The 52324-nt window shown below is 74.0% G+C and carries 58 protein-coding genes and 1 pseudogene; 27 read left to right on the top strand and 32 right to left on the bottom strand.

The annotated features are described in order from the left end of the window. Positions 1 to 220: 220 nt before the first annotated feature. Positions 221 to 1102, bottom strand: coding sequence for a manganese catalase (locus tag ACFI33_RS08655; RefSeq protein ID WP_127435462.1), 882 nt, complete (start codon positions 1100 to 1102; stop codon positions 221 to 223). A 1206-nt stretch (positions 1103 to 2308) separates the two neighbouring features. Between ACFI33_RS08655 and ACFI33_RS08650 the strand changes: the two genes are divergently transcribed. After that, on the top strand, positions 2309 to 3379 hold the full coding sequence (locus ACFI33_RS08650; protein ID WP_127435463.1) for a GNAT family N-acetyltransferase: 1071 nt from the start codon (positions 2309 to 2311) through the stop codon (positions 3377 to 3379). A 24-nt stretch (positions 3380 to 3403) separates the two neighbouring features. On the opposite strand, the gene ACFI33_RS08645 is transcribed toward ACFI33_RS08650, so the two are convergent. Further along, the gene (locus tag ACFI33_RS08645; protein WP_462623944.1) at positions 3404 to 4279 is read right to left on the bottom strand and encodes an ArgP/LysG family DNA-binding transcriptional regulator; all 876 of its coding nucleotides are present in this window, start codon (positions 4277 to 4279) and stop codon (positions 3404 to 3406) included. A gap of 71 nt (positions 4280 to 4350) precedes the next feature. On the opposite strand from ACFI33_RS08645, the gene lysE reads away from it, so the two are divergent. Then, positions 4351 to 4965: an L-lysine exporter gene (gene lysE / locus ACFI33_RS08640; protein WP_060973796.1), complete on the top strand. Its 615-nt coding sequence runs from the start codon at positions 4351 to 4353 to the stop codon at positions 4963 to 4965. A 33-nt stretch (positions 4966 to 4998) separates the two neighbouring features. Here the strand turns inward: lysE and ACFI33_RS08635 are convergent, their stop codons facing one another. The 7 genes from ACFI33_RS08635 to ACFI33_RS08605 all read right to left on the bottom strand — a co-directional run bounded on the left by ACFI33_RS08635 (position 4999) and on the right by ACFI33_RS08605 (position 11444). Then, positions 4999 to 5586, bottom strand: coding sequence for a PIN domain-containing protein (locus tag ACFI33_RS08635; protein WP_036314945.1), 588 nt, complete (start codon positions 5584 to 5586; stop codon positions 4999 to 5001). After that, a complete protein-coding gene (locus ACFI33_RS08630) occupies positions 5586 to 6098 on the bottom strand; it encodes a helix-turn-helix domain-containing protein (protein ID WP_036314943.1) in 513 nt (170 codons plus the stop codon). Before ACFI33_RS08630 ends, ACFI33_RS08635 begins: the two co-directional genes overlap by 1 nt. Before the next feature lie 75 nt (positions 6099 to 6173). Next, positions 6174 to 6515 carry a luciferase domain-containing protein gene (locus tag ACFI33_RS08625; protein ID WP_036314941.1) on the bottom strand — a complete coding sequence of 114 codons (342 nt, stop codon included), beginning with the start codon at positions 6513 to 6515 and terminating at the stop codon, positions 6174 to 6176. A 196-nt stretch (positions 6516 to 6711) separates the two neighbouring features. After that, entirely contained in the window at positions 6712 to 7743 is a 1032-nt protein-coding gene (locus ACFI33_RS08620; protein ID WP_127435211.1) for a methionine synthase, read from the bottom strand. Further along, positions 7740 to 8786, bottom strand: a complete 1047-nt coding sequence (locus ACFI33_RS08615) for a putative oxygenase MesX (protein WP_127435210.1) — start codon at positions 8784 to 8786, stop codon at positions 7740 to 7742. The genes ACFI33_RS08620 and ACFI33_RS08615 overlap by 4 nt, the downstream gene beginning before the upstream one ends. Beyond that, the gene (locus ACFI33_RS08610) at positions 8783 to 10093 is read right to left on the bottom strand and encodes a cystathionine gamma-synthase (RefSeq protein WP_462623943.1); all 1311 of its coding nucleotides are present in this window, start codon (positions 10091 to 10093) and stop codon (positions 8783 to 8785) included. Before ACFI33_RS08610 ends, ACFI33_RS08615 begins: the two co-directional genes overlap by 4 nt. Before the next feature lies 1 nt (position 10094). Further along, positions 10095 to 11444, bottom strand: coding sequence for an O-acetylhomoserine aminocarboxypropyltransferase/cysteine synthase family protein (locus ACFI33_RS08605; protein ID WP_127445795.1), 1350 nt, complete (start codon positions 11442 to 11444; stop codon positions 10095 to 10097). 295 nt (positions 11445 to 11739) lie between these two features. Between ACFI33_RS08605 and ACFI33_RS08600 the strand changes: the two genes are divergently transcribed. From ACFI33_RS08600 to ACFI33_RS08565, 8 genes and pseudogenes are all read left to right on the top strand, one after another. Then, positions 11740 to 12468 (top strand): class I SAM-dependent methyltransferase, encoded by a 729-nt coding sequence (locus tag ACFI33_RS08600; RefSeq protein ID WP_127445794.1) that lies wholly within the window; start codon positions 11740 to 11742, stop codon positions 12466 to 12468. Further along, positions 12465 to 13790 (top strand): MFS transporter, encoded by a 1326-nt coding sequence (locus ACFI33_RS08595; protein WP_233569958.1) that lies wholly within the window; start codon positions 12465 to 12467, stop codon positions 13788 to 13790. Before ACFI33_RS08600 ends, ACFI33_RS08595 begins: the two co-directional genes overlap by 4 nt. Positions 13791 to 13835: 45 nt before the next feature. Beyond that, a complete protein-coding gene (locus tag ACFI33_RS08590; protein ID WP_036339525.1) occupies positions 13836 to 14249 on the top strand; it encodes a VOC family protein in 414 nt (137 codons plus the stop codon). A gap of 79 nt (positions 14250 to 14328) precedes the next feature. After that, positions 14329 to 14463, top strand: a pseudogene (locus ACFI33_RS08585) (GNAT family N-acetyltransferase); the annotation flags it as partial. Between the two features lie 286 nt (positions 14464 to 14749). Next, a complete protein-coding gene (locus ACFI33_RS08580; protein WP_153239435.1) occupies positions 14750 to 14911 on the top strand; it encodes a hypothetical protein in 162 nt (53 codons plus the stop codon). 121 nt (positions 14912 to 15032) lie between these two features. After that, positions 15033 to 15212, top strand: a complete 180-nt coding sequence (locus tag ACFI33_RS08575) for a hypothetical protein (protein ID WP_158184041.1) — start codon at positions 15033 to 15035, stop codon at positions 15210 to 15212. Between the two features lie 61 nt (positions 15213 to 15273). Continuing rightward, entirely contained in the window at positions 15274 to 15846 is a 573-nt protein-coding gene (locus ACFI33_RS08570) for a DUF2812 domain-containing protein (RefSeq protein ID WP_049145701.1), read from the top strand. Next, the gene (locus ACFI33_RS08565) at positions 15843 to 16394 is read left to right on the top strand and encodes a hypothetical protein (protein ID WP_225348748.1); all 552 of its coding nucleotides are present in this window, start codon (positions 15843 to 15845) and stop codon (positions 16392 to 16394) included. Before ACFI33_RS08570 ends, ACFI33_RS08565 begins: the two co-directional genes overlap by 4 nt. A gap of 52 nt (positions 16395 to 16446) precedes the next feature. Here the strand turns inward: ACFI33_RS08565 and ACFI33_RS08560 are convergent, their stop codons facing one another. The 3 genes from ACFI33_RS08560 to ACFI33_RS08550 all read right to left on the bottom strand — a co-directional run bounded on the left by ACFI33_RS08560 (position 16447) and on the right by ACFI33_RS08550 (position 18237). Next, positions 16447 to 16962, bottom strand: coding sequence for a GNAT family N-acetyltransferase (locus ACFI33_RS08560; RefSeq protein ID WP_049145708.1), 516 nt, complete (start codon positions 16960 to 16962; stop codon positions 16447 to 16449). Positions 16963 to 17102: 140 nt separating this feature from the next. After that, positions 17103 to 17543 (bottom strand): hypothetical protein, encoded by a 441-nt coding sequence (locus tag ACFI33_RS08555; RefSeq protein ID WP_010080019.1) that lies wholly within the window; start codon positions 17541 to 17543, stop codon positions 17103 to 17105. A 124-nt stretch (positions 17544 to 17667) separates the two neighbouring features. Beyond that, positions 17668 to 18237 carry a P-loop NTPase family protein gene (locus ACFI33_RS08550; RefSeq protein ID WP_049145716.1) on the bottom strand — a complete coding sequence of 190 codons (570 nt, stop codon included), beginning with the start codon at positions 18235 to 18237 and terminating at the stop codon, positions 17668 to 17670. Positions 18238 to 18296: 59 nt separating this feature from the next. Here ACFI33_RS08550 and ACFI33_RS08545 point away from each other — a divergent pair, with 59 nt between their 5' ends. Further along, the gene (locus tag ACFI33_RS08545; RefSeq protein WP_036341240.1) at positions 18297 to 18914 is read left to right on the top strand and encodes a hypothetical protein; all 618 of its coding nucleotides are present in this window, start codon (positions 18297 to 18299) and stop codon (positions 18912 to 18914) included. Further along, the gene (locus tag ACFI33_RS08540; RefSeq protein WP_010080016.1) at positions 18911 to 19684 is read left to right on the top strand and encodes a class I SAM-dependent methyltransferase; all 774 of its coding nucleotides are present in this window, start codon (positions 18911 to 18913) and stop codon (positions 19682 to 19684) included. Before ACFI33_RS08545 ends, ACFI33_RS08540 begins: the two co-directional genes overlap by 4 nt. Positions 19685 to 19715: 31 nt before the next feature. Here ACFI33_RS08540 and ACFI33_RS08535 read toward each other — a convergent pair whose 3' ends face one another. After that, on the bottom strand, positions 19716 to 20180 hold the full coding sequence (locus ACFI33_RS08535; protein ID WP_036341256.1) for an NUDIX hydrolase: 465 nt from the start codon (positions 20178 to 20180) through the stop codon (positions 19716 to 19718). A 99-nt stretch (positions 20181 to 20279) separates the two neighbouring features. On the opposite strand from ACFI33_RS08535, the gene ACFI33_RS08530 reads away from it, so the two are divergent. Together ACFI33_RS08530 and ACFI33_RS08525 are read left to right on the top strand one after the other, a co-directional pair. Continuing rightward, positions 20280 to 20816, top strand: a complete 537-nt coding sequence (locus ACFI33_RS08530) for a DUF2243 domain-containing protein (protein WP_010080014.1) — start codon at positions 20280 to 20282, stop codon at positions 20814 to 20816. After that, positions 20809 to 21642 (top strand): cytochrome c oxidase assembly protein, encoded by an 834-nt coding sequence (locus tag ACFI33_RS08525; RefSeq protein ID WP_010080013.1) that lies wholly within the window; start codon positions 20809 to 20811, stop codon positions 21640 to 21642. Before ACFI33_RS08530 ends, ACFI33_RS08525 begins: the two co-directional genes overlap by 8 nt. Positions 21643 to 21739: 97 nt before the next feature. Here ACFI33_RS08525 and ACFI33_RS08520 read toward each other — a convergent pair whose 3' ends face one another. After that, entirely contained in the window at positions 21740 to 22171 is a 432-nt protein-coding gene (locus ACFI33_RS08520; RefSeq protein ID WP_012751108.1) for a MarR family winged helix-turn-helix transcriptional regulator, read from the bottom strand. A gap of 121 nt (positions 22172 to 22292) precedes the next feature. Between ACFI33_RS08520 and ACFI33_RS08515 the strand changes: the two genes are divergently transcribed. Further along, positions 22293 to 22721: an organic hydroperoxide resistance protein gene (locus tag ACFI33_RS08515; RefSeq protein ID WP_036341242.1), complete on the top strand. Its 429-nt coding sequence runs from the start codon at positions 22293 to 22295 to the stop codon at positions 22719 to 22721. Here ACFI33_RS08515 and ACFI33_RS08510 read toward each other — a convergent pair. Continuing rightward, positions 22703 to 23164, bottom strand: coding sequence for a DUF805 domain-containing protein (locus ACFI33_RS08510; RefSeq protein ID WP_036341245.1), 462 nt, complete (start codon positions 23162 to 23164; stop codon positions 22703 to 22705). The two genes, ACFI33_RS08515 and ACFI33_RS08510, sit on opposite strands and share 19 nt — an antisense overlap. 82 nt (positions 23165 to 23246) lie before the next feature. Here ACFI33_RS08510 and ACFI33_RS08505 point away from each other — a divergent pair, with 82 nt between their 5' ends. From ACFI33_RS08505 to ACFI33_RS08495, 3 genes are all read left to right on the top strand, one after another. After that, the gene (locus ACFI33_RS08505; RefSeq protein WP_036341247.1) at positions 23247 to 23918 is read left to right on the top strand and encodes an SGNH/GDSL hydrolase family protein; all 672 of its coding nucleotides are present in this window, start codon (positions 23247 to 23249) and stop codon (positions 23916 to 23918) included. A gap of 160 nt (positions 23919 to 24078) precedes the next feature. Next, positions 24079 to 24648, top strand: coding sequence for a hypothetical protein (locus ACFI33_RS08500; protein WP_233263221.1), 570 nt, complete (start codon positions 24079 to 24081; stop codon positions 24646 to 24648). Continuing rightward, entirely contained in the window at positions 24612 to 24872 is a 261-nt protein-coding gene (locus ACFI33_RS08495; RefSeq protein WP_233569903.1) for a hypothetical protein, read from the top strand. The genes ACFI33_RS08500 and ACFI33_RS08495 overlap by 37 nt, the downstream gene beginning before the upstream one ends. Before the next feature lie 238 nt (positions 24873 to 25110). On the opposite strand, the gene ACFI33_RS08490 is transcribed toward ACFI33_RS08495, so the two are convergent. From ACFI33_RS08490 to ACFI33_RS08480, 3 genes are all read right to left on the bottom strand, one after another. Continuing rightward, complete coding sequence (locus ACFI33_RS08490) at positions 25111 to 26592, bottom strand: hypothetical protein (protein WP_462623941.1); 1482 nt, start codon at positions 26590 to 26592, stop codon at positions 25111 to 25113. Positions 26593 to 26836: 244 nt separating this feature from the next. Next, a complete protein-coding gene (locus tag ACFI33_RS08485; protein WP_170748168.1) occupies positions 26837 to 28069 on the bottom strand; it encodes an aminotransferase class I/II-fold pyridoxal phosphate-dependent enzyme in 1233 nt (410 codons plus the stop codon). A 156-nt stretch (positions 28070 to 28225) separates the two neighbouring features. Further along, the gene (locus ACFI33_RS08480; RefSeq protein WP_250202951.1) at positions 28226 to 31657 is read right to left on the bottom strand and encodes a DEAD/DEAH box helicase; all 3432 of its coding nucleotides are present in this window, start codon (positions 31655 to 31657) and stop codon (positions 28226 to 28228) included. A gap of 134 nt (positions 31658 to 31791) precedes the next feature. On the opposite strand from ACFI33_RS08480, the gene ACFI33_RS08475 reads away from it, so the two are divergent. Next, a complete protein-coding gene (locus tag ACFI33_RS08475; protein WP_061866792.1) occupies positions 31792 to 33477 on the top strand; it encodes an SDR family oxidoreductase in 1686 nt (561 codons plus the stop codon). On the opposite strand, the gene crtX is transcribed toward ACFI33_RS08475, so the two are convergent. The 9 genes from crtX to ACFI33_RS08430 form a co-directional block, all read right to left on the bottom strand. Beyond that, positions 33462 to 34253 carry a C50 carotenoid glucosyltransferase CrtX gene (crtX, locus tag ACFI33_RS08470; RefSeq protein WP_207476111.1) on the bottom strand — a complete coding sequence of 264 codons (792 nt, stop codon included), beginning with the start codon at positions 34251 to 34253 and terminating at the stop codon, positions 33462 to 33464. The two genes, ACFI33_RS08475 and crtX, sit on opposite strands and share 16 nt — an antisense overlap. Beyond that, complete coding sequence (locus ACFI33_RS08465; RefSeq protein WP_174233308.1) at positions 34250 to 34801, bottom strand: hypothetical protein; 552 nt, start codon at positions 34799 to 34801, stop codon at positions 34250 to 34252. Before ACFI33_RS08465 ends, crtX begins: the two co-directional genes overlap by 4 nt. 1 nt (position 34802) lies before the next feature. Continuing rightward, positions 34803 to 35159, bottom strand: a complete 357-nt coding sequence (gene crtYh, locus ACFI33_RS08460) for a C50 carotenoid gamma-cyclase subunit beta CrtYh (protein ID WP_020626542.1) — start codon at positions 35157 to 35159, stop codon at positions 34803 to 34805. Further along, complete coding sequence (crtYg, locus tag ACFI33_RS08455) at positions 35156 to 35545, bottom strand: C50 carotenoid gamma-cyclase subunit alpha CrtYg (RefSeq protein ID WP_127435514.1); 390 nt, start codon at positions 35543 to 35545, stop codon at positions 35156 to 35158. The genes crtYh and crtYg overlap by 4 nt, the downstream gene beginning before the upstream one ends. After that, positions 35515 to 36399 carry a prenyltransferase gene (locus tag ACFI33_RS08450; RefSeq protein ID WP_127435515.1) on the bottom strand — a complete coding sequence of 295 codons (885 nt, stop codon included), beginning with the start codon at positions 36397 to 36399 and terminating at the stop codon, positions 35515 to 35517. The genes crtYg and ACFI33_RS08450 overlap by 31 nt, the downstream gene beginning before the upstream one ends. Further along, positions 36396 to 38096: a phytoene desaturase family protein gene (crtI, locus tag ACFI33_RS08445; protein WP_061866789.1), complete on the bottom strand. Its 1701-nt coding sequence runs from the start codon at positions 38094 to 38096 to the stop codon at positions 36396 to 36398. Before crtI ends, ACFI33_RS08450 begins: the two co-directional genes overlap by 4 nt. Beyond that, positions 38093 to 38989 (bottom strand): phytoene/squalene synthase family protein, encoded by an 897-nt coding sequence (locus tag ACFI33_RS08440; RefSeq protein ID WP_010079994.1) that lies wholly within the window; start codon positions 38987 to 38989, stop codon positions 38093 to 38095. Before ACFI33_RS08440 ends, crtI begins: the two co-directional genes overlap by 4 nt. Before the next feature lies 1 nt (position 38990). After that, positions 38991 to 40067: a polyprenyl synthetase family protein gene (locus ACFI33_RS08435; protein WP_010079993.1), complete on the bottom strand. Its 1077-nt coding sequence runs from the start codon at positions 40065 to 40067 to the stop codon at positions 38991 to 38993. A gap of 161 nt (positions 40068 to 40228) precedes the next feature. Further along, complete coding sequence (locus ACFI33_RS08430) at positions 40229 to 40777, bottom strand: hypothetical protein (RefSeq protein WP_020626537.1); 549 nt, start codon at positions 40775 to 40777, stop codon at positions 40229 to 40231. A gap of 146 nt (positions 40778 to 40923) precedes the next feature. On the opposite strand from ACFI33_RS08430, the gene idi reads away from it, so the two are divergent. Beyond that, positions 40924 to 41553: an isopentenyl-diphosphate Delta-isomerase gene (idi, locus tag ACFI33_RS08425; protein ID WP_020626536.1), complete on the top strand. Its 630-nt coding sequence runs from the start codon at positions 40924 to 40926 to the stop codon at positions 41551 to 41553. A 30-nt stretch (positions 41554 to 41583) separates the two neighbouring features. On the opposite strand, the gene trxA is transcribed toward idi, so the two are convergent. Next, positions 41584 to 42024 (bottom strand): thioredoxin, encoded by a 441-nt coding sequence (trxA, locus tag ACFI33_RS08420; RefSeq protein ID WP_051995255.1) that lies wholly within the window; start codon positions 42022 to 42024, stop codon positions 41584 to 41586. A 212-nt stretch (positions 42025 to 42236) separates the two neighbouring features. Here trxA and aroQ point away from each other — a divergent pair, with 212 nt between their 5' ends. After that, positions 42237 to 42689 (top strand): type II 3-dehydroquinate dehydratase, encoded by a 453-nt coding sequence (gene aroQ / locus ACFI33_RS08415; protein WP_127435382.1) that lies wholly within the window; start codon positions 42237 to 42239, stop codon positions 42687 to 42689. Positions 42690 to 42785: 96 nt separating this feature from the next. Continuing rightward, on the top strand, positions 42786 to 43268 hold the full coding sequence (locus ACFI33_RS08410) for a pyridoxamine 5'-phosphate oxidase family protein (RefSeq protein ID WP_044659290.1): 483 nt from the start codon (positions 42786 to 42788) through the stop codon (positions 43266 to 43268). 75 nt (positions 43269 to 43343) lie between these two features. On the opposite strand, the gene rlmN is transcribed toward ACFI33_RS08410, so the two are convergent. After that, positions 43344 to 44516, bottom strand: a complete 1173-nt coding sequence (rlmN, locus tag ACFI33_RS08405; RefSeq protein WP_459536903.1) for a dual-specificity RNA methyltransferase RlmN — start codon at positions 44514 to 44516, stop codon at positions 43344 to 43346. 217 nt (positions 44517 to 44733) lie between these two features. Further along, positions 44734 to 45606 carry an oxygenase MpaB family protein gene (locus ACFI33_RS08400; RefSeq protein ID WP_144879403.1) on the bottom strand — a complete coding sequence of 291 codons (873 nt, stop codon included), beginning with the start codon at positions 45604 to 45606 and terminating at the stop codon, positions 44734 to 44736. 345 nt (positions 45607 to 45951) lie between these two features. Between ACFI33_RS08400 and ACFI33_RS08395 the strand changes: the two genes are divergently transcribed. Further along, positions 45952 to 46224 (top strand): three-helix bundle dimerization domain-containing protein, encoded by a 273-nt coding sequence (locus ACFI33_RS08395; RefSeq protein ID WP_227448856.1) that lies wholly within the window; start codon positions 45952 to 45954, stop codon positions 46222 to 46224. A 256-nt stretch (positions 46225 to 46480) separates the two neighbouring features. On the opposite strand, the gene ACFI33_RS08390 is transcribed toward ACFI33_RS08395, so the two are convergent. After that, on the bottom strand, positions 46481 to 47725 hold the full coding sequence (locus ACFI33_RS08390; RefSeq protein ID WP_095347741.1) for an isochorismate synthase: 1245 nt from the start codon (positions 47723 to 47725) through the stop codon (positions 46481 to 46483). A 198-nt stretch (positions 47726 to 47923) separates the two neighbouring features. Here ACFI33_RS08390 and ACFI33_RS08385 point away from each other — a divergent pair, with 198 nt between their 5' ends. The 4 genes from ACFI33_RS08385 to ACFI33_RS08370 are packed head-to-tail and all read left to right on the top strand — an operon-like array spanning position 47924 to position 51850. Next, a complete protein-coding gene (locus tag ACFI33_RS08385; protein ID WP_127435491.1) occupies positions 47924 to 48718 on the top strand; it encodes an arsenate-mycothiol transferase ArsC in 795 nt (264 codons plus the stop codon). Between the two features lie 10 nt (positions 48719 to 48728). Beyond that, positions 48729 to 49109, top strand: a complete 381-nt coding sequence (locus ACFI33_RS08380; protein WP_002856860.1) for a metal-sensitive transcriptional regulator — start codon at positions 48729 to 48731, stop codon at positions 49107 to 49109. 41 nt (positions 49110 to 49150) lie between these two features. Next, complete coding sequence (locus ACFI33_RS08375; protein ID WP_098094125.1) at positions 49151 to 49369, top strand: heavy-metal-associated domain-containing protein; 219 nt, start codon at positions 49151 to 49153, stop codon at positions 49367 to 49369. A gap of 3 nt (positions 49370 to 49372) precedes the next feature. Further along, positions 49373 to 51850 carry a heavy metal translocating P-type ATPase gene (locus tag ACFI33_RS08370; RefSeq protein WP_206495874.1) on the top strand — a complete coding sequence of 826 codons (2478 nt, stop codon included), beginning with the start codon at positions 49373 to 49375 and terminating at the stop codon, positions 51848 to 51850. Between the two features lie 52 nt (positions 51851 to 51902). Here ACFI33_RS08370 and ACFI33_RS08365 read toward each other — a convergent pair. Then, positions 51903 to 52324 (bottom strand): DUF4259 domain-containing protein (locus ACFI33_RS08365; protein WP_240967234.1); only part of this gene is annotated, 422 nt, incomplete at its 5' end.

The raw sequence follows: 52324 nt of genomic DNA, 5'->3' as shown, positions 1-52324 counted from the left end.
GGCAGGGCGTGTAAAGGGGTATACCCGCGTGGACGTGGGTCAAGAACACTCCGTGCGACCACGCAGCCCTGTCCGAAGCGCCCGCATCCCCTCAAGAATGGCGAGGCACATTCTCGCCACGGCGCTTGCCAGGTAGATGCGGACCCGTACAGGGACAGACGACACGGGCCCGCCTGCCGGAGCAGACGGGCCCGTGCACTCCCTCATCGGGAAGGTCGGGTCACTCGCGGTGCAGCTTGTCCTGCACCGTGCCCGCCAGCTTCTCGAGGCGGTTGGGCACCTCCGTGGTCCCGTAGAAACGGGAGTCCGGGTGGGTGGGCGGGGGCATGGGGACCCCCGCCGGCGGCTCGGCCGAGTAGGAGAACTCGCCCTTGCCGTCCGGGGTGGGGCCTGCAGCCCACGAACCCTGCGCAGTGGCCTGACCGTCAGAGAATTCGTAGTGCGTGTACGAGTGCTCCATGGCCTCCTTCTTCTGCGGGAAGTTGCTCGGCACCGGCATCTCCTCCAGGCCGTCCTCCTGCAGCTCCTTCACAGCCGCCGCCCACTGGTTCTGGTGCATCGTGTCCCGGGCCAGAAGGAAGGAGAGCAGCTCCCGGATGCCCGGGTCATCGGTCATGTGGTAGAGCCGGGCCACCTGGGTGCGGCCCTGCATCTCGGCGTTGAGGTTGGCGGTCATGTCCGCCAACAGGTTGCCGCTGGCGGTGACGTAGGCCGCCGTCCACGGATTCCCCATGCTGTCCACGGGGCGAGCACCGGCACCGGCCACGATGGCCTGCTGCAGATCGGTGCCCCCGATGACGGCGGCCACGGCCGGGTCATCCTGGATGGCGTCGGTGGTGATCCCCACCGGGGCCTTCTCCAGCAGCTGGGCCACCATGGTGGCGAGCATCTCGACGTGACCGAACTCCTCGGCCGCCGTGCTGAAGAGCAGGTCCCGGTACTTGCCCGGAATGTGGGCGTTCCATGCCTGGAAGCTGTACTGCATGGCCACGGTGATCTCACCGTACTGCCCGCCGATCACCTCCTGCAGCTTGCGGGCGTAGACCGCGTCAGGCTTCTCAGGACTGGAGACGTGCTGAAGCTTCTGCTTGTGGATGTACAAAAGAGGACTCCCCCCGATCAAGTCGGATGCGTGAAGGCCCGAGGGGCTCCACGCCGGACAGCATCGACGCTACGCGGGTCTGACCGACCCGTGTAGTGCTGACCCACGCCGGAACTGCATCGGTCACCACCCGCGCCATGGACGCCAGCCCCACTCGGGGGGTGAGCGCTTTCGCCATCCTCCGCCTGCGGATGCGGCGGGTAGGTGACTCTCAGAGGCACGCGGCTTAAACGGTCGTTTGTGGCACGCGCCCCAGATGTCTCCGGCAGTCTCCCCACGTCGCCTGCTAGGCGGTGTGACTTGCGCCGATGAATGTCCGGTATCTCGCACAGATCGCTGTCCGGCATAACCTCAGCTGGAGAAGTTGGGGCGGGTGAGTTGTTGCCCTCCGCCCTGGTGTCGGAACCGCATCATGCCGGATCGTGGGCGCATGAGAGTGACAGTCCGTGGAAACCGCTTGGTGAGCCTAGGGGCTCGAATCACTGTCGACGTCCCTGAGGGTCCGACGCCAGAGGTGCGGATTCACGCGCCGTTCTGCAGGCGAGCGATTCCCGTCTCGGAGATCTCCGACATCACTTCAGCCAGTGATGACGGCATGAACCACGGACTCCTCAACTGGTTCGTCACGGGCCGCGCTTCAGCCCCCGGCGGGGTCCGCATCAACAACGGCGGTCGGGCCCGCGTCACGATCCGGACCCGTGACGGGTCGCTCTTCAACGTCGTAGTGGACGACCACGACCAGGCGAGCCGCCTGGTTGAGGATGTCCGGTCGATCAGAGCACGCTCATCCGGCTAAATCGGTCGTTAGTGACGAGGGGCCCGCCATGCGCCGTGTGCGCCACCTCCGGCCCTGCCCGCCCGCCGCACGGCTCGCCACAACCAACCCGCTAGAGCGGCAGCCGTCCGTACGTTTCGAGCGAGCCCTGGGGTGCGCGGGGGCGCCCACCTGGACACCCAGTGTCACGCCGACCGGATCCCGCCCGATACGCGAAGAGTCCACCGCGCGTCGTGTGGAACCTTGCCTGCATCTCGACAGCAAAGGCCCTTGCCCACCGATCCGCATCGTGACACAGTTCACCCCATGATGCAGCAGCAGTGACCCCGGGGGTCCGACGACCCACCACCGGCCCTCCCCGCGCACCCGTCTCGAGCACGGCTCGACGGGTGCCTCTGCGCCCACCCCTTTCTTCAGAAAGCAGTCACCGCATGCCTGACATCATCGAATTCCCCCTGCCCGCCTCGTCGGACGACCCCCACTGGCGGGCCTACTGCCGCCTCGGAGACGAGTACAACCACGAGCTGATCGGCACGACCGAGTGGGACGAGACCCCCACGGACGCGCTCATCCAGGCCGCCGCCGAGACCGACCACACGCAGCGCCGCTACCTGGCGTACGTCGACGGCGAGGCGGTCGGCTACGCCCGCGTCCTGATCAACCACGTCGACGACCCTGACGCGGCCGCCCTCAACGTCTACGTCCTCCCGCGGCACCGCGGACGCGGCCACGGCCGCGCACTGGCCGAGCGGCTCGTCCTGGACACCGCGGGCCTCACCCGTTTCGAGACCTGGCCGCTGACGCCGCGGCCGGTGGCCGGGCAACGGGCGCTCACCCCGCCCAACGGCGTCGGCGCGGTGCCCGCCGAGCATCCGGGTGTGCGTCTCGCCCAGTCCTACGGCTTCGCGCTCGTCCAGATCGAGCGGGTGAGCCGGTATGACTTCGCCGATCCGGGGATCGACCCCGCCGTCGCCCTGGCCGAGGCCGAACGCGTCTCGTCGGACTACGTGCTCCACGCCTGGGAGGGCGCGGCCGACGCGTCCCTGCAGGACGACCTTGCCGTCCTCAAGGCCCGCATGGCCACGGACGTGCCCTCCGGGGAACGCACCGTGGTGGAGCAGGTGTGGGACGCGGCCCGCGTGCGTCGCATGGACGAGCAGATCCTCACGACCGGGCGCCTCTTCCGCGCGGTGGCGCGGCACCGCGCCACCGGTCGGATCGTTGCCCTGAGCGAGCTGGTGGCGCCCCGCTCGCGCCCGGACGGGCTCATCGACCAGTGGGACACCATCGTGCTGCCCGAGCACCGCGGCCACCGCCTCGGCATGCGCGTGAAGGCGGCGAACCTCATCGCCGTGCGCGACGCGCTGCCCGGGGCCCGCGCGATCATCACGTGGAACGCCGAGGAGAACCGGCACATGCTCGACGTCAACGAGGCGCTGGGCTTCCGGCCCGTGCTGGCCGAGGCGTCCATGGAAGCGCCGGCACCGCTGCGACGTCGCTGACGGCCCGCGACCCGCGGCGCCGCCTCACCCCCGCTCGAGCGTCCGCTGGGCCGCCTCCCGCACCGCCCGCGTGAGCCGCACCAGGCGCGTCACGGGCAGTGTGGCCGCCTGCCAGTACAGGGGCACGAGGACGTCGTCGAGCCCGGGCACGCGGACCAGCCGGCCGGCGCGCACGTCCTCGACGGCCTGGGCGTCCACGAGCATCCCCCACCCCAGGCCGGCCCGGACGGGCCGGTGGAACCCGTCGAACGACGGCGCCAGGTGCGTGGGCGGGGCGACGTCCAGCCCGGCGCCGCTCAGCGCGAGGCGCTGCAGGTCGTCCTTCGCGTTGTAGCGCATCATGGGCATCGCGCCGAGGTCGACGACGTCGCCCGCCGCGTGCCGGGCGAGCAGGGCGGGCGAGGCGAGCGGGACGTAGCGCATGCTCCCCAGCGGCTCCGCCGCACACCCCTGCACCGGCTGCGGCTCCGTGGTGACGGCGGCCAGCACCTCGCCCCGGCGCAGCAGCCGGGCGCTGTGGTCCTGGTCCTCGACGTGCAGGTCCAGGACCGTGTCGTCCCAGTCGGCGGCCTCGGCCAGGACGGGCCCGAACCACGTGCCCAGCACGTCGGCGGGCACGGCCAGGGAGGTGACGCTGCGCCCGGCCGCCGTGCGGCCCAGCCCGGCCCACGCCTCCTGTTCGAGCACCCGCATGTGCCGGGCCACGCGCACCAGGCCGACGCCGGCCTCGGTCGGCTCGCAGGGTGTGCCGCGCCGGAGCAGCACCTGGCCCACCTCCCGCTCCAGGGCGCGGATGCGCTGGCTGACCGCCGAGGCGCTGACGCCGAGCTCGTACGCGGCCGCCTCGAACGAGCCCTCGTCCGCGATCGCACGCAGCGCCTGCAGCTGATCAAGGTTCATGAAGCAGAGCTTAGGCACCTGCAGTTCTCTTCGTTTGGCTCAGGCCCGGCCGGGCCCTAGCGTCCTCACCCATGTGGACCCTCGCCGGCACCGGCCTGCTCACCGGACTCGCCCTCATCGTCGCCATCGGCGCCCAGAACGCCTTCGTGCTCCGCCAGGGCGTGCGCCGGGAGCATGTGGGCGCCGTCGTGCTGGTGTGCATGGCCTCGGACGCCGTGCTGATCCTGGCCGGGACCGCCGGGGTGGGTGCGCTCGTGCAGGCCGTGCCGTGGCTGCTCGAGGTGCTGCGCTGGGGCGGCGCCCTGTACCTGCTCTGGTTCGCGGTCTCCTCCCTGCGTGCCGCGCTGCGCCCGCAGGGGCTCGTGGCCGAGCAGGCGCCGCGGACCGCGGGCTCGGTCGTCGCCACCACGCTCGCACTGACCTGGCTCAACCCGCACGTCTACCTGGACACCGTGGTGCTGCTGGGCAGCCTCGCCAACCAGCACGGTCCCGACGCGCGGTGGGTCTTCGCCGCCGGCGCCGTCGCCGCCTCGGTCCTGTGGTTCACCGCGCTCGGCTACGGCGCGCGCCTGCTGGCCCGGGTGCTCGCCGACCCGAAGGCGTGGCGCGTGGTGGACGTGGTGATCGCGGTGGTCATGGCGGTGCTCGCGGTCCGGCTCATCGCCGGTTCCGGCGTGTGGGGGTGAGCCGACAGACGCCGGTTCTGGCGTCGGGCTGAATCAAGGTCGCTCAACGTCGACCCGCCAGAGCTGGGCTCGTGCGGCCTCCGCGAACAGGGGTGCACCGCACGGCACCAGCCGCTCAAGGACGTCCCTGACGGTCAACGGAGGATTCCGTGTCGCGCCCGCTTGGGCTGCGAGGGCCGTCATCACTCGAGCCGGGTCCAGGTCGAGCTGGTTCATGAAAAACTCATCCGGACTCTGCACCTCGATGTCGAAGGACTCAACGACCTCCCGCGGGAAGTCCTTCAGATTCGCCGTGACGATCAGGTCAGCACGTCCCTGGATCGCGGCGGCGACCACATGCCGATCATCGGGGTCCGGAAGATCAATCCCGGGCACGAGCTGCTCCCACCCCTCGACCCGCGCGTCGTCGAAGGCGGCGTCCATGACCCCGGCACGGTGACGCGCCGCCCCCGACGCACGCATGTCTGGATGCATCGCTTCCAGTGCGCGCACCGTCTCGTCGAGGATCCGCCCGCTCCATACCGGCCGATAGAGGCCCGCCTCGGCCAGATGCAGCAAGGTGTCCGCTTGGGCGATGGGCACGAGGACGCACGCGTCGAGCACCGCGCTGAAGCGCGCCACTACCCGCGCTCACCCCGGAGGTCGGCGCGAGCCTGACGCAACGCCTCGCGGTAGGACTCCGCCTTCTGGTCGTAGAGCCCCGCAGACGAGGCCTCCCCTACGAGGTCGCTCAGCGAGGCACGCCGCTCCCCGCGCTTCCGCTGCTGATAGGACACGACGTCTTGGAGCCGGATGCGTCGGTGCCGACCACCGGTCGTCCTCTCGTACGGCAACGCGCCCTCCTCGAGCAGCCTCACCAGCGTGGGACGACTGATGCCGAGGAAGTTCGCCGCCTCCTGTGTCGTGAGCAGCTGGTCGACGGGTGCCACCGTGATGGCCTTGCCCACCCGCATCGCCTCGACGACGTCCCGCAGGACGTTGAAAGCCTCTGGCGGCAGGGGGACCTTCTGCCCATCAGGGCCGACCAGGGCGGCCGGCTGCGTCAGGCCGTCGAGGAACCTGCCGACGTCGAGCATCTCCTCGAGGTCCGTCGGCGGCAGCACCGTGTGCTTGTCATTCACCGTCGCAGTCATGGAACAAGACTACCCGCGAAAACGAAAAATTCGCAGTTTCCTCTCGCGTCCGCTTCCCCGCTCCGGGGCGCTGCGTCAACCGCGCGCGTAGGCGAGCGACTCCTCGATGATCCCGACGACGACGGCCAGCTCTGCCTCGTCCCGCGGACCGTAGAGCATCCACTCCGTGCCGAAGTCCGCGTAGCCATGCGGTTCGAGCCATCCGAGCTCGGCCAGACGGACGCCGCGCTCGGGCGCCAGGACGAGGTGCACTGACGTGTCGTCCACCCCATGCAGGTGCACCGGCTCCCAGCGCCGGCCTGGTGAGAGGTTGACCTCCGGGGTGCGCTCCTCCGGCCGGCCTGTCAGGTGGAGGGCGCGCGACGTTGCTGGCGAGACGGTGCTGTGGCCCTCCTCGACGCCGTCGAGGGCGAACACCGCAGCGACCAGACGGCCCCACAGCTCCGGCGATGATCGCTGATCAAGCTGTCGGTGGGGCCCCTCGGTCGACGTCGCGGGACGACTGCCCGGCCGGGGATCGTCAGCGGTGAGCCGGACACGGGGGCTCGCATCAGGATCCATGCAGACGATCCTGACGGGGCCCCGCCGGCCAGGCAAGGCCATCAGGCCCCCCTCACTCCCCGCCCAGCTCCTCCCGGAGGATCCGCGCGCCGGCCACGAGCGCGGCGGTCTTGTCCCGCGCCACGGAGCGAGCCAGCGGCGCCATGCCGCAGTTGGTGCTCGCGATCAGCTTGTCCGCGTCCACGAACTCGAGGGTCTCCCGGAGGGTCGCCGCGACCTCCTCGGGCGTCTCGATCTCGTCGCTCGCCACGTCGATCGCGCCGACCATCACCTTCTTGCCGCGCAGCAGGCCGATGAGCTCCGCCGGCACCCGGGAGTGGTGCCGCTCCAGGGCGATCGTGTCGATCGTGGACTCGCGCAGCAGCGGGAACGACGTCTCGTACTGGCGCCACTCCTCCCCGAGCGTGGCCTTCCAGTCGTTGTTCGCCTTGATCCCGTAGCCGTAACAGATGTGCACGGCCGTCTCACACGTCAGGCCCTCGGCCGCACGCTCGAGCGTCGCCACGCCCCAGTCGCGGACGTCGTCGAAGAACACGTTGAACGCGGGCTCGTCGAACTGCACGACGTCGACGCCCACCGCCGCCAGCTCCCGCGCCTCCTCGTTGAGGATGCGCGCGAACTCCCACGCGAGCTTCTCGCGGCTGCCGTAGTGGCGGTCGGCGAGGGTGTCGATCATGGTCATCGGCCCGGGCAGGGTCCACTTGATGGGCCGGTCCGTCCGGGCGCGCAGAGCCTTCGCGTCGTCCACGAACACCGGCGCCGGCCGGCCCACCTCCCCGACGACGGTCGGCACGCTCGCGTCGTACCGGTCGCGGATCCGCACCGTCTCGCGCCGGTCGAAGTCCACACCGCCGAGGTGCTCGATGAACGTGGTGACGAAGTGCTGGCGGGTCTGCTCGCCGTCGCAGACGATGTCGATGCCCGCACGCTCCTGATCGGCCACGGCGAGGGCGAGCGCGTCGAGCTTGCCCTCGCGCAGCTGCTCCCCCTCGAGCTTCCAGGGCGACCAGAGCGTCTCCTCCTCGGCGAGCCAGCCGGGCTTCGGCAGGCTGCCGACGAGGGTGGTGGGGATCAGGGTGGTCATCGGGTCTCCTCGGTGTCTCGTGCGGCGTGGGCGGCGGCCCAGCGCTCCAGCAGGTCGCGGTGCGGGCCCACGAAGTGCGCCTGCGTGTACTCCCCCTGCTCCCGGCCGAGGCGGGCCCGCTCCTCGCGGTCGTAGGCGATCCGGGTCTGCGAGAAGTCGCCGTGGTCCAGACGCGGCCGGTAGACCTCGCCGGCCCCGGCGTTCGCGTTGTAGATCTCCGGCCGGTAGATCCGCTGGAAGGTCTCCATGGTGGCGATCAGCCCGGCCAGGGAGAGGTTCGCGTGGTCGTTGAGCAGGTCTCCCCGCGAGTAGAACGCCAGCGGCGCCACGGCCCCGCGCGGCAGGAAGCACCGGATCCCCAGGCCCATCCGGCCGAAGTAGCGGTCCGTGCGGGAGGGCTCGTCCTGGCGGTACTCGACCCCGAGCACCGGGTGCTCGTTCGTCAGCCGCCGGTAGGTGCGGCTCGTGGACACGCTGATGCAGATCACGGGCGGCTGCGGGAACCGCTCCCGGTACGCCTGCGAGTCGAGCAGGTGCTGGAACAGCCGCCCGTGCAGGTCGCCGAAGCCGTCGGGCTCCTCGGTCCCCGGCGACGTCGCCGCGTGCGCGGGCAGCACCACGGAGAAGTCGTGGTCGCGGACGTAGGAGGAGAAGTTGTTCCCCACACTGCGGCCGAGCACAGCGCCCGTCGCACGCTCGACCACCCGCACGTCGAGCATCTCCATGAGCGGGAAGTCGACATCCGCGCCGTCGTCGGCGGTGAAGTGCACGTCGATCGAGACGATCTCGATCCGTGCCGTGTAGCGGTCCCGCTCCGGGTTGTCCCAGGGGGCGAGGTCGTTGAGGCGCCCGTCGATCATGGCCAGGGCGGCGCGCAGGTTCTCCCGCCGGTCCGCACCGCGGGCGAGGTTCGCGAAGTTCGTGGTGGCGCGCGTGCTGGCGGCGGGCGTGTAGTCCTCGTCGAACGGCGTGGTGTGGATGCTGAACGTCAGGTCGTCCACGCGGGTGGGCGCGGTGCTCGGGACAAGGGTGGCGTGGCTCATCGGGTCCTCTCCGGGGTGCGGGCGTGGGTGGTGCGGTGGTGGGCGGGGGCGGGACGGGGCACCGCGGACGACGACGGCGCCCCGCGGCCGGCGGCGACGCGTGCGGCGCACTCGAGGCCGGCCTCGAGGTCCGCCTGCAGGTCGGCCACGTCCTCGATGCCGACGGAGAGCCGGACCAGGTCCGTGGGGACGGCCAGGGGCGTGCCCCGCACGGAGGCGTGGGTCATCTCGGAGGAGTAGCAGAGCAGCGATTCGACCCCGCCGAGGCTGACCGAGAGCGCGAACAGCTCGGTGGCCTCGGCGAACGCGCGGGCCGCGGCCTCTCCCCCACCCAACCGGATGGAGACGATCCCGCCGAAGCCGTCCATCTGCCGCGCGGCGAGTGCATGGCCCGGGTGGTCGGGCAGCCCGGGGTAGAAGACCTGGGCGACCTCGGGGCGGCCCTGCAGCCAGCCCGCGAGCGCGGCGGCGTTGGCGCCGTGCCGGTCCATGCGCAGGCCGAGCGTCTTGAGGCCGCGGGCGGCGAGGTAGGAGTCCTGCGGGCCGGCGACCGCACCGGCGGCGAACTGCTGGTAGGCCACCGCCTCGGCCAGCGCCCGGCCGCGGAACTCGCGGTCGGCCACCACCACGGCGCCGCCGAGCACGTCCGAGTGCCCGCCGATGTACTTGGTGGTGGAGTGCACCACGACGTCCGCGCCGAGGTCGAGGGGCCGCTGGAGGTAGGGCGAGGCGAACGTGTTGTCCACGACCAGCAGCGCGCCGGCGTCGTGGGCGATCTGCGCCCAGGCGGCCAGGTCCGCGATGCCGAGCAGCGGGTTGGAGGGCGTCTCCACCCACAGCAGCGCGGTGCGGCCGGGACGGACGGCCGCGGCGACCGCCGTCGGGTCGGTGATGTCCACGGGGGTGTTGGACACACCCCACGGCTCGAGGACGGTGGTGATGAGGCGGTGGGTGCCGCCGTAGCCGTCGCCGCCCAGCACGATGTGGTCGCCGGGGCGCAGCACGGCCCGCAGGAGGGCGTCCTCGGCGGCGAGCCCGGAGGCGAACGCGAACGCCCGGTCGCCGTGCTCGAGGGCGGCGAGCTGGGTCTCGAAGCCGTTCCGGGTCGGGTTGGAGCCCCGGCTGTACTCGTGCCCGGCGCGCAGCACGTTGATGCCGTCCTGCACGAAGGTGCTGGTCTGGTAGATCGGCGGCACCACGGCGCCGGTCAGCGGGTCGGGCTCCTGGCCGGTGTGCACGGCGGTGGTGGTGAAGCCGCGGACGGCGGGACGGGACACGGAGCGGGTGGTGTGGTGGACGGCGGTCATCTCAGCGCACCTCCTGGGTGACGGCGGCGGTCTCGGGGACGGCGGGCGTGGCGGCGGGGACGGCCGGCCCGGCGGCGGACACCACGGCCAGGGCGCGGTCCAGGTCCGCGATCAGGTCGTCGGGACACTCCAGCCCGATGGAGAGCCGGACGGTGGTCTCGGCGATCCCGGCGGCCTCGCGCTGCTGCCGCGTCAGGCGACAGTGCGTCATGGTCGCCGGGTGGGAGACGAGGGACCGGGCGTCGCCGACGTTGACCACCAGCTGAAACAGCTCGAGCGCGTCGAGGAACGGGGCCACGGCCTCGGGGCCGCAGGCCAGGTCGAAGGAGAACACCGAGCCGACGCCGTCCGGGAAGTCGCGGGCGGCCAGCGCCGCGCTGGGATGCCCGGCCACACCGGGGTGGTGCACCCGCGCGACCGCGGGGTGCCCGGCCAGGTGTTGGGCCACGGCCAGCGCGGTGGCGGTGTGGCGGGCCACGCGCAGGTCGAGCGTCTCGAGCCCCTGGATGAACTGCGCCGCGCTCGCGGGGGCGAGGGTGGGGCCGAGGTCGTGCAGGAACTTGCTGCGGGCCAGCGTCAGGTAGGCGCCACGGCCGTGCCGCTCGACCAGCGTCTGCCCGCCGTAGCGGGCCTTGGGCCGGGCCAGCTGCGGCCACCGGTCCGGCGCCGCGCCGTAGTCGAACGTGCCGCCGTCCACGATCGCGCCGCCGAGCACCGCGCCGTGCCCGCCGAGGAACTTGGTGGCCGAGTGCACGACGACGTCGGCGCCGTGCTCCAGCGGCCGGTAGAGGGCCGGCGTCGCGAGGGTGCTGTCCACCACCACGGGCACACCGGCCGCGTGGGCGAGGTCCGCGAGCGCCGGCAGGTCCGGGAGGGTGGCGAGCGGGTTGGTGATGGCCTCGAGGAAGAACGCGCGCGTGTCGGGCCGGACCGCGGCGGCCCACGCGGGCGGGTCCGCCGGGTCCGCGAAGGTGACCTCGATGCCGAAGTCCGCGAACGTGTCCGTCAGCAGGTCGACGGTGCCCCCGTAGAGCTGGCTGGAGGCGACCAGGTGCTTGTCGCCCTGCAGCAGCGCCAGCAGGGACAGCGCGACGGCGGCCTGGCCGGTGGCCGTGGCGATCGCGCCGATGCCGCCCTCCAGTGCGGCGAGGCGGTTCTCGAACACCGCGACGGTCGGGTTGCCCGTGCGGCTGTAGGTGAAGCCGGGGGTCTCGAGCCGGAACATCGATGCCGCCGTGGCGTGGTCCGGGAAACGGAACGCCGTGGTCTGGTGGATGGGCGGGACGACCGGCCGGTGGGGTGCGGCGGGCTCGTAGCCGGCGTGGACTTGCTGTGTGGCGTGACGGGGCATCTGCTCTCCTCCATCGGTCCTGGCGGTAGCACCGGGCCTGCCGTTCCCGGGGGTCCGGGTCCGGCGGGCGGGTTGCTGCGGCGTCGTCGAGCCAGATCTCTCGGCCGCTCTGGATGGGTGGTGAGCCCATCCCACGCGGTGGGCCGCCGCGAGTCCAGCGGGCGGCCGGCTCGCGCGTCACATGAGCCGCCACCGCGCCATCCAGGACCGGCCGGAGCCTCTCCGGGGCGCGGCGGGCCGTGGCAGACCCGTGTGACGGACCGGCGTGGAGGGGGGGTGTGTCAGACTCCCGGGCATGACGCAGAGCACACCGGGCGGACCGGCCACGGGCCTGCCCGACTTCCGTCCCTCGGGCAACCAGGGCGTGGACCCGGCGCTGTACGAGATAGAGAACGCGGCCATGGACCGTGAGGGCGCCCTCTGGGCGGCGCTGCAGGAGGCGGCGCCTTGGGCCGGGCGGACGCTGCTCGACCTCGGTGCGGGCACCGGCTTCTGGCTGCCCCGCTACGCCGACGCGGCCGAGACGATCGCCGTCGAGCCGGACGTGCGCCTGCTGGGGGCCGCCCGCGCCCGCCCCGGCGGGGCGCGCGTGCTGTACGGCTCGGCCGAGCAGATCCCGCTGCCGGAGGCGAGCGTCGACGTCGTGCATGCCCGGTTCGCGTACTTCTTCCCGCACCCGCGCTGGGACGTCCGACCCGGCCTGGACGAGGTCACCCGGGTGCTGCGGCCCGGCGGCGCGCTCGTGGTGATCGACAACGACACCGAGCGCGGCCAGTTCGCCGAGCTGCTGCGGGCGAGCACGAACGCGGCGGCGCAGGGCCAGGACACGTACGCGCGCGAGTGGTGGGCCGGCGTCGGGGCCCAGACCCGCGAGGTCATGAGCTCGTGGACCTTCGACTCCCGCGCCGACCTCGAGGCCGTCCTGCGGCTGGAGTTCGAGCGAGGGGTCGCCGACGCGTGGCTCGCCGAGCACCCCGCAACGACGTCGCTGAGCTACGGCTACCTGCTCCACGTGTGGCGGTGAGCACGGACCCGCGTCGTCAGACGCCTGCCCCCCGCACCCCTGACGCTGAGACGCCCCCGCCGCCGGAAGGACGGGCGCGGTGGCTGGTCGCCTCCAACGCCCTCGACGCGGGTGGCCGGTCCGCCACGGACGTCGCCCTGGACGTCCTGGCGGTGCTCCTGCTCGGCGTGGGCGCCGACGGCATGGGCGTGCTGATGACGCTCTCCGGGTTGGGATTCCTCCTGCTCGGCGTGCCCATCGGCATCGTGGTGGACCGGCACCTCAGCCCGCGGCTGCTCGCGGCCACCGGCCTCGCCAAGGCGGCGGTGCTCGGCTCGCTCGTCGTGGCGTGGGCGTTCGACGCGCTCACGTTCGGTCACCTCGCCGCCGTCATGGCCCTGCTGGGCGTGCTCACGGTGCTGGCCGAGACCACCCAGACCGCGCTCGTGCCGCGCGTCGTGCCGGCCACCGCCGTCGCCCGCCTGACGGCGCGGCTCGAGTCCGCCGACGCCGCCCTCGTGTTGATCGTGCCCGCCGCGGCGGGCGTCCTCGTCGGGTCGCTGGGCGCGGGACCCGTGCTCGGCATCGCGACGGCGTTCCTCTTCGCGGCGGCGATCGTCGCGCTCCGGGTACGGCTGCGGCCCTCCGCCGCGGTGGACATTCCGGACGACGACGGGGACCCCGGCGTCGCGGACGTCCTGTCCCGCTGGGCCCGGTTCGGGAAGGACGCCGCGGAGGGGTGGACGGTGCTGCGGCGCACCCCGGTCCTGTGGCTGCTGACGATGGGGTCGGTGGCCGCCAACGTGGGCATGGCCCTCTTCGCCCCGGTCGAGGCGGTCTGGATCCTGACCGACCTGCGGCTCGGGCCGGAGTTCCTGGGCGTCCAGATCACCGCCGGTGCGGTCGGGGCACTGGCGGCCTCGTCCCTGGCGGGCCGGGCCATCGACCGCCTGGGCGAGCGCCGGTGCATCCTCCTCGGCTCGGTCGGCTGCGCCGTGGCCGTGGGGCTGCACCTGCTGGCCTACGCCGACCGCGCTCATGCCGGGCCGTGGCTGCTGGCCGGCGCCGCCCTCTGGGGGTTCATGGTCCTGCTCGGGAACATCACCCAGGCCGCCGTGACCGCCCGCGCCTGCCCCGAGGGCACACTCGGGCGGGTCACCGCGATGCGCCGCACCCTCACCCGGGGCTCCGTGCCGCTGGCGACCCTCGCGGGAGGTGCGCTCGGGGCGACGCTCGGGGTCGGCTGGGCGCTCGCGGGGTGGCAGGTCCTGGCGGTGGTCTCGCTGGCCGCCGTCGTGCCGGCCGCGCGGTGGGTGGATGCGGGGCGCGACGACGTCGACTGAGGCCGAGACGCTGACGCGGACGCCGAGGTCGCTTAATGTGTGGCCATGGTCAGCCGCCCCGTGCTCCAGCAGCCGGTCGTCGACGCCGCCGACATCCGTTCCGTCGCGGAGTTCTACCGCGAGCTCCTCGGCCTCCACTACCGCGCGGGCGACGAGCTCGCGGACGGCCGCGAGCCGGACAGCGCGGACTGGCTCGTGCTGCTGGACGACGACGGCCGCCGCGTCCTGACATTCCAGCGCACCGAGGAACTGAAGCCCAGCACGTGGCCGTCACCCGAGGTGCCGATGCAGCTGCACCTGGATTTCACCGTGCCGGACCGCGAGTCCCTCGACGCGGCCCACGACCACGCGCTGCGCCTGGGCGGGCGTCTCGTCCTGGACCGCTCCGACGACGAGGACGAGCCCCTGTACGTGTTCGCGGACCCGGCCGGCCACCCCTTCTGCGTCTTCGTGGGGTGAGCGCGGCAGACCGCGGGGGCGGTTTCACGCACATGTCGAAGACAAGAAGCCGGTTCGGTGCCGTCGGTAAGGTCGTCGGGTGATCCCGCAACCCACCGATCGACTCACGTTCCGGTGCATGACCGACGCTGACCTCGACGACATGTGCAGGCTCCTCGGAGACGCGGAGGTCATGCGCTACTACCCGCGAGCCAAGTCGCGCAACGAGGTGCAGCGGTGGACCCGACCCGGACGCGGCCGATCCGATGGGCCCGATGCCCCACGACCCCTCCTGGGCCGGCGGCGGGGACGACTCCCTGCTCCAGCGCGCCGCCGAGACCGCCCGCGACCTGCTGCCCGGCAAGGACTGACCCGGGGGCCTCCGGCAGGAGGGCCAGGGGTGGGCGTGTCGGCCTGACCCTTGGTTGACTTGCGACGACGTCGGCCCACCCCACCCCGGGCGCCGTCGGACAGGGGGCGCTCACCCGGCGCCCCTCCCACCACGCCTGAGGAGGGCACCCATGGCTGATCAGCAGATCCCCGAGACGAAGAACTCCGACGCCCCCGGCGACCAGGACCAGGCCGCGCAGCAGGCGCCCGCCGAGGTCGACGGCCTCGCGGCCAAGGCCGAGCAGTCCGAGAAGGAGACCGAGGAGAACGACGAGGGCGGCTACGGCCACTGACCGACCACCTCGTCCCACCGACGACGCCCCGGGTGCCGCGCGCATCCGGGGCGTCGTCGCGCCCGGGGGGGCGTCAAGGTCGGCATCCGATGCCCCATCCCCTTGCACCCACCGGCAGTCGATGACTGAGTGTCACTCAGAGATATATCCCTCAATGATTCTCGGGGAGTGGCGGGACCCCGATGATCCGCATCTCCACACCACGTTGAAGAAGCTCAGGGATGCCGGGTTCATCGAGGAGTTCGACGGCGACGACGCCCGACGCGTCCATCGCCTCACCCCCGGGGACGCGGCGTCCTGATGAGCGACATCGAGCGCCGGCGCGGAATCCTGGCGATGGCCGACCAGATCATGGAGACGACATGAGCACCACACGCATGAGCAGTGGGCCGGCCTTCACCCCGGAGAAGGACCTCGCGAGGTTCGAAGACACGGCCCGCCGCGGCCAGCGGCTGACCGGGTTCTCCCTGGCCGCCCACGGCTGGCGCTTCGAGGACGCCGAGCCCGAGGACGTCGTCTTCGACATGTCCTACGAGACCGACCCCGACGACCACCACTTCGACCTCTTCCGGGCCGCCGGCTGGACGCCCGCGCTCACCTACGGCCACATCCGCCTCTTCAAGGCCGCCCCCGGTACCACCCCCGTCCACACCGGCACGGAGTCACGACTCGAGGAGGCGCTCGGCAACCGCGCCCTGTTCCTGCGGTACACCGCAGTGACGATCGCCGCCGTGCTCCTGGTGGTGCTGGCGATGGCGGCCGCCGACTGGCCTCTTGCGGCGGTGCTCGCCACCGTCGCGGGCCTCTACGTCCTCTCCTTCACGGACCTCGAATGGCGAGGACTCATCGGCTGGGGGCTCTTGCTGCTGGGTCTGGCGTTCCACATCGTCCGGTTCGGGCTGAAGCCCCCGTCGGACCCGGACCGGCGCCGATGACCACCGCGCCGGCCGAGGCGGCGCGCACCGCCGTCGTCGAGCCGCCGCCCGGCTACGCGGTGCTGGGGTGGGCGTTGGTGTTCGTCACGGCGCTCCCCTTGGTCCTCTTGCTCGTGCTGGATCAGGCCCTACGGTCGGCGGGCATCCTCGTGATCGCCGCGGTGAGCCTCGGGCTGGTCGTGTGGCTGAGCCAGGTGGCGTTCCTGCGCGCCCGCATCGAGCTCGCGGCGGACCCCGCCGCCGGCGTACTCCGCCTCCGGGCCCCGCTGTACTCCCGCGAGCTGCCCCTGGACTCACTGGCCACGGTGGAGGTCCAGGACGACGTCGGCCCGGGCGTCGCCTACATCAACTGGCCGGTGACGGGGCGGGCCCGCTCCCGCCGCGGCGTGCGCCTGGACCTCGGCGGCCCCGCCGGGCTGGTCCTCACCACCCACGACGGACAGCGGTTCACTGTGGTGACCCCGGATCCAGAGACGGCCGCGGAGCTGCAGGCGACGGTGACCCAGGCGACGTCGAGCGGCGACGTCCGGAATCGACTGCAGAAGTGACCCCTCTGACGCCCGCTGACACCCCCAGAAGGGTCACTTCCGCAGTCGATTCTCAGGTGTGCGCGCGACGCCCGTCCGTCGCACCCGCCCCCGCCCGCCGCATCGGCACGTGCGGGATGCCGTCCTCGAGGAACTCCGGCCCGTCCGGCGCGTAGCCCCAGCGGGCGTACCAGTGCGCCAGGTGGGCCTGGGCGTCCAGCACGCTCGGCCGCCCGCCGATCCGGGCGACCGCCTCGTCCAGCAGCGCCCCGGCCAGGGCCCGGCCCCGCGCGTCGGGGTGGGTGACGACGCGGCCGATGCGGGCGACGTCGCCGTCGTCCAGCAGCCGCAGCGTGGCGACGGGCGTGCCCGCCTCGTCCTCGACCCACAGGTGGACGGTGGCCGGCTCGAGGTCGCGGCCGTCCAGGTCCAGGTAGGGGCAGTCCTGCTCGACGACGAACACCAGCGACCGCAGCTGCCAGAGGCGGTAGGCCGTCGTCCGGTCGAGCTCGTCGAAGCCCGCGGCATGGACGGCAGGGGCGGGGCCGGGTGTGGCGGCGGGCGGCGTGGGGGCGGGGCGCTCGGGCATGAGCCGATGGTGCCACGGGAGCGTCCGACGCCCGGCGCCCGACGTGCTCCTGAGTGCTCCGGCGTCGCCGAATCCACTGCGGAACTGACCCTTCTGGCGACCGCCACCGCCCTCAGAAGGGTCACTTCCGCAGCGGATTCTCAGCCGTCCTCGCGGCGCAACGGCACCGGGACCGGCTCGGGCTGCGGCTCCCCGGTGGTGGTGGCCGCGAGCACGCCGTGTGCCGCCGCGGTCAGCACGGCGGCGAAGAGTCCCACACCCAGCGCCGTGGCGGCCCCGTCCGCGAGCAGGGGGATCACCATGCCCGGCACGATCGCGACCCCCACCATCACCACCGCGAACCACGCCGTACTCCCCCGGCCGGCGTAGAACACCTGACGCCCCGCCTCCTCCTGGTCCACCCGGTGGTGCACGTCGCGCAGGGCGAGGGCCACGCCCAGGAGGCACGCCGTCAGCAGCCCGACCGCCCATCCCAGCCCCAGCTCGTGCCGCAGTCCGGACACGACGCCGGCGCATCCCACGAGCGCCGCCGCGACGGCGATCCGCACGTGCCAGACCTTCTCCCGCTCCATCCCGTCCATGGCCCCACCCTGTCAGAGCGCGGGACGAAGGGCGAGGCGGCCGCAGGACCTCCCCTTCTGCTCAGGACCGTGTCCTGAGGACGCGGTCCTGAGCACGACGTGAGGTCCGGAGGAGCAGCGTGCTTCAGGGAGCCTGCCGCCTGCCCTCCAGCCGGGCCAGCACCCACTCCCACTGCCGCGGCGTGCTCAGGCGCAGCACCGGCGCCCCCTCCGCCGCGGCCTCCCGCTCCCGGGCCCATGCCCGCTTGCGGTCGAACGTGGCGGCGTGCCAGCGCAGGATCGACTCCTCCCCGAGCACCCGACGCCAGGACTCGCGGTTGCCGTTGCACATCTCCCCCTGCCCCACCACCCGGCGGATCGTGCGCCGCACCAGGCGCGTGAAGGTCCGGGCCCGCGAGTAGTCCAGGGCGATGACGACGTCGGTCCGCTTCATGACCATCGGCCGGTAGAAGCCGTAGGCGGAGTCCAGCACCCAGGCCTCCCCCGCCGTGACCGAGTCCGCCAGGGCGGTCTGCTCGGCCTCCGGCCGCGGGACCCAGCCCGGCAGCCAGCCGAACTCCTCGTCCACGAGGGTGACCGGCAGGCCGAGCACAGCGCCGAGCCGCACGGCCGCGGTGGACTTCCCGGCCCCCGTGACCCCGTGGAACAGGACGCGGCGGGCCTGCCGCACGTGGTCGATCGAGGCGGAGGGCATGGGAGGAGGCTAACGGCCGTGACACGATGGCCCCGGTCGCACACAGCAGGAGGGGAACGATGACACAGGTGCACACAGGCAACGCTCACAGGCAGATCGTGGACGGCCAGCGCGTCCGCGGGATCAGCCGGGCGGGTCATCCGGTGGTCTTCGGCGGGCTGATCGGGGTGGTCGGCGGCATGGCCTTCCTGCTCGCCGGGATCGCCGGGTTGCCCGGCGACGCTCAGAGCATGCTCCGCAGTGCGGCGGTCGCCCTCGCCGTCTTCGCCCTCGCGGCGGTCCTGCTCCGCCGCCGGACCCTGCCCGCCCTGCCGCCCCCGGCGCCCGGGGCGCTGCGGGTTTACGGGGCCGCCGTCGTCGTGATGCTGCTGCTGTTCCCGGTGACCCGTCTGGTGGCCCGGGCCGCAGACGCGCCGACGGCGCAGATCGCCCTGGTGGCGGCCGTGGTGGGCGCGCACTTCCTGCCGTTCGCGCGCGCGTTCGGCGCGCCGGTGTTCCGGTGGATCGGCGGGTCGATGCTGGTCCTGGGCCTGGTCGGCGCCCTGGCGGCGATGCTCCGCGTGCCCGCCGCGGGACCGGCCGGGGCCGCGGCGGCCGGCGCGGCGATGCTGCTGATCGTGGCGGGGCAGGCCCTGCGGCAGGGGGCGCCCGCCCCGGGTGACAGACTGCGCGCATGACCGACGCCCCCTCCCGCGCCGAGGCCAACCGGCGCACCTACGACGACGCCCGCCTCGCCGCGATCTACGACGTGGACAACCCCGCGGGCGAGGACCACGCGTTCTTCCGCCGGGTCGCGGACGAGGTCTCGGCCGCGCGGGCCAGCACCCGCATCGTCGACCTCGGCTGCGGCACCGGCATCCTGACGGTGACGCTCGCGGGCCCGGGGCGGGACGTTGTCGGGATCGACCCGGCCGAGGCCATGCTCGCGGCGGCCCGCGCGCGCCCGGGCGGGGACGGCGTCGAGTGGCGACACGGGGATGCGGGGCTGATCGCGCCGGACTCCGCCGACCTGGTGGTGATGAGCGGCAACGTGGCCATGCACCTGGTCGACGACGACTGGCACGCGTCGCTGCGGCGCATCGGTGCGGGGCTCGTGCCCGGCGGCCGCCTGGTCTTCGAGACGCGCAACCCCGTCCGGCGCGCGTGGGAGGGCTGGCAGCAGGACCCCACGGAGCGCACGATGCCGGCCGGGCGGGTCCTCGAGTCGGAGCGCACCTCCGCCCCGGACCGGCACGGGGTGGTGACGATGCGCGTGCGCACCGAGTTCCTCGACTCCGGGGAGGTGTCCGAGGTGGACCAGCACCTGCAGTTCCGCTCCGCGGAGCAGGTGCGCGCGGACCTGGCCGCAGCGGGGCTGCGGGTGGAACGGCTCTCCGGAGACTGGCACCGCACGGCCTTCGACCCCGCCGAGCACCCGCTCATGGTGGTGGAGGCGGTGCGGGACTGACCGGGCGGTGGACGGCGAGCCCCTATGCCCCTCAGCCCCCGAACCCGACCGCCGTGTCCGGGGTGAGGTCGCCGTCGCGCAGGCCCTCCAGCACGAGCCGCTCGTAGTCCGGAATCGGGCTCGGCAACGAATCCAGGGGGAACCACTCCAGGTGGGGGGCCTTGCCGGGCTCGCAGATCCGCGGCTCACCCGCCCAGGACCGGCAGGCCCAGAACCAGTCCACGCGCTGCTCGCGCGGGGTGTCCGTGCCGTCCGTGCGCTGCATGACGGTCAGCAGCTCGAGGGCAGCAGGCTCGATCTCGACGCCGAGCTCCTCCGCCGTCTCCCGGACCGCCCCCTGCCGGGCCGCCTCCCCCGGCTCCACGTGCCCGGCGGCGCCCGCCACCCAGAACCCGTCCATGTACCCGGTGTGATGCCGGCGCTGCAGCAGCACCTCCCGTCCCCGCAGCAAGAGGACGTAGGAGGAGGGCACGAGGGCGAAGGAGTGGGCGGCCATGGGCACCATCATCGCCTCACGGGACCGCCACTGCGGCCGGTGCGTGGATGACGCCCGTGACCTGGGCATTCGCTGGGAACTGCCGCTAGCGTGGGCGCCATGGCCTCCCCCTCCGTCACGGCTCGGCCCGTCGGCCGCCCCGCCCCCGACCTCCACCGCCGCCTGCTGCTGTCCGGGATCCTCTTCGGGGTGGGCGTGGCCGCCTTCGTCGACGAGGTCGTCCTGCACCAGCTCCTGCACTGGCACCACTTCTACGACCTGTCCACCGCGGCCGTCGGCCTGGTCTCCGACGGACTCTTCCACGCCTTCGGCTGGTTCGCCGCCGTGGCCGGGCTGTTCCTCTTCGCGGACGTGCGACGCCGCGGCGGCCCCGGCGTCGGCCGGTGGTGGCCGGCGGTGCTGATCGGCGCGGGCGCGTTCCAGGCGTGGGACGGCACCGTCCAGCACAAGCTCATGAGGATCCACCAGATCCGGTACGAGGTCATCCCCACGGAGCTGCAGGGCACCGGCCCGTACGCGCCCGTGGACGACATCCTCGTGTACGACCTCGTGTGGATGGCCATTGCGATCGCCTTCCTCGTGATCGGCACCCTGGCGTGGCGGCGCGGCTCCCGCCGGGCGGCCGCCCGTGCATGAGCACCCCGGCGGGATCGGGGCGGAGCTCGGCGCCCAGGCGGCGAGCGCCCCGTTCCCGCTGGCCGGCGTCGTCATCGGCGGCGGACTCCTGCTGTTCCTGGTCGCCTATGCGGCGCTGGTCCGCGCCGGACGACGCCGGGGCCGCGCCTGGTCCGACGCGCGCACCCTGAGCGCGGCCGCGGGGGTGGTGGCCGGCGTCGTGGCGGTGGGACCGCTGGGGGTGCTCGGCCACCACGACTTCACGGCCCACATGTGGGGGCACCTGCTGCTGGGCATGCTCGCCCCGCTGCTGCTGGTGCTGTCCGCGCCGGTGACCGTGGCCCTGCGGGGCCTGCCCGTGGCGTGGGCGCGGCGGCTGTCCCGGGTGCTGTCCACGCCGTACGTGCGGGTGGTCTCGCACCCGGTGGTGGCGGGGCTGCTGAACATCGGCGGGCTGTGGCTGCTCTACACCACACCCCTGCACGCCTGGATGCATGCCTCCGCGGTGGGGCATCTGCTGGTGCACGTGCACGTGCTGCTGGCCGGGTGGGTGTTCACCGCCGCGATCCTGCAGGTGGACCCGGCACCGCACCCGCACGGACACCCGCTGCGGGCAGGTGTGCTCGTGGCGTTCCTCGCGCTGCACGCGATCCTCTCCAAGCACGTCTACGCGCATCCGCCGGCGGGCGTGGGCGTGGCGGAGGCCCAGGCCGGCGCCCAGCTCATGTACTACGGCGGCGACTGGATCGACCTCGTGCTGATCGCCGTCTTCTGCCTGGACTGGTACCGCCGCACCGCGCCGGTGCGGTCGGGGCGGGGCGGTGTGGTGGCCCGGGCGGCGTCCTGAGAAGACCGCTCGATGTGCTCAGGACCGCGTCCTCATGACGCGGTCCTGAGCACAGCAGGCGGTCGCGGGGATCCTGCGCCCCCGCCCGCGCCCCGGCTCAGTCGAGTCCCGCGGCCAGCTCGTCCAGGAAGGCCTTGAGCTCCTCCCGCTGTCCGGCCGGCCCGGGGTAGAGGTCGGCCATGCGTGCGGGGATGTCGGCGGCGGCCTCGCGCAGGTCCCGGCCGGCGGGGGCGAGGGAGATGAGGCGACGCCGCTCGTCGTCGGCGCTGCGGGCACGGGTGACCAGGCCGGCGTGGTCGAGGCGGCGCAGCAGCGGGGTGAGGGTGCCGCTGTCGAGTCCCAGGCGCGCGCCGATGTCGTTCACGCCCACCGGCCCGTCCTCCTGCCAGAGCACCAGCATCACGAGGTACTGGGGGTAGGTGAGGCCCAGCTCCTCGAGCAGGGGCCGGTAGGCGCGGGTCACCGCCCGGCTGGCGCGGTAGAGGGAGAAGCACAGCTGGCGGTCGAGGTCGAGGGGGGTGACGTCCACCCGGACAACCTACCCCGCAGACAACTGGATTGCACACAACCTGATCGCGGACTACCTTGGACCGTGGCCGCCGTCGAGCGGCCCCCGGCACCCCGGGCCAGACACCGTCAAGGAGCACACCGTGATCGAGATCGAGCCCCTCTACACCACCGAGGCCATCGCCACGGGCGGCGGCCGCAACGGCCACGTCCGGACCGCGGACGGCCGCGTCGACATGGACCTGGCGATCCCCGCCGAGATGGGCGGCAGCGGCGACGGCGCCAACCCCGAGCAGCTCTTCGCCGCCGGCTACGCCGCGTGCTTCCACTCCGCCCTGCAGAGCGTCGCCCGCCAGGCCAAGAAGAAGCTCGGCGACTCCTCCGTGGGCGCCCGCGTCTCGATCGGCAAGGCCGGCGAGGGCTTCGGCCTGGCCGTCACCCTCGAGGTCGTCATCCCGGACCTGCCCCAGGACGAGGCGCAGCAGCTCGCCGACGCCGCCCACCAGGTCTGCCCCTACTCCAACGCCACCCGCGGCAACATCCGCGTGGACGTTCAGGTCGTCGACGACTGACCGCTCGGCGCGGCGGCCTCCGCGGCCACCCGCGGATCCGAGGGCTGGAGCACCATCACCAGCAGGGCGATCGCACCGAGCACGGGCAGCAGCGCCAGGAGCAGCCAGGCGCGGCTGAGCCCGGCGTCGTGCAGGCGCCGGGCCGTCAGCGCCCAGGCGGGCACCAGATGGAGCAGGCCCCAGACCCCCGAGAAGGCCTGGTAGGCCTCGGTCATCGAGTCGACGGCGGGGACGCTGAGACCGCTGACCGCGAAGCCGGGGAACACGACGGCGGAGGGGGTGGCCGTCGTCGTGTCCGCCCCGAGGGCCCCGAACAGGAGGGTGATGCCGAGGGACGCGAGGGACAGGTACAGCACCACCCACCAGAACTCGGCGCGCCCGGCCCGGCCGCCGAACTGCGCGTAGCGTCCGTAGAAGCGGCCCACGGCCCGGAGGAACGTCATGGCCGGATCCTGGCCCATGAGGTGGCCCGAGTCGAGGCCCTCCCGCGTGTCCGCACGTCAGGGCGCCGGTAGCCTGGCGCGCATGCCCTCCCCCTCCGGCTGGCAGGCCCAGCACGACGCCGACTACCGCGCCCACTGGCACGCCCTCGCCGCCCGCGCGGACCCCGACGCGCTCACGTGGGTGGTGCTGGGCGACTCGGCCGCCGTCGGGATCGGGGCCGAGAGCGTGGAGCGCACGTACGTGGCCCAGGTGGCCGAGCGGGTGGCCGCCGAGACCGGCCGGCCCGTGCGGGTGGTGAACCTCGCCGTCAGCGGGGCCATGGCGAAGGACGTGCTCGCCGACCAGCTGCCCCTCATGCCGGCGAGCGGGGTGGACGCGGTGACGTGCGTCGTCGGCGGCAACGACGTCACCTGGGCTTGGCGGTTCCGCGAGGCCGCCTTCGAGGAGCCCCTCGAGGCGATCGCCCGCGCCCTGCCCGCCGGCGCCACGCTGGGCCTGGTCCCGACGTTCCGCATCCCGCCGTTCGAGGCTCGCGTGCGCCGGGCGAACACGGTGGTGCGGCGGGTGGCCGCCCGGCACGGCCTCGGCGTGGCGGACGTGCACGCGGCCACGTGGCGGCGGAATCTGAGGCACCAGGTCAACCGCCTGGCCCGGGACCTGTTCCACCCCAACGGCGCCGGCTACGAGGACTGGGCCGCGGCGGTCGCCCCCGAGGCGCTGCGGCAGGTGCGGGGTCAGGCACCGGCCGCCTGAGGACTCCTCCCCGCCGCGCGCGAAGCGCACATCCGGCGTCCCTCACACCGGGGGCTAGACGGGGACCCATGCGATGCATAGTCTCCCCTCACGCACTGCACGACGACCGGTCGGGCCGGCGTCCGGGAGCACGGGCTCCCCCGACCGACGGAGGTCCGCCATGACCCCCTCACCCCCTTCCTTCCGCTCCGCCCGCCATGCCCTCCCGGCCACGACGGCGGCCCTGACCCTGGCCCTCACGCTCGCCGGCTGCTCCGGCGGCGGGGGCCCAGCGACGGCGTCCGGCACCACACCCTCCCCTGCGGCGTCCTCCGACACGACGCCGTCCCCGTCGAGCACGTCCGAGACCACCACGCCGTCCGCGGGCGGGCCAGCCTCCGGCACCACGGCGCCGAGCACTCCGGCGCCGGCCTCCGGGAGCGCCACGCAGGGTTCGGGCGGCGGCTCCACCGCCGGTGCCGGGTTCGTGCCCGAGGGCGCCGATCCCGCCAGGAACGGGGCTCTGCCGTTGAGCGAGGGCTTCCTCGCCGCCCTCCCGGAGGCCGCCGTCACGCACCGGGCGGGCAGTCCGACGGAGGACCCCCTGGCCCGGGCCCTGGAGGGCGTCGAGCTGCCCGGCACGCCCACGACGGACGTCAACGTGATCGCCTCCGAGCTGCAGGGCCTCCAGACCCCCGGGGAGGGGGCGCGGCGATGGGCGGCGAACGCCCCGAGGGCACCCTGCGCCTGATGCTGCTGTGCGACGACCCGGACGCCGGCCCGTCCTCGGTGGGCATCCTCGGGGCGGACGGCTTCGCCGCCTACCAACCCCTGGGGTGGTCGGACCGCTGCGGCGGATACGTCGTCATGGTGCCGGAGTCGGACGCGGAGGACCTGGTGGTGAGCGCCGAGGTCCCCGAGGGCACCCGGTACCGCCTGAGCGTGATCACGGACCACGATCCGGTGGCCGACTGACCCCACCATCCCCGGGGCATCCTCTCCGGCAGGCCCTCCTGGATCCGGCAGGCCCTCCCGGAGCGGGGCCTGCGGACAGGCGGGCGGGGCCGCGTCCCCACGACGCGACCCCGCCCTCCTCCATCCACGGGCCGGCGGCAGGTGCCGGCCCTGGCCGTCAGCGTCCCCACGACGCCCCCGGCCGCCGACCGGGCACCCCTCCCCACGAAGGGCGCCCGGCCGGAGTCTCGTCACACGATCAATGGTCGTGCCCCTCGTGGCCCTCCGAGGGCTCGGCGCCGTGGTCGTGGCCCTCGTGGCCGTCGTCGTCGTGGTCCTCGTCACCGTGCGCGCCCTCCTCGGGCTTCACGGACTCGGGCTCGCCGGTGACCACGGCCATCTCAACCGGGGCGAACTCCAGGTCCTTCTCCAGGACGGTCTCACCGGTCTCCAGGTCGACGGCCACGAGCTTCTGGGCCTCCGCGTCGGTGACGTAGGCGGTGTTCCCGGCGACCTTCAGGATCGGGCCGGGCTCCTGCCACTCGTCCTTCTCCTTCCACGGCTCGATCACCGGGTACTCGGCGGTGACCTCACCGGTCTCCTCGTCGATCACGTTGACCTCGCCGTCGTAGGTCAGCACGACCGCGGCGCCGTCCTCAGCGCGGCCGAGCGAGCGGAACCAGTAGGACGAGCCGAGGTCCACGGTGGTGAGCTCATCGGTGCGGGTGTCGATGAGGGCGATCCCCGTGGGCCGCTCGACGGCCTCCGTCGGCTCCTCCTCGACCTTGTGATCACCCAGGACGATGGGCGAGTCGTGCAGCCCGAACAGGTTCCCGGAGCGCTGGTACTCGGTCTCGACCTCCACCTTGTGGAACTCGCCGTCCCGGTACACGACGGGCCCGTTCTCGCATCCCATCACGACGACGTCGCCCGCCTCCGTCGGCTGGGCCGCGGCCTCGCCGTGGCTGCCGGGGCAGTCGTCGGTCTCGGCCGTGACCTCGCCGGTCTTCGGGTCGATCTCCTGGAGCGTGTTCCGGGAGTCCTCGGTGCCCTGCGTGGTGAAGAGGGTGCCGTCGGAGAGCTCGAGCGCCACGCCGTGGTGCGGGTCCTCGGTCTCGGCCTCCGTCATGACGGGCATGAGGTCCGGGGTCGCCTTGTCCAGGTGGGTCGAGTCGAAGGTCCGGATCGCGCCCGTGCCGTCCGCGAAGAGGGTGGTCTTGCCGTTGTGGGTGACGACGTGGCCGGGGTGCTCACCCGGGAACGTCACGCCGGTCATGCCGGGTGCGGACTCGTAGTTGTGGACGTGATCGCCGTGGGCCTTGGTCTGGATGCCGGTGGAGAACACCTCCCAGCCCTTCCCGGTGGTCACCAGGACGTCCTTGCCGTTGCCGGCGTTGCTCAGCCGCGTGAAGCCCGTGATGTCCTGCTCCTTCACCACCTCACCGGACTCGGCGTCGAGCAGCGTGAGCCCGTCCTCGTGCGAGAGCAGGATGCGCGGCGTCACCGCGGAGACCTCGGTGGTCTGGGTCGGGTCGACGCGGTCCTCCGCGGAGACGGAGGAGGCCGCCGTCGCCTCACCCGCCGGCGACTGGGCGCCGCCCGCGGCGGAGGCGGGTGCCGACGTCGGGCCGGACGGGTCGGCGTCCGCGCCGCACGCCGTCAGGGCGATGGCCGCGGCGGCGAGGGTGGCGGAGAAGGTGGCGGTGCGCGTGGAACGGCGCTGCGGGGCGAAGTGGGACACGGGGAGCCTTTCACGAGGGCGAGAAGATGCGACTGATTCACAATAAGGACTGTTGCGGATGGTTCGCAATACTGCGGTGGACCCCGCCCCGGCATCTCGGCGGCGCCGACGGCGCGCCCCCGTCGCGGGAACCGGCACGTGACGCCCTCGACGCGGCGACCGGGCCGTCAACGGCACGCCGCTCGGGCGCCACTACCGGCTGGGCGGCTGAGGCGTCGGGCGGTGCGGCGCGCGGCGGAGCCCGTCAGGCCAGGCCGCGCGCCGCATGCCAGGCGGCGATCCGCTCGAGCGCCTCGTGGACGGCGTCCGGGCCGGCGGCGAAGGAGAGCCGGACGGACTCGGGCCCGTGGACGGCGTCGAAGTCGTCGCCGGGGGTCAGCGCGACGCCGGCCTCCTCCAGCAGGGCGGCGCAGTAGCCGACGGCGCTGCCGAACTCCGCCAGCATGCCCGGGGCGAGACGGGCCCAGAGGTAGAAGGCGCCGTCGGCGGGGGCGGCGTCGGCCCAGCCGAGCCGGGGCAGGGCGGCCAGCACGACGCCGCGCGTCGCCGTGAAGCCGCCGGCCTGCTCGGCACAGAACGCGTAGGACTCCTCGCTGAACGCGTGGACGGCCGCCTCCTGGGCCGCGGCGGGCGGGCAGAGGGCGACCGAGCCGGCGAGGCCGTCGACCGCGGCGGCGAGGTCGTCCGGCATGAGCATCCAGCCCAGCCGCCAGCCGGGCATGCCCCAGTACTTGGAGAACGAGCTGACCACGAGCGCGGTGCGGGAGGTGCGCCATGCGCAGGCGCCGAGCCCCTCCCCGTCCGTGTGCACGATGCCGTGGTAGATCTCGTCCGAGACGAGCCGCACACCGCGTTCCTCGCACCAGCGGGCGAGTTCGGCGAGCTCGGCGGCGCTGACCATCGTGCCCGTGGGATTGGCCGGGGAGGCGAGCACGAGCCCCGCGACCGGGCCCTCCGCGAGCGCCGCCTCCAGGTGGGCGACCGTGGGCTGGTAGCGGGTGCCGGCGTCGACGTCCACGTCCACCACCTCCACCCCGAGCGCCGTGAGGATGTTGCGGTACGCCGGATAGCCGGGGCGCGGCAGGAGCACGCGGTCCCCCGGGGGGAACGCCGCGAGGAAGCCGAGCATGAACGCCCCCGAGGAGCCCGTGGTGATCGCGACCTGCTCGGGGCGCACGTCGAGCCCGTACCAGCGGCGGTAGTGGCCGGCGACGGCGGCCCGCAGCTCCGGCAGGCCCAGCGCCGGGGTGTAGGTGAGGGCACGGCCGGAGGCGTGGACGGCGGCGGCCGCGGCGTCGACGGCGGGCGGGGCGCCCCCGCCCGGCTCCCCCGCGCACAGGCTGACGACGTCGTGGCCGGCGGCACGGAGTTCGGCGACCCGGCCGAGGATGCTCATCACCGTGAACGGTGGCACCTGAGACCGGGCGGACGGCGCGAAGGCGGGGGTGGCGGTGCTGGAACGGGACGGGCGACGCATGGCCCGAGGCTACCCCCCGCTTTCGTTCGGGAAACGGCGCCCCGGGGACGACTTTCGTTGACGAAACGGGCGGGCGGGCCGCCGTTTCCCGAACGAAAACGTCGCGACACGCCGCCGTTTCCCGAACGAAAACGTCCGGCGCGCCTCGCGCGGCCCTCACTCCTCGGCGCCGAGCATCTCCCGGATGTCCTCGGCGGTGAGGGAGTCGGTGAAGGCGCCGGCTCCGGAGTCGTCGGACTCGTCCATGAGCGCGCCGAACAGCTCGGCCTTGCGCCGCTGCAGCTCGAGCACCTTCTCCTCGATCGTCCCCTCGGACACGAGCCGGTAGACCATCACGGTCCGCTCCTGCCCGATCCGGTGCGCCCGGTCCACGGCCTGCGCCTCCGCAGCGGGGTTCCACCACGGATCCATGAGGAACACGTAGTCCGCCTCGGTCAGGGTCAGGCCGAAGCCGCCCGCCTTCAGGGAGATCAGGAACACCGGCGCCTCGCCCTCGCGGAAGCCGCGGATCACGTCGGCGCGCCCGCGCGTGGAGCCGTCGAGGTACGCGTGCTCGATCTCCAGGTGGTCCAGCTCCTCGGCGATCACCCGCAGGAAGCTCGTGAACTGGCTGAACACGATCACGCGGTGCCCCTCGCCGATCACCTCGGTGAGGTCGTCGAGGAACCGCTCGAGCTTCGAGCTGGGCACGGAGGCGTACTGGTCGTCAACGATCTGCGGCGCCAGCGCGAGCATCCGCAGCAGCGTGAGCGACGTGAAGATGGTGAACCGGTTGCCGTCCATGTCCCCGAGCAGGCCCAACACCTTGCGGCGCTCGCGCTGGAGCACGCGGTCGTAGAGCTTGCGGTGGGCCGGCTCGAGCTCCACCTGGAGGATCTGCTCCTGCTTGGACGGCAGGTCCTTCGCCACGAGCTCCTTGGAGCGGCGCAGCATGAACGGGCGCACGCGGCGGCGCAGGGCCGCCATCCGCTCGGGGTCCCCCCCGGTCTCGATGGGGGTCACGTAGGTCTCGCGGAACCGGCGGTGGCTCGGGAACAGGCCCGGCACGACGACGCCCAGCAGCGCCCACAGGTCGCTGAGGGAGTTCTCCATCGGCGTGCCGGTGATGGCCAGCCGGAAGGGGGCGCGCAGGTCGCGGGCCACCGTGTGCACCTTCGCGGCGCGGTTCTTCAGGAACTGTGCCTCGTCGAAGACCACCCCGCCCCAGTCGAGTCCGCCGTACTGGCCGGCGTCGATCCTCAGGAGCGTGTAGCTGGTGACCACCACGTCCGCCCCCGCCACCTCGTCCGCCACGGCGGTGCCGCGCTTGCGGGTGGTGGTGTCCAGGACGCGCACGTCGAGGTCCGGGGTGAACTTCTCGGCCTCGGCCGCCCACACGGACACCACGGAGCTCGGCGCGACCACGAGGAACGGCGGCCGCTCGGGCCGGGCCTGGCGCGCGTGGGCGAAGAGCGCGAGGGTCTGGACGGTCTTGCCCAGGCCCATGTCGTCGGCCAGGATCCCGCCGAGGTCCTGCTCCCACAGGAACGCGAGCCAGCGCAGGCCCTCCTCCTGGTAGGGGCGCAGGTCGGCCTTCAGGCCGGCGGGGCGCGGGGCCTCGGGGAGGCGCTCGACGGCGGCCAGACGCCCGACGGCGGCGGTCCACTCCGGGTCCTCGTCCACCTCGTCCGCGAGCTCCTTGAGGTCCTCCCAGAAGCCGACCTGGTGCCGTGAGACGGGGGTGTGCTCCGGGGTCCACTCCTGCAGGGTGGCGGCCTCGGAGAGCAGGGCGCGCAGCCGGTCGAAGGCGGGGTGGTCGAGGCCCAGGTAGGAGCCGTCCGCGAGGATCAGCGTGGTCCTGCCCTGCACGAGCGCGGTGAACAGCTCCACGAACGGCAGCACGTGCCCGTCCACGGAGACCTGCACGCCGAGGTCGAACCAGTCGTTCTGCGTGGCCTTCGTGCCGACCTCGATGCGCGGGGCGGCCTTCAGCTCGCGGTAGTCGGGGCGGTCGCCGGTGACGTCCACGCGCACGTGGTCCGCGCGCTGCAGCAGCGGCAGCACCTGCTCGGAGAACCGGGCGGCGCCCACGCCCTCGAGGACCTGCTCCTCCGCACGGCCGGCGCGCGGCCAGAGCTCGGCCACGGCGCGCAGCACCGCGTCCTCGTGCCGGGTGTCCCGCAGGGGGTCGCCGCCGGCGTCGAGGCCGAGTTCGCGGGGCGGGTCGAAGTAGAGCCAGGACCAGCGCAGCACGAGCTCGTGGCCGGGTCGGAAGTCGGCGCGCAGCCGCAGCACGGGCGGCTCGAACTCGGGCAGCTCCACGGAGGCGTCGCCGCTGGTCACGGGCAGGGCGCCACGCAGCCGCGGGTAGATCCGGCCGAGGAACTCCTCGCGGTCCGCGGCGGGCACGCGCACGGGCCCGCCGGCGAGCACGAGCTGCTGCACGGCCTCGGGGACGGGGCGTGCGGCGGGGATCAGGTGGAGCACGGCCTCCTCGTCCGTGAGCTCCACGCGGTAGAAGCCGATGCCTCCCACGGCGTGCACACCGCTCAGCCCGAGGCCGGGCGGGGCCGGGTCCAGGGACGGGGCCACGTCCAGACCGCCGTCGGGGGCGCGGGTGACGTCCAGCCCGACGGCGACGGGCGCCTCCAGCACCACGTCCGTCAGCAGCCCCAGCGGCACGAGCTCCACCCCGACCTCGCGGGCCTCCGCGAGCAGCTGCCAGATCCGCGGGGAGTCGAAGACGTGCAGACCGAACCAGGCGTCGCCCGGGTAGGAGTCCTCGGCCTGGACCTGACGCCAGATCAGGCGCATCGCCCGCTCCTGGGCGGGGGCGAACTCGGCGCGCGGGAACTGGAACGCCTTCCACGTCAGCCCGCCCTTGATCCACGTCCCCTTGGCCCCGCGCTTGAGCGGGCGCACGGTCACGTACAGCGGGCGGCCCTCGCGCACCTGCTCCTCCCCGGCGGTCGCCGGGCCCCACTGCTGGAACGCGTTGCGGGAGGACTCGGCCACGAGCTCCACGCCGATCGCCAGCGCGGGCGGCGTGCCCACCCGGCGCGGGCCGTGGAGTCCGGCCAGCGGCTCCATGACCCGTCGCCAGTCCAGGCCGGCAGGGGGTGGGGGTGCCGCCCCGTCCGCGGCCGGGGCGTCGAGGCCGGCCGGGCCGCCGCCGTCGTGGCCCCGGCCGGCGGGCGCGGGCAGCGCGTCCGCCGTGGTGACCATCTCGGCGAGCTTGCGGCGGGCGTCGTCGAGGGCCTGGTCGGCGTCGAGGCGGACCACCTGGTAGAGCGCGGCGGCCACGTGCTTGCAGTCCGTCCCGACCGGGCACGTGCAGCGCCCGCCCACCGGCTCCATGAGGGCGCCGGCGCCGTCCTCGGCGGCGTCGTCGTAGGCCTCCTGCAGCTGCACCTGCACCCGGTAGGGGCTGGGCGCGGTGCCCTGGACGGAGGCGCTCAGACGGCCGGTGGCGGCGTCATAGCGCAGGCGCCCCACGGCACCCGACGCGGCCACGGCGAAGCCGCGGTCCGCACTGGTGGGCCCGACGACGGCGCGGATGGCCTCGGTGCGCAGGTGCGGCAGGACGTCTCCGGAATCTGCAGTGGCCATAGCGAGCAGTCTTTCACGGACCGTGCCGGGCCCGCTCCGACCGACGCAGGTCCGGCGGCGTGCCCACTCACGGGCCCCGGGTCCGCACACCTGAGACCTTCAGCCCGACCCGCCCCGGACCCTAGAGTGCGCCCATGGCGTCCACACAGCCCTCCCCCGTCCCCGCCGGTGCCACGCCGGCGTCCCACACCTCCCCCCTCGGCCTGTCCCTGCCGGACGGCCGGGGCCGTCGCGTCCTCGTCACCGGTGCCACCGGGTACGTGGGCGGGCGCCTCATCCCCGAGCTGCTCGCCGCCGGCTTCGACGTCCGGGCCGGCGCCCGGAACCCCTCCGTCCTCGCGGACCGACCGTGGTCGGACAGCATCGAGGCGGTGGAGCTCGACCTCACCGAGGCGGACCTCGTCGAAGCCGCCATGCAGGACGTGCACACCGTGCTCTACCTCGTGCACTCCATGGGCGGGGGCGGCGACTTCGTGGCCCAGGAGCAGCGGATCGCGGACATCGTGGGCACCGCCGCGGACACGGCCGGCGTGGCCCAGCTCGTCTATCTCTCCGGCCTGCACCCGGACACGGTCCCCGTCGCGGAGCTGTCCGACCACATGCGCTCCCGCGCCCTCGTGGCCGAGCGTCTCGAGCGGGCGGCGACCCCGGCGCTGACGTTCGAGGCCGGGGTGATCATCGGCTCGGGCTCCACCTCGTTCGAGATGATCCGCCATCTCGCCGAGCGGCTGCCCGTGATGCCCGGCCCGTCCTGGCTGAGGAACCGGGTGGAGCCGCTGGCCATCCGCGACGTCCTGTACTACCTCCTGCAGGCCTGCGCCCTCCCGGAGCCCGTGCAGCTGAGGGCCCAGATCGGCAACGGACACCCCCAGTCGTTCGCGAGCGTGCTGGTGGACTACGCCAAGGCCGCCGGCCTGTCCCGACGCATCGTGATCCCCACCCCGTTGCCCTTGAAGACCCTGGCGGGCTTCTGGATCGGCATGGTGACCCCCATCCCGGTCGCGGTGGCCCTGCCCCTGGCCGCATCCCTCGCCGAGGAGGCGGTCGTGGAGGACCGCTCGGTCCGCGACCTCATCCCGGACCCGCCGGGCGGGCTGACCTCCTACATGGACGCCGTGCGGCTGGCGCTGAAGCGGGAGAAGGAGGGTCCCCTGGACGTCACCTTCGACGCGGACCTCCAGAGCTCCGCGGACCCGGCCGCCCCCCTGCCCTCGGATCCCGAGTGGGCCGGCACCACGGTCTACACGGACGAGCGCGAGCGCGAGTCCGACCTGCCCGCGCAGGAGGTGTGGCCGGTGATCGAGTCGGTGGGCGGCGCCAACGGTTGGTATTCCACCCCGCTGCTGTGGAAGATCCGCGGGCTGATGGACAAGTTGGCCGGCGGGCCCGGCCTGACCCGCGGCCGGCGGGACCCGGACCACCTGCGACGCGGCGACGCCGTGGACTGGTGGCGGGTGGAGGACGTGGAGCCGGGGCGGCGGCTGACCCTGCGGGCGGAGATGAAGGCCGGCGGGCGGGCCTGGCTGCAGCTGAGCACCGAGCCGCGGGAGGGCGGAGGCTCCGTCTACCGCCAGCGGGCGGTCTTCATGCCGGACGGCCTGCTCGGACGCGCCTACTGGACCGCCATCCTGCCCTTCCACGCCGTGGTGTTCCCGGAGATGGCCGCGAACATCCTGGCCGAGGCCCAGCGCCGGCACGACGGCGGCGAGCGTCCCCGCACCCGCGGCCTGCTGCGGCCGCTGGTGGACCGGCTGCCCCTGCGTCGCAACCCGTTGGACAGGCGAGCCCGCGGCGCCGGCGGTGCTCAGTCGCGGGACTGACCGTCGGGGCCACGCCCCCAGCGGGGCCGGGGGCGTGCCCGGGCCGCCCGGCGCAGCCACCGCCGCCCGGGGGACAGCCGAGCCCAGTTGACCTGCAGGGTGGTGACGGCCATCCGGCCCTGCCGCACCCGCTGGCGCAGGGAGTGGAAGATGCGCCCGGCGACCTCCACCCGCAGGTCCGGATCGAACCGGATCCGGCGGCCGGCCAAGGCCAGCTGGAAGGACAGGTCCAGGTCATCGTGCACGTCCCCGCGCTCGCGGTGGACGCGGGTCCGCACAGCCTGCCACGCCTCGGCGCGCAGGGCGCAGTTGGAGCCCCAGACGGGGGTGGCCGCCACCGCGGCGCCCGCCCCCCAGCGGTACGCGCCGGTGTAGAGCGCCGCCCGCACCTGTCCCCGGAGGCCGGGCTGGTCGTGGAAGGTCCCCGGCCCGGTGAGGGCGTCGAGCCCGGGGTCGGCGTCGAACCGGGCCACGATCCGTTCGAGCCAGTCCGCGGGCATCCGCGTGTCGGCGTCGCAGCGCACCAGCAGTTCCCCGACCGCGGCGTCCAGGCCGGCGGCCGCCGCGGCCGGGACCCCGCGGCGCGGCTCGTGCACCACCCGCGCGCCGGCGGCGCGGGCGAGCACCGCCGAGTCGTCCACGCAGCCGTTGTCCACCACCACCACCTCCAGCGCCGGCCGGCTCTGGGCGGCCAGCAGGGCGAGACACACGCGCAGGTGCTCGGCGTCATCGAGCACCGGGACGACCACGGAGACCGTGGGGCGGGCCGGGGTCACCGGATGCGCTCCCGGCGCACGGCGAGGGCGGCGCCGATCCCGGCGCCGACGAGATCGGCGGCGAGGTCGCCGATGGTGTCCGTGTGGCCCACACCGATCTCGGGGGTCACCGCCGTGTGCCCCCACCATTCGGCCAGCTCCCACACCACGCCCAGGGCCACGGCGGCGGCCGCGATCCCCAGCCCGGCCAGGCCCGGGCCGAGCAGGGCCACGGCCTGCCCGGCCTCGGTCCCCCGACGCCGGAGCCATGCCCCCACCACCAGTGCCGTCAGACAGGCGACCACGGCGGAGGCGGCGGCGTGCACGAGCAGGTCCAGCCACGGCACCCGCGGGTAGAGGCCGATGACGCTCAGCCACCCGGCCAGCAGCAGGACCGCCTGCGCGGCCCAGTCCAGGGCGCCGCCCGGGGCGAGCCAGCGGGTGAGCCACTGGGAGCCGAACACGAGCAGCATCGCCGCCGCGGACGGCCATCCGGCGTGCACCGCCGCGACCGGGACGAGGATCAGGCCGAGCGCGCGCAACAGGTCTGCGGGGATCAGCGGCAGCATGTCAGCGATCGTCCGGGTGGGGGCGGCGTCCCGGCCGAGGGCCGCGCCGACCGGCACGACCACGGCTCGTCAGCAGCAGCCAGAGCGCCGGCAGCAGCAGGGCGGAGCCGAGCGGGTAGGCGAAGTCCTCCACGGGCGCCTGGCCCACGTAGGCACCCACCAGCAGCTCATGGCCGTAGTCGAAGAGCCCCGCGGCGATCATCACGTTGTCGAAGACCGCCGTGAGGGCCCACAGGGCCACCAGGGTGGCCGCCACGGCCCGCAGGTGCTCGCCCCGCACGCGGCCGACGAGGGCGGCGCCCACGAGCACGGCCAGGGCGAAGCCCACGAAGACGAGGACGAGGTCGAGGAAGGTCACCGGCTGCCCCCGTCGGTCGGATCGGCCGGCGTCGCGGCACGGGCGTCACCTCGCCGGCCGCGCAGCAGGCGCAGCGCCCCGGTGAACAGCACCATCGTGATCTGGCTGAGGAAGAGCAGGAAGAACCCCTCCTCCAGGGGCAGCTGGGGGGCGAGCATCACCCCGGTCATGTAGGGCGACTGCCGGTGCAGGAACACGCCTTCGGCGATCCCCCACAGGTCCCAGGCGAAGAAGTAGGCCACCCCGGCGGCCAGCACCAGCAGCGCCGGGAGCGGGCGATGCCACAGGAACAGCTCGAAGCGCCGGTCCACCAGCAGCATGCAGCCGATGACACCCAGCAGGGCCAGCAGGTAGATCATGCCGCCGCCCCCCCGGTCAGCGCCCACCCGATCAGCAGCAGGGTCACGAGGAAGCCGGTCACGTAGTTCAGCGGAAGGAACAGCTGCCAGCCGCGGTGGGCCGCGCCCGAGGTGGCGTCCGTGATGCGGCGGAAGCGCAGGGTGTTCACCACGTAGGGCACGGCCAGCAGCGCCGCGAGCGGGCCCGGCGGGTCGGTGGCCAGCAGCAGAAGGCCCGCCGCCGCGTACAGGCCGGCGGCGAGCAGGACGGTGCGCCGAGCGCCCAGCACGGTGGCCACCGAGGCCAGGCCCCCCTCCCGGTCCGGCACCACGTCCTGCACCGCCCCGAACATCTGCGAGGCCATGCCCCACAGGAAGAACGCCCCCAGCAGCGCCGCCAGGGCGGGCGTGGGGGTCGCCCCGGCCAGCGCGAGGCCGTAGACCGCGGGGGAGACGAAGTGGGTGGCGGAGGTGGCGGCGTCCAGGAAGGGCCGCTCCTTGAACCGCAGCCCCGCCCAGGAGTACGCCACCACCGCGAACAGGCTCACCGCGAGCACCAGCACGGCGGCCCACTCGCCCCGCACGGCGGACCAGCCCGCGAGCACGGCCACGAACGGCACGGGCAGCAGCACCGACCACGCCAGCACCCGGCGGCGCACCGCGGGGTCGCCCAGCACGGAGCCCTCCACACCCCCCTTGCGGGGGTTGCGCAGGTCCGAGGCGAAGTCGAACACGTCATTGATGCCGTACATGGCCAGGTTGTAGGGCACCAGGAAGAACACGACGCCCAGGACCACCAGCCACGCGGGCAGCCCCCCGGTCAGGATCGCGGCGGCGGCGAACGGGTAGGCCGTGTTCACCCAGCTGACCGGCCGGGACGCCCAGAAGAGGGTGCGGATCATGTGCCGCTCCCCCCGGGGCCCGCGGGCCGGGCCCTGCGCGCGTCGTGGCGCAGTTCGTCCCGGACCACTTCGGCGGAGATCAGGCACATGGGCACCCCGATTCCCGGGCGCACCGAGGAGCCCGCGTACATCAGGCCGGCCACGTCCGCGTCCCGCACCGAGGGGCGGAACATGGCCGACTGCGCCAGCGTGTGCCCGGGGCCCAGCAGCGAACCCCGCCAGGCGTGCACGTCCGCGGCGAAGTCACCGGGCCCGTAGGTGCGCCGCACCACGATGCGCTCGGCCAGGTCGGGGATCCCGGCCCAGCGGGCCAGCTGATCGAGGGCCCGGTCCGCCACGGCCTCCACCTGGGCGTCCCCGGCGCGGTCCACCCGCCAGCTCTGGCCGTCACGGACCCGGATGCCGCCGCGCCCCCACCCCGGCTCGGCGGGGGCCGGGACGAGGATGAAGAGGTTCTCGTCGCCCTCCGGGGCCACGCCCGGGTCCGTGGCGGAGGTGCGCGAGACGTAGATCGACGTGTCCGCGGCGAGGTCCTCCCCCCGCTCGATGCGCCCGAAGTTGTCCTCCCAGTCCGCCGTGAACAGCAGGGTGTGGTGGGCCAGCTGGGGCAGGGATCCGCGCACCCCCACGCACACGAGCACGCCGGAGGGACCGGGGTCGCGCCGGTCCCACGTGGACTCCGCGACGCGCCGGCCGGGAGGCAGCAGACGGGTCTGCACGTGGTGCAGGTCCGCGGCGGCCACCACCACATCGGCGTCGAGGCGTCCCGCGGCGCCGTCGTCGGACCGCCAGGCGACGCCGGTCACCTGGCCCGGGCGGCGACGTCGGCCCTCGTCCCCGCGGGCTGCTCCCGGCCTGGGCAGGCGGGCGGCCAGGCGTCCGAGGCGGCCGGCGGGGGCGGGACGGTCCACGACCTCCACGGCGGTCGCCTCGACCCCGGTGCGGATCTCCACACCGGCCTCACGCACGACCTCCGCCATGGCGTCCACGAGGGCCGCGAACCCGCCGAGGGGGTACTGCACGCCGTCGGCGAGGTCCAGATGGGACATCAGGTGGTACATGGCGGGGGCACGGTCGGGGGACGTGCCGAGGAAGACCGCCGGGTAGCCCAGGATCTGGCGCAGCCGGGGATCCTGGAAGCGGGCCGCCACGTGGGAGCGCAGGCCCCCCAGCAGCTGGGGCCCGAGGGCCGGCAGGGCGCGCAGGACGTCCGGGTGGGCCAGGGCGGCCGGCCGGCGGAAGTCCGTGTAGAGGAAGTGCTCCTTGGCGAGCCCGTAGATCCGGGACGCGGAGTCGAGGTAGGCCCGCAGCCGGCGCCCGGCGCCGGGCTCGAGGGACTCGAACAGCGTCTCCGCGTGGCCGGTGCGCACGTCCACGGGGGGCTCGTGGAGGTGCCCCTCGAAGTACACCCGGTAGCCGGGGTCCAGACGGCGCAGGTCCAGCCGTTCGGCGGCGGAGGTCCCCATGAGGCGGAACCAGCGGTCGATCACCTCGGGCATCAGGTACCAGGAGGGCCCGGTATCGAAGGTGAACCCCGCCTCAGACCAGCGTCCGGCACGGCCGCCCAGGACGGCGCCGCGCTCCAGCAGCGTCACCCGGTGCCCGTCGCGGGCCAACAGGCCCGCCGTGGCCAGTCCGGCGAAACCGCCGCCCACCACCACGGTGCGCGGGCCGAGAGCGGTGTCCCGGGCGCTCATCGGCGGCCTCCCCGGCGGCCCCGTGCCAGGACGCGGGCGGCGATCCGGGCCTTCTGATGGTCCGGCACCCGGACACGGCGGTGGGCCAGCTCGGCCGCCGGGGTCGCCTCGATCCGGTCCACCAGGGCCGCGAACAGTCCGTGCGCCAGGGCCACGGCGCGCCCGGCCCCGGGGTCCAGGACACGGATGCCGGGCAGGGCGGCGTCGAGGTCGGCGCGGACCTCGGCCACGAGCTCGGCCTTGCGGGCCTCGGTGAGCACGCCCGGTGCGGCACCGGGCAGGTAGGTGCGGCCCAGCTCGTGGTGGTCCGCGGCCAGGTCCCTGAGGAAGTTGACCTTCTGGAACGCCGCCCCCAGCCGGGAGGCCTGCGCGCGCAGCTCCTGCCGCTGGCCCGGGGTCCGGGCCCGCGTGCCGGGGAGGGAGAGGAAGACCTGCAGGCACATCAGCCCCACCACCTCGGCCGAGCCGTGGATGTAGGCGTCCAGGGACTCGGCGCCGTGCTCGCGGATCCCCAGGTCCGCGCGCATGGAGGCGAAGAAGGGACGGGTCAGCTCCGGGGTGATGCCGTGGCGACGGGCCACGTCGGCGAAGGCGTGCAGGACCGGGTCGGTGGCGAAGCCCGACGCCATCGCGGCCTCACACGCCCGCTCGTAGTCGTCCAGGGCGGCGCGGACCCCGGCCTCGTCGAGCCCGGCGGCCACCGCGACGCCGTCGACCACCTCGTCGGCGACGCGGACCATGGCGTAGATCGTGGCCACGTCCTGGCGTGCCTGCCGGGGCAGGGTGCGGCAGGCCCAGGAGAAGGACGTGGAGTAGCGGCGGATCACCTGGGCCGCTGCGGTGTGGGCCGTCCGCGTGTACAGCGCGGCAGGGCTCGGGGTGGGCGCGGCCATCTCAGGACCTCCGGGTCAGCACGGCGTGGCAGGCGTCGGCGAACTCCGCCCGGACCGTCTCGTCCAGGGGCAGGGCCGCGATGCGCTCGCGGGCGCGGACGGTGAGCTCGGCGGCGACGTCGAGGGCGTGCTCCCGGGCACCGGCCGCCTCGAGGGCGCGGCGGGCGGCCTCGATGTCCGCGGGGGTGGCCGGGCCCGCGTCGAGCAGGGCGCGGACGGCGGGGATGCGGCGGCCGTGGGCGGTGAGCACGGTGGCCTTGCCCTCGCGCAGGTCGCCGTCGGCGGACTTGCCGGTCTCCCCGGGATCGCCGAACACGCCGAGGACGTCGTCGATCACCTGGTAGGCGGCGCCGAGGTCGGCGCCGGCCTCGCCCATCGCCCGGGCGAGGTCGGGATCCGCCCCGGCCAGGAGGGCGCCGGCGCGCAGGGGCGCGCCGACCGTGTAGTGCGCCGTCTTGAGCCGTTGCATGGCGAGGATGCGGTCGGGATCGGGCTCCTCACCGGTGTGGCGGGACAGCCCCAGGAGCACGTCCTCGAGCTCGCCGGCCGCAGTCACGGCGGCGGCGTCGAAGACGACGGCGGCGGCCTCGGCGGCCCGGGCGGTGTCGGCGGCACAGGTGGCGGCGAGCCGGAACGCCTGGGTGAGCAGGACGTCCCCCGCGATGAGGGCGACGGCGACCCCGGCGTGGGCGGCGTCCGCGGCGGGCACCCCGCGGGCCTCGAGGCGGTGCCGGGCGGAGGCGTGCACGGCGGGCTGGCCGCGCCGCAGCACGTCCCGATCGATGACGTCGTCGTGGACGAGCAGCGCGGTGTGCAGCAGTTCGAAGGCGGCCCCGAGTCGGTCGACGGCAGCGCGGCCGGACGGAGGGACCGGGTCGGCGGTCGCCAGGCGCCAGCCGAGCTCGACGAGACGGGGGCGGATGAGCTTGCCGGCGCCCACATGGACGTGGAGCGAGTCGAGCAGCTCGGCGAAGGCGGCGGATCCGGGTGCCTGGGCCGCGGCATGTCGGAGCGCGGCGTCCAGCTCGGCGGTCACCCCGGAGAGCGCGGCCTCGCCGCCCGTCCTCGCTTCACCCATGGCGCCTCCTCGGTGGCGGACACGACGCGGCACCGACCGCCGCATCTGTTCGACCGTCTAACTTCTGGACGCAGAAGACACTACGGGCCTCGCCGGTCCCGCGTCCATGCGCGGCGGTCCCGGGCGGCGCGATCTCACGACGCACGGGGCCGCCGTCGGGATCAGGCGTCGGCGGACGCCGTCTCCAGGGTGATCTCCGGGTCCACGATCTGACCCTCCCACTCACCGGAGACCCCGTACACGACGCAGTGCTTCTCGTCGGTGCCGTAGTTGCCCAGCTCGGAGGAGGTCAGGACGGCCCCGTTCAGCTGGTCCTCCTTCTCCTCGCTCAGGCGCTGGGCCTGGGCGGTGCAGGTCTGGGCGGCGGCCGGGTCGGCCTCCTCGCCCTCGGCCACGGCCGGCACGGCCCACAGGTACTCCGCGGTGTGGGCGCCCTCGCAGTCGGTGGTCTCGAAGGAGGACAGGTCACGGGCGCCGAGCGGGGCGGTGAAGCACGTGCCGGCCTCGTAGTCGGCCGGGGCCGCGGACAGCGACGACGCCGAGGCGGACGACGACTCCGCACCCTGCGCGGACGCGGAGGCGGGCGCCGTCGTCGAGGCGGACGCGTCGGCGTCGGACGAGTCCTGACCGCCGCACGCGGTGAGGGCCAGCAGCGCGGCAGCGGACAGGCCGGCAAGACGGGCGGAACGGGACAGGGCGGCGAAGGCCATGGGGGTGCTCTCCTCGAGTGACGTGGGACGCGCCGGGGTGTGGCGCCGACCTCAGCACTCTAGCCACGCCCGGCCATCAGGATCGGGCCGGGGTGACATGGCCCACATCTGATGGGCGGCCCGGCTCGCCTGCCACACTGAGAGGCATGCAGACCCCGGCCACGCCCTCCCCGCACGACCACCCCTCCCCCGTCGCCCGACCGTGGATGGCGGCCTCGGACGTCCCGGTCGCAGGCCCCGACGACGTCGAGCGCGTGGTCCTGCTGTCCCCGGCGGGCGAGGCCGTGGGCACGGAGGCCAAGGCCACGGTCCACCGCCGCACCGAGGACGGCGGCACGCCCCTGCACCTGGCCTTCTCCTGTCACGTGTACGACGAGGCCGACCGGTTCCTGCTCACCCGCCGGGCGCTGGGCAAGGCGGCGTTCCCCGGGGTGTGGACCAACGGGTTCTGCGGGCACCCCGGCCCCGGCGAGTCCCCCGCGGAGGCCGTGCTGCGCCGCGCCCCGCAGGAGCTGGGCGTGGAGGTGTCCGACGTCGTCGAGGTGCTCCCCGACTTCCGCTACCGGGCCGCGGACGCCTCCGGCATGGAGGAGCACGAGATCTGCCCGGTGTTCCGGGCCCGGATGCACGGCGACCCCGCCCCGGAGCGGGACGAGGTCGCGGAGTGGTGCTGGGTGGAGCCGGCCGATCTGGCCGCCGCCCTGGCCGCCGTCCCCCGGGCGTTCAGCCCGTGGCTCGTGGAGCAGTGGCAGCAGGGGGCGTTCGACCCGCGGTGAGCGGCCGGCGCGGCGACGCCGCGCGGGCCGTCAGCGGCCGTTGACGTCGTCGAGGTGGGCGGCGGTGGACTGCACGGCCTCGTCCTGCCCCGGCTCGGCGTCGCCCTGCTGGCCCTGCTGCTCCTCGGCCAGGCGGCGGACCTCTGCGATGTCGAGGCCCTTGACCTGGTCGAGCAGCTGCTCGAGCGCGGTGCCCGGCAGGGCGCCGGCCTGGGAGAACACGAGCACGCCGCCGCGGAAGGCCATGAGCGTGGGGATGGAGGTGATGCCGGCCATCGCCGCCAGCTGCTGCTGGTCCTCCGTGTCGACCTTGGCGAACACGACGTCGTCGTGCTTCTCCGAGGCGGCCTCGAACACGGGGGCGAACTGGCGGCACGGGCCGCACCAGCCGGCCCAGAAGTCCACGAGCACGGTGTCGTTCTCGGCGACGGTGGAGCCGAACTCCTCGAGGGTCAGGTCCTTGGTGGCCACGGTGGGTCCTTTCGTCAGCGGGGCCGACGCGCTCACGCCGGCGATCGTCCTGCCGACCACAACGGACACCCCGCCGCACCTATTCCGCCCCACCCCGCTTTCGTTCGGGAAACGGCGGCGTGTCCCGGCACTTTCGTTCGGGAAACGGGCGCCTTCCACGCACTGTCGTGGCCGAGACGGGAGCCGTCGTCGTCGCTTCCTAGACTGACCGCATGACCGCCACTACCGCCCTGCCCCTGCTCGTGCTCAACGGCCCCAACCTGAACCTGCTCGGCACCCGCGAGCCCGAGGTCTACGGCACGGCCACCCTCGACGACGTCCGTGCGCTCACCGAGGCCCGCGCGGCCGAGCACGGGCTGACCGTGGACTTCCGACAGTCCAACCACGAGGGCGAGCTCATCGACTGGATCCAGGAGGCCCGCACCTCCCACGCTGGCGTCCTCATCAACCCCGCCGGGTACTCGCACACCTCCATCGCGATCCGCGACGCCCTCGCCGCCGTCGACCGGCCGATCGCCGAGGTGCACATCTCCAACGTCCACCGGCGCGAGGCGTTCCGGCACCACTCGCACGTCTCCGCCGTCGCCGACGTCGTGATCGCCGGGGCGGGCGTCCAGGGCTACGCCCTCGCCGTCGACTGGCTCGCCGCGGCTGTGCGCCGCTGAGCGCTGGTCAGGACCCGCCTGGCCGTGCCTAGGGTCGGTGGTACGAGCCGGTGGCCACATCAGGGCGCCGGCACCCGACGACGAAGGAGTCACGCCATGGGCACCCAGGATCCCCGCGCCCGTCTGCTCGAGAAGCTCGCGAAGGTGAACGTCTGCATGCTGACCACCGCTGAGCGGGACGGCACGCTCGTCACCCGCCCGATGGGCCTGCAACAGGCCGAGGACGGCGGCACGCTCTGGTTCCTCACGCGCGCCACCTCCGACGTCGCCGCGGACGCTCCGCAGCGCCCGGTCAACGTCGCCGTGCAGGACAAGGACTTCTGGGCCTCCCTCGCGGGCCACGGTCAGCTCGTCCGCGACGACGCGCGCAAGAAGGAGTTCTGGAACCCGGCCACCGAGGCCTTCTTCGGTGAGGGCTCGAGCCCCGAGGATCCGCAGATCGTGCTCGTGCGCGTGGACGTGCAGACCGCCCAGTTCTGGGAGTCCCCGGGCGCGGTGGCCACCGCCGTCGAGCTGGTCAAGGCCAAGGTCACCGGCGGGACCGCCGAGCCGGGCGACAGCGAGACCGTCCGCTTCTGACGGCGCTCCCCGACGCCGGCCCCGCGGCTTGCCCGAGGACGGGCCGGTGGGCGCCGCGCGCGGGGCCTCGGCAGGTCAGTCGACGTCCTCGGCCGCCAGCTGGCCGCATGCGCCGTCGATCTCCTTGCCACGGGTGTCGCGCAGGGTGGTGGGGATGCCGGCGGCGTTGAGCCGGTCCACGAACTCGCGCGTCACGTCCTTCTCCGAGGCGGTCCAGATGGAGCCCGGCGTCGGGTTCAGCGGGATCGGGTTCACGTGCACCCAGCCCTTGCCCCGGGCGTTGAGCTTCTTGGCCAGCAGGTCGGCGCGCCACGCGTGGTCATTCATGTCCTTGATGAGCGCGTACTCGATGGACACCCTGCGCCCGGTGGCCACGAAGTAGTCGTACGCGGCGTCGATCGCCTCGTCCGCCTTCCAGCGTGAGTTCACGGGGATCAGCTCGTCGCGCAGCTCGTCGTCCGGCGCGTGCAGGGACAGCGCGAACGTCAGCGGCACGCCCTCCTCGGCCAGCTTCCGGATGGCCGGCACCAGGCCCACAGTGGACAGCGTGATGTTCCGCGCGGACATGCCCAGACCCTCGGGCGAGGGGTCCACCATGCGGTGCACGGCGGCCATCACGCGCTTGTAGTTGGCCAGGGGCTCACCCATGCCCATGAACACGACGTTGGTGACGCGGTCGGCGTCGTGCCCGCCGTCCTTGCGCTTGCCGCCCAGTCCGCCCTGGGCGATCACCTGGTTGGCCAGCACGATCTGCTCCACGATCTCCGCCGTGGACATGTTGCGGGTCAGCCCGGCCTGGCCCGTGGCGCAGAACGGGCAGTTCATCCCGCAGCCGGCCTGGCTGGACACGCACAGCGTCACGCGGCCGGGGTACCGCATGAGCACGGACTCCACGAGCGCGCCGTCGAACAGCCGCCACAGGAACTTGACGGTGTCCCCGCGGTCGGTCTCCATGCGCCGGACCTCGGTGAGCAGCGGCGGGAAGAACGCCTCCGCGATCGCCTCCCGCTTGTCCTTGGGCAGGTCCGTCATCTGCTCCGGATCGGTGGTGTAGTGCTCGAAGTAGTGCACCGAGAGCTGCTTGGCGCGGAACGCCGGCAGCCCGATCTCCTTGGCCTTCTCCTGCCGTTCCTTCAGCGTGAGGTCGGCCAGGTGGGTGGGCGGCTGGGAGACGCGCGGCTGCTTGAACTGCAGCTGCGGTCGGCCGTCCGGGCCCATCGGCTGGGTCCAGCCCTCGGTCTTCGGCATCACCTGGGGGCGCTCGGCGGTGGCGGCCTCGCGGCGCTTGGGCGCGGAGAGCTGGTGGCCGACGCCGGCGCGGCGCATGCGCTCTCGGTCCTCGGCGAGCTGGCGCGCCTCGGACTCGTCGATCAGGCCGCGCTCGGGGCGGCCGAGGGCCGGCTTGCCGGCGCGGTCCCTCTGGCGGTTCGGGGTGGGCTTCGATCCGGGGCGGCGGGGCTGGTAGTCAGACATCGGCACCATTCTCCCAGACGGGGCGGACATCGCGGCGGGTCGCCTCCGCGACGACGGCGCCACGCGGCTCCCGCGTCCGGGGCAGCCCCCGCAGGACCCAGCCCACGACGACGCCGCGCACCGTCGCCGGCAGCGGCCGGTACAGGGTGCGCGCCAGCCCCCAGAGGCATGCCTCCCGGACGGAGTCCCGCCCGGTCCAGGACCAGCCGAGGCCGGCGCGCACGCGGCCTGGGAGGAGACCGGCGGTGACGAACCGGGCCAGGGGCATAGCCGCCCGCAGCGGCGCGGGGACGCCCTGGCCGGAGAACAGGTCGGCGGCGACCCGCCGCGCGTCGTCCGTGACCTCGAGCCGGGCCACCCGGTCGTCCCAGTAGTCCGCAAACGCCGCGCGGTCGACCGGCCAGGCGGAGGCGGGGACCTCGAGGCTCGTGGCGAGCGGGGCGTACCCGCGGTAGAGGCGGTCGGCGTCCTCGGCGTCGAGGGCGCCCCACATCCGGCGGCGCACCTGCTCCCCCATCGCATAGAGGGTGGCGGCCACCCAGAGCTGGGCGTCCGGGTCGGCGGCGTCGTAGGGGTGGCCTCCGGCGTCGAGCCCGCGGACCGGGCGGTGCGCCGCCCGCACCCGGTCGACGACCGCGTCGCGCAACGGCGCGGCCTCGGGGAGGGTGACCGCGTAGATGTAGGCGAGCGTGTGGCGGAGCCGGCGCATCGGGTCCTCGGTGAACCGGGAGTGGACGGCGACGCCGGCCCCCACCGGCCGGTGCGCCACCTGGAGCAGGATCGCCGCGCCGGCGCCGGCGAGGATCACGGTCTCGCGGGCGAGGGCGGCCGCGGAGGTCGGGGCGGAGTGGCGGGCGGGACGCATGGTCCTAGCCTCGCACCGGGCCGGGCGGAGGGGCAGGGGGCGAAGATGAACGGTGCTGTTCACCTTTTGTTCACCTTGCCGTCCGCCTGCCGCCCGTGGCACCTCGACCCGAAAACTGCATGATTGCGCCGATTTCGCGCCATGCAGGCATGCACGACAGGGTGTCACAGGTCACGTTGGTGAACACGGAGTTGCACTCTGGGAGGAAATCTGTAAACTTGTTCACAAGCAGTTCACCTAGCGTTTACGGAACGCGAGGTCGGGACTCCACCGAACTCATCACCCGCGGCCCCGCCGCGACGATCCGCCGGACTCGTGGTCCGGCAACCGAAGGAGGTGCTCACCGTGAGCATCAACACGACCAGCCACCACCTGCCCACCGCCCCGAGCCCCCTCATGCAGCGCCACGTGCTCCAGCGCGTCGAGGAGACCCTCCTCCGCCGCTTCGAGGGCACCGTCACCGCCGAGACCGTCCGCTCGGTCGTCCGCGAGGTCGTCGCCGACCTCAAGCGCGGCGCCCGCATCACCACCTTCCTGCCGGCCCTCGCCGAGCGCGAGGCCACCCGCCGCCTCCAGGCCGCGACGCCGGCCCACGAGGCGATGGCCGTCGCCGCCTGATCCCCCACACCGACGCGAAGACCCGTCGGCCCGCCCCGCGAGGGGCCGTGGCCGGCGGGTCTTCTCGCCTCCCCGGACGCTTTCGTTCGAGAAACGGCGTCACCGCTCCTTGCTGATGCGGCCATCCGGCACCTCCGCTCCTGGACGCCGTTCCATCGCCGCCCACGCGAATCCGGCGTGCGACGCCGTTTCCCGAACGAAAGCACCGCGACACGCCGCCATTTCCCGAACGAAAGCGCGACCGGCACGGGAGGCCTCAGTCCTCGGCGACGCCCAGCGCTCGGCGCATCGGCAGGAACTTGGCCCGGATCTCCGTGACCTCCTCCTCGGGCACCGCTCCCGGGACCATCCCGCCCCCGGCCTGCAGCCGCACCCCGCCGGGCACCTGCTGGCCACAGCGCAGCGCCAGGGCGATCTCGCCGTCGCCGTCCTGGTCGAGCCACCCGACCGGGCCCGCATAGCGGCCGCGGTCCACGGGCTCGACCTCCGCGATCACCCTCACCGCGTCCGGCGTGGGGGTCCCGCCGACGGCCGCCGTCGGATGCAGCGCGGCCACCACGTCCAGCACGGTCCCCCGCCCATCCCGCAGCCGGCCGCGCACGGACGTGGCCAGGTGGTGCACGTTCGGCAGGGTCAGGACGGTGGGCGCGGGGTCGTCATCGGCGAGGTCGACGACGGGCGCCAGCGCGTCCAGCACCGACCGCGCCGCCCAGCGATGCTCCTCCGCCAGCCGCGGATCACAGGCCAGACGCTCCCGCAGCGCGGCGTCCTCCTCCTCGTCCGCGCCGCGCGGCATGGACCCCGCCAGCACCCGCGAGCCCACGAGCCCCGCGTGCCGCGTGGCGAGGACCTCGGGCGTGGCGCCCAGCAGCCCGCCGACGGCGAACACCCAGGTCTGCGGGTACTCGCGGCGCAGGGCCCCGATCGCCCGCCACAGGTCGGCGTCGTCCGCGGGGACGGTCATCGTGCGGCTGATCACGACCTTCGCCAGCTCCCCGCCCGAGTCGGCCATCCGCGTCAGCAGCTCGCGCACCCCGGCCGCGTAGCCGGCGTCGTCCCAGGCACGGTCGGCGACGTCGGCGGGCAGGGGCACCGCGCCGTCGGCCAGCAGCCGGGCTCCACGGTCCGCGGCGACGGCGGCTGCGAGCGCGTCCGCGTCCATGTGCTGGGCCACGTCCCGCACGCCGGACGGCGTGGCGCGGCGCAGATCCGCGGGGATGCGCAGGACCGCGGGCTCGGGCGAGTCGTCGGCGAAGGTCGAGGAGATCCAGCCCCGCAGCGGGGCCGTCGGGTCCGGTCGCCCGGCGACGGCGGCCTGCCACAGCGCGGAGAGCCGGCGGAGCCGGTCGGTGCCGTCCAGGAGCACGGTCCAGCCGCCCTCGCCCCGCCACGCGTCGTCCCCGTGCGCCCACAGCACCGCCCGGGCGAACGGGGGGACGGCGGCCTCGGGGGTCCCGGTCGCGGGGGTGCCGAGGTCCGGGAGCAGGGAGCGGACAGACATGGCCCCCATTCTCTCCCACCTCGGCGGACCCCCGCTCCGGGCCCGGGCGTCGGCCACCGCCCCGACGACGGCGGCGAGCAGCGTCGTCGGGCGCGGAGGGATCCCGTCAAGGCTTGCGCCGGCACACCCGACGTCGCAGGGTGGGGGCACCCGTTCACCTCGCGTTCAGCCGACCGCCTTCCCCGGAGGACTCGCATCATGGCCCCCATCCCCCCGGACCCCCACGCCGATCACGCACCGGCGGTGGACGACATGCCGCTGGACACGACGGCCGCGCCGGACACCCTCGCCCCGGTGGACCCCGTGCCGCACGGGATGGCCGCGCACGTGCTGGAGCGCGAGGTCCGGCCGCTGATGGCGCGCTTCCCCGGCGTGGCCGACGAGGCGACGGCGCGTCAGGTCCTGTTCGACTCCTACGCCGAGCTCGCCGCGACGAGCCGCCACCCGGAGATGCTGCCGACCATCTCGGTGCAGCATGCCGCCTCGCGCCTGCGCGCCAGGGCGATCAACCAGGGCAGCATCGAGTCCCGCCACCCGCGTGTGCTGTTCGTCTGCCACGGCAACGCCGGCCGCTCGCAGATGGCCGCGGCCCTGCTCGAGAACCGCACCCACGGCGAGGTCAGGGCCCGCTCGGCCGGCACGGAGCCCGCCGGCGAGGTCATCTCCACCGCGTTCGAGGCGATGAACGAGATCGGCATCCCGCTGCACCACACGTACACCAAGGGCCTGGACCCGGACGTGCTCCGGGCCGCCGAGATCGTGGTGCTCTTCGACGGCGCGGATCCGTTCGAGATCCCCGAGGGCGCGCAGGTGCAGAAGTGGTCCGTGCCGTCGATCCGCGGCATGAGCCTCGAGCAGGTGCGCGGCGTGCGCGACGCCCTGGACCTGGAGGTCCGCGGCCTGATCGCCGATCTGGGCGAAGCCGCCACCCCGCTGCCGGAGGAGGGCACCCGCGTCGGCCGACCCCTTGACCTATACCCCCCTGGGGTATAGAACAGGGGGTATGAGCACGGACAGCACGACGACGGCGCCCGCCGCCGCCTCGCCCCTTCCGTCCGCCGCGGCGGACGCCTGCGACGGCCACCGGCCCCCGCACGAGGTGCACCGGGACAAGGCGAAGCACCTCGCTCGACTGCGCCGCATCGAGGGGCAGGTGCGCGGCCTCCACCGCATGGTGGACGAGGACGTGTACTGCATCGACGTCCTCACGCAGGTCGCCGCCGTCACGAAGGCGCTGCAGTCCCTCAGCCTGAACCTCACCTCGGAGCACCTGCGTCACTGCGTGGCGGAGGCCGCGGTGCAGGCCGAGGCGGAAGGCCGCACCGAGCTCATCGACGAGAAGGTCGCCGAGGCGACGGCCGCCCTCGGCCGCCTGCTGCGCTGACCGGCGCCGTCGCCCACCCACCACCGCACGAGGAGCACGAGATGACCACCACCGACCTGAAGATCACCGGCATGACTTGCGGCCACTGCGTCGCCTCCGTCCAGGAGGAGCTCGGCGAGATCGCCGGCGTCTCCGCCGTGGACGTGGACCTGAACTCCGGTGGCGTCTCCACCGCCACCGTCACCTCCGAGGCCCCCCTCGACCCCGCCGCCGCGCGCGCCGCCGTCGAGGAGGCCGGCTACACGCTGGTGGGGGCCTGACCCATGACCCACCCCGCCTCCTCCACCCCGGCCGGCCCGCAAACCGAGACCACCCGCCGCGTCGACCTGGACGTCACCGGCATGACCTGCGCCTCGTGCGTGGGTCGCGTCGAGCGCAAGCTGGGCAAGCTCGAGGGCGTCACGGCGTCCGTGAACCTGCCGCTCGAACAGGCCACCGTCACCGCGCCCGCCGGCGTGTCGGACGAGGAGCTCGTGGCCGCCGTCGAGAAGGCCGGGTACGGCGCCACGGTGCGCCGTCCCGCCCCGCCGGCCGGCCAGGCCGGGCACGCGGGACACGCGGGACACGCCGGGCACGCGCACACCTCCGACCACGGCGAGGGCCACGCCGCGGACCATGACGGCGTGGACCACCACGACCACATGGCCCACGGTCCGAGTGAGGACGTGCTCACGCCGCGCCTGATCGGCGCGGCGGTGCTGACGGTGCCGCTCGTGTTGATCTCCATGGTCCCGGCGCTGCAGTTCCCGCACTGGGGCTGGGTCGCGTTCGCCCTGGCGGCGCCCGTGGCGCTGTGGGCGGCGTGGCCGTTCCACTCGGCGGCGTTCCGCGCGGCCCGGCACGGCTCGTCCACGATGGACACCCTCGTGTCCGTGGGCGTGCTCGTCTCCTTCGTGTACTCGGCCGTGGAGCTGATCCTGGCGCCGGACATGACCGCCCACGTGGGCGGGACCATGGCGGAGATGGCCCACCACAGCCTGTACTTCGAGACGGCCGCGGTCATCACCACGTTCCTGCTGCTGGGCCGCTGGCTCGAGGCCCGCGCCAAGCGTGAGGCCGGCGCCGCGCTGCGCGCCCTCCTGGACCTGGGCGCGGCCCAGGCCACCCTCTACGACCCCGAGACCCACGCCGAGCGCACGGTGCCCGCCGAGTCCCTCGCGCCGGGCGACGTCGTGCTGATCCGCCCCGGCGAGAAGGTGCCCACGGACGCCGAGGTGCTCGAGGGCACCTCGGCCGTGGACGCTTCCCTGCTCACCGGCGAGTCCGTGCCCGTGGAGGTCGGCCCCGGGGACGCCCTCACCGGCGCCACCCTGAACACCTCGGGCCGGCTCGTGGCCCGCGCGACGCGGGTCGGCTCGGACACGACGCTCGCCCAGATGGGGCGGCTCGTCTCCGAGGCGCAGACCGGCAAGGCGCGCGTGGCCCGGTTGGCCGACCGCATCTCCGCCGTGTTCGTGCCGATCGTGCTCGGGATCGCCGTGCTGACCTTCGCGGTGTGGATGATCGTGACCGGCGACCTGCCGTCCGCGCTGCGCGCCGGCGTGGCCGTGCTCGTGATCGCGTGCCCGTGCGCCCTCGGCCTGGCGACCCCGGTCGGCCTGCTGGCCGGCACCGGCCGCGCCGCGCAGCTGGGCATCCTCATCCGCGGCCCCGAGGTGCTCGAGGACTCGCGCACCGTGGACACGATCGTGCTGGACAAGACCGGCACCGTGACCGAGGGCCGCATGGCGCTGGCGGACGTGCTCGTCCTCGACCCCGCTTTCGTGGCCGAAACGGGCGCCTCCCGGAGCGCTTTCGTTGACGAAACGGCGCCGGACCAGGCCGCCGACGTCCTGCTGACCCTGGCGGCCGCCGTCGAGCGCGGGTCCGAGCACCCGATCGCCCGCGCGATCGTGGCCGGCGCCGAGGAGCGCGGCCTGACCGTGCCCGGCGTGGCGGACTTCGCCTCCACGGCCGGCGGCGGCGTGTCCGGGCTGGTCGCCCTCCCCCACGACGACGGCGCCCTCGGCTCCGGCGCGCACGGCGCCGCCGGCCCGGATCCGGTCCGCGTGGCCGTCGGCCGCGGCTCCGTCCTCGAGACCGCCCTCGACGGCGGCATCCCCGCCGAGCACCGTGCCGCGTTCGAGGCGGCGGAGCAGGCCGGCGCCACGGCCGTGTGGGTCGCGGTCGGCGGCCGCGTGGCGGGCGTCCTGTCCGTGCGGGACACCGTGAAGGAGACCTCGGCGGACGCCATCGCCCGGCTCAAGGAGCTCGGCCTGCGCCCGCTGCTGGTGACCGGGGACAACGCCGCCGTCGCCACCCAGGTGGCGGCCGCCGTCGGGATCCCGGCCGAGGACGTGGTGGCCGGCGTGCGCCCCGAGGACAAGGTGGACGTGGTCCGCCGGCTCCAGTCCGAGGGTCACGTGGTGGCCATGGTCGGCGACGGCGTCAACGACGCCCCGGCCCTGGCTGCCGCGGACATGGGCATCGCGATGGGCTCCGGCACGGACGTGGCCCGCGAGGCCGCGCAGATCACCGTGATGGGCGACGACCTGCACCAGGTGGTCCAGGCGCTCGACCTGAGCCGCCGCACGCTGGGGATCATCCGGATGAACCTGTTCTGGGCGTTCGCCTACAACGTGCTCGGCATCCCGGTCGCGGCCCTGGGCCTGCTCAACCCGATGATCGCCGGCGGCGCGATGGCGGCCTCGAGCGTGCTCGTGGTGCTGAACTCGCTGCGGCTCACCCGCTACGCGCGGTGAGCCGGGGCGGGGCCGGCCGAGCCGGGTCCACCCCGGCCGGCCGGCCGGCCGGTCAGGGCAGGCATTCGCGGGAGTACTCGAGCCACTGCTCGAGCTCCCCGGACTCCTCCCAGAGCTGGTAGAGCTCGGAGCAGGAGGGCTCGCGGATGACCACGCCGATCAGCTCGCGCAGGGTCTCGATGTCCTCGTCCGAGAACTGGCCGATGAAGGCGGTGAGGTCCACCTCGTCCGCCTCCGCGTGCTCGAGCAGGGCCTCGAGGTCCGCGTGGTCCTCGTTCCGAGCGATCCGCACGAGCGCCCCGAGGGTGAGGAGTGCGGCGCCCTGGCTCGCGGTCAGGTAGCCCTCGTCCTCGTCGCGACGGAAGTTCCTGCGGAACTCGTCGAGGTCGAAGGTACCGTCGAGGACCTCGTCCACGATGTCCAGCGCCGTGTCGTTCTGGAAGACGTTTCTGCCCCATGCGCCCATGACCTGAC

The sequence above is a fragment of the Micrococcus sp. PSi08 genome (assembly GCF_054960655.1).
This window is presented reverse-complemented; position numbering and strand designations above follow the sequence as displayed.

What these genes read in the sequence shown, in the direction of transcription:
- ACFI33_RS08650 (WP_127435463.1), top strand. Translation starts at nt 2,309, where the DNA reads ATGCCTGACATCATCGAATTCCCCCTGCCCGCCTCGTCGGACGACCCC.
- ACFI33_RS08645 (WP_462623944.1), bottom strand. Translation starts at nt 4,279, where the DNA reads ATGAACCTTGATCAGCTGCAGGCGCTGCGTGCGATCGCGGACGAGGGC.
- lysE (WP_060973796.1), top strand. Translation starts at nt 4,351, where the DNA reads ATGTGGACCCTCGCCGGCACCGGCCTGCTCACCGGACTCGCCCTCATC.
- ACFI33_RS08630 (WP_036314943.1), bottom strand. Translation starts at nt 6,098, where the DNA reads ATGACTGCGACGGTGAATGACAAGCACACGGTGCTGCCGCCGACGGAC.
- ACFI33_RS08620 (WP_127435211.1), bottom strand. Translation starts at nt 7,743, where the DNA reads ATGACCACCCTGATCCCCACCACCCTCGTCGGCAGCCTGCCGAAGCCC.
- ACFI33_RS08615 (WP_127435210.1), bottom strand. Translation starts at nt 8,786, where the DNA reads ATGAGCCACGCCACCCTTGTCCCGAGCACCGCGCCCACCCGCGTGGAC.
- ACFI33_RS08610 (WP_462623943.1), bottom strand. Translation starts at nt 10,093, where the DNA reads ATGACCGCCGTCCACCACACCACCCGCTCCGTGTCCCGTCCCGCCGTC.
- ACFI33_RS08605 (WP_127445795.1), bottom strand. Translation starts at nt 11,444, where the DNA reads ATGCCCCGTCACGCCACACAGCAAGTCCACGCCGGCTACGAGCCCGCC.
- ACFI33_RS08600 (WP_127445794.1), top strand. Translation starts at nt 11,740, where the DNA reads ATGACGCAGAGCACACCGGGCGGACCGGCCACGGGCCTGCCCGACTTC.
- ACFI33_RS08590 (WP_036339525.1), top strand. Translation starts at nt 13,836, where the DNA reads ATGGTCAGCCGCCCCGTGCTCCAGCAGCCGGTCGTCGACGCCGCCGAC.
- ACFI33_RS08580 (WP_153239435.1), top strand. Translation starts at nt 14,750, where the DNA reads ATGGCTGATCAGCAGATCCCCGAGACGAAGAACTCCGACGCCCCCGGC.
- ACFI33_RS08575 (WP_158184041.1), top strand. Translation starts at nt 15,033, where the DNA reads ATGACTGAGTGTCACTCAGAGATATATCCCTCAATGATTCTCGGGGAG.
- ACFI33_RS08570 (WP_049145701.1), top strand. Translation starts at nt 15,274, where the DNA reads ATGAGCACCACACGCATGAGCAGTGGGCCGGCCTTCACCCCGGAGAAG.
- ACFI33_RS08565 (WP_225348748.1), top strand. Translation starts at nt 15,843, where the DNA reads ATGACCACCGCGCCGGCCGAGGCGGCGCGCACCGCCGTCGTCGAGCCG.
- ACFI33_RS08560 (WP_049145708.1), bottom strand. Translation starts at nt 16,962, where the DNA reads ATGCCCGAGCGCCCCGCCCCCACGCCGCCCGCCGCCACACCCGGCCCC.
- ACFI33_RS08555 (WP_010080019.1), bottom strand. Translation starts at nt 17,543, where the DNA reads ATGGACGGGATGGAGCGGGAGAAGGTCTGGCACGTGCGGATCGCCGTC.
- ACFI33_RS08550 (WP_049145716.1), bottom strand. Translation starts at nt 18,237, where the DNA reads ATGCCCTCCGCCTCGATCGACCACGTGCGGCAGGCCCGCCGCGTCCTG.
- ACFI33_RS08545 (WP_036341240.1), top strand. Translation starts at nt 18,297, where the DNA reads ATGACACAGGTGCACACAGGCAACGCTCACAGGCAGATCGTGGACGGC.
- ACFI33_RS08540 (WP_010080016.1), top strand. Translation starts at nt 18,911, where the DNA reads ATGACCGACGCCCCCTCCCGCGCCGAGGCCAACCGGCGCACCTACGAC.
- ACFI33_RS08535 (WP_036341256.1), bottom strand. Translation starts at nt 20,180, where the DNA reads ATGGCCGCCCACTCCTTCGCCCTCGTGCCCTCCTCCTACGTCCTCTTG.
- ACFI33_RS08530 (WP_010080014.1), top strand. Translation starts at nt 20,280, where the DNA reads ATGGCCTCCCCCTCCGTCACGGCTCGGCCCGTCGGCCGCCCCGCCCCC.
- ACFI33_RS08510 (WP_036341245.1), bottom strand. Translation starts at nt 23,164, where the DNA reads ATGACGTTCCTCCGGGCCGTGGGCCGCTTCTACGGACGCTACGCGCAG.
- ACFI33_RS08505 (WP_036341247.1), top strand. Translation starts at nt 23,247, where the DNA reads ATGCCCTCCCCCTCCGGCTGGCAGGCCCAGCACGACGCCGACTACCGC.
- ACFI33_RS08500 (WP_233263221.1), top strand. Translation starts at nt 24,079, where the DNA reads ATGACCCCCTCACCCCCTTCCTTCCGCTCCGCCCGCCATGCCCTCCCG.
- ACFI33_RS08495 (WP_233569903.1), top strand. Translation starts at nt 24,612, where the DNA reads ATGGGCGGCGAACGCCCCGAGGGCACCCTGCGCCTGATGCTGCTGTGC.
- ACFI33_RS08485 (WP_170748168.1), bottom strand. Translation starts at nt 28,069, where the DNA reads ATGCGTCGCCCGTCCCGTTCCAGCACCGCCACCCCCGCCTTCGCGCCG.
- ACFI33_RS08480 (WP_250202951.1), bottom strand. Translation starts at nt 31,657, where the DNA reads ATGGCCACTGCAGATTCCGGAGACGTCCTGCCGCACCTGCGCACCGAG.
- ACFI33_RS08475 (WP_061866792.1), top strand. Translation starts at nt 31,792, where the DNA reads ATGGCGTCCACACAGCCCTCCCCCGTCCCCGCCGGTGCCACGCCGGCG.
- ACFI33_RS08465 (WP_174233308.1), bottom strand. Translation starts at nt 34,801, where the DNA reads ATGCTGCCGCTGATCCCCGCAGACCTGTTGCGCGCGCTCGGCCTGATC.
- ACFI33_RS08450 (WP_127435515.1), bottom strand. Translation starts at nt 36,399, where the DNA reads ATGATCCGCACCCTCTTCTGGGCGTCCCGGCCGGTCAGCTGGGTGAAC.
- crtI (WP_061866789.1), bottom strand. Translation starts at nt 38,096, where the DNA reads ATGAGCGCCCGGGACACCGCTCTCGGCCCGCGCACCGTGGTGGTGGGC.
- ACFI33_RS08440 (WP_010079994.1), bottom strand. Translation starts at nt 38,989, where the DNA reads ATGGCCGCGCCCACCCCGAGCCCTGCCGCGCTGTACACGCGGACGGCC.
- ACFI33_RS08435 (WP_010079993.1), bottom strand. Translation starts at nt 40,067, where the DNA reads ATGGGTGAAGCGAGGACGGGCGGCGAGGCCGCGCTCTCCGGGGTGACC.
- ACFI33_RS08430 (WP_020626537.1), bottom strand. Translation starts at nt 40,777, where the DNA reads ATGGCCTTCGCCGCCCTGTCCCGTTCCGCCCGTCTTGCCGGCCTGTCC.
- idi (WP_020626536.1), top strand. Translation starts at nt 40,924, where the DNA reads ATGCAGACCCCGGCCACGCCCTCCCCGCACGACCACCCCTCCCCCGTC.
- aroQ (WP_127435382.1), top strand. Translation starts at nt 42,237, where the DNA reads ATGACCGCCACTACCGCCCTGCCCCTGCTCGTGCTCAACGGCCCCAAC.
- ACFI33_RS08410 (WP_044659290.1), top strand. Translation starts at nt 42,786, where the DNA reads ATGGGCACCCAGGATCCCCGCGCCCGTCTGCTCGAGAAGCTCGCGAAG.
- rlmN (WP_459536903.1), bottom strand. Translation starts at nt 44,516, where the DNA reads ATGCCGAAGACCGAGGGCTGGACCCAGCCGATGGGCCCGGACGGCCGA.
- ACFI33_RS08400 (WP_144879403.1), bottom strand. Translation starts at nt 45,606, where the DNA reads ATGCGTCCCGCCCGCCACTCCGCCCCGACCTCCGCGGCCGCCCTCGCC.
- ACFI33_RS08390 (WP_095347741.1), bottom strand. Translation starts at nt 47,725, where the DNA reads ATGTCTGTCCGCTCCCTGCTCCCGGACCTCGGCACCCCCGCGACCGGG.
- ACFI33_RS08385 (WP_127435491.1), top strand. Translation starts at nt 47,924, where the DNA reads ATGGCCCCCATCCCCCCGGACCCCCACGCCGATCACGCACCGGCGGTG.
- ACFI33_RS08380 (WP_002856860.1), top strand. Translation starts at nt 48,729, where the DNA reads ATGAGCACGGACAGCACGACGACGGCGCCCGCCGCCGCCTCGCCCCTT.
- ACFI33_RS08375 (WP_098094125.1), top strand. Translation starts at nt 49,151, where the DNA reads ATGACCACCACCGACCTGAAGATCACCGGCATGACTTGCGGCCACTGC.
- ACFI33_RS08370 (WP_206495874.1), top strand. Translation starts at nt 49,373, where the DNA reads ATGACCCACCCCGCCTCCTCCACCCCGGCCGGCCCGCAAACCGAGACC.